The sequence below is a fragment of the Saccharibacillus sp. WB 17 genome (assembly GCF_008634075.2).
Lineage (GTDB): Bacteria > Bacillota > Bacilli > Paenibacillales > Paenibacillaceae > Saccharibacillus > Saccharibacillus brassicae.
The window spans coordinates 1-49,166 of sequence record NZ_VPFK02000009.1; the positions used below are offsets into that span (position 1 = coordinate 1).

At 57.3% G+C, this 49,166-nt stretch carries 38 protein-coding genes, 1 tRNA gene, 3 rRNA genes, 1 other RNA gene, 1 pseudogene and 1 riboswitch; of the genes and pseudogenes, 15 read left to right on the forward strand and 29 right to left on the reverse strand.

Going from position 1 to position 49,166, the window contains the following annotated elements; all coding sequences use genetic code 11:
- From FTE24_RS02505 to FTE24_RS02570, 14 genes are all read right to left on the reverse strand, one after another.
- Nucleotides 1-321, reverse strand: a 16S ribosomal RNA gene (locus tag FTE24_RS02505); the annotation flags it as partial.
- A 724-nt stretch (nt 322-1,045) separates the two neighbouring features.
- Entirely contained in the window at nt 1,046-1,642 is a 597-nt protein-coding gene (gene recR, locus FTE24_RS02510; RefSeq protein WP_141447903.1) for a recombination mediator RecR, read from the reverse strand.
- A gap of 26 nt (nt 1,643-1,668) precedes the next feature.
- The gene (locus FTE24_RS02515; protein ID WP_141447902.1) at nt 1,669-1,983 is read right to left on the reverse strand and encodes a YbaB/EbfC family nucleoid-associated protein; all 315 of its coding nucleotides are present in this window, start codon (nt 1,981-1,983) and stop codon (nt 1,669-1,671) included.
- Between the two features lie 60 nt (nt 1,984-2,043).
- Entirely contained in the window at nt 2,044-3,789 is a 1,746-nt protein-coding gene (dnaX, locus tag FTE24_RS02520; RefSeq protein WP_150235644.1) for a DNA polymerase III subunit gamma/tau, read from the reverse strand.
- 220 nt (nt 3,790-4,009) lie between these two features.
- Nucleotides 4,010-4,277, reverse strand: an RNA gene (gene ffs, locus FTE24_RS02525) — signal recognition particle sRNA large type.
- Nucleotides 4,278-4,439: 162 nt separating this feature from the next.
- Complete coding sequence (locus tag FTE24_RS02530) at nt 4,440-5,714, reverse strand: radical SAM protein (RefSeq protein ID WP_141447900.1); 1,275 nt, start codon at nt 5,712-5,714, stop codon at nt 4,440-4,442.
- 83 nt (nt 5,715-5,797) lie between these two features.
- Nucleotides 5,798-7,150 carry a transcription termination factor Rho gene (gene rho / locus FTE24_RS02535; RefSeq protein ID WP_141447899.1) on the reverse strand — a complete coding sequence of 451 codons (1,353 nt, stop codon included), beginning with the start codon at nt 7,148-7,150 and terminating at the stop codon, nt 5,798-5,800.
- Nucleotides 7,151-7,342: 192 nt separating this feature from the next.
- Nucleotides 7,343-8,596: a UDP-N-acetylglucosamine 1-carboxyvinyltransferase gene (locus FTE24_RS02540; RefSeq protein ID WP_150235642.1), complete on the reverse strand. Its 1,254-nt coding sequence runs from the start codon at nt 8,594-8,596 to the stop codon at nt 7,343-7,345.
- Between the two features lie 237 nt (nt 8,597-8,833).
- Nucleotides 8,834-9,688 carry a class II fructose-1,6-bisphosphate aldolase gene (gene fba / locus FTE24_RS02545; protein ID WP_141447897.1) on the reverse strand — a complete coding sequence of 285 codons (855 nt, stop codon included), beginning with the start codon at nt 9,686-9,688 and terminating at the stop codon, nt 8,834-8,836.
- A 155-nt stretch (nt 9,689-9,843) separates the two neighbouring features.
- Nucleotides 9,844-10,212, reverse strand: a complete 369-nt coding sequence (locus tag FTE24_RS02550; RefSeq protein ID WP_141447896.1) for a response regulator — start codon at nt 10,210-10,212, stop codon at nt 9,844-9,846.
- Between the two features lie 245 nt (nt 10,213-10,457).
- Nucleotides 10,458-12,062 (reverse strand): CTP synthase, encoded by a 1,605-nt coding sequence (locus FTE24_RS02555; protein ID WP_150235640.1) that lies wholly within the window; start codon nt 12,060-12,062, stop codon nt 10,458-10,460.
- A gap of 318 nt (nt 12,063-12,380) precedes the next feature.
- Complete coding sequence (rpoE, locus tag FTE24_RS02560) at nt 12,381-12,881, reverse strand: DNA-directed RNA polymerase subunit delta (RefSeq protein WP_237401601.1); 501 nt, start codon at nt 12,879-12,881, stop codon at nt 12,381-12,383.
- A 177-nt stretch (nt 12,882-13,058) separates the two neighbouring features.
- Nucleotides 13,059-14,738, reverse strand: a complete 1,680-nt coding sequence (argS, locus tag FTE24_RS02565) for an arginine--tRNA ligase (RefSeq protein ID WP_150235638.1) — start codon at nt 14,736-14,738, stop codon at nt 13,059-13,061.
- The gene (locus FTE24_RS02570) at nt 14,728-15,162 is read right to left on the reverse strand and encodes a DUF1934 domain-containing protein (RefSeq protein ID WP_150235636.1); all 435 of its coding nucleotides are present in this window, start codon (nt 15,160-15,162) and stop codon (nt 14,728-14,730) included. Before FTE24_RS02570 ends, argS begins: the two co-directional genes overlap by 11 nt.
- Nucleotides 15,163-15,402: 240 nt before the next feature.
- Between FTE24_RS02570 and FTE24_RS02575 the strand changes: the two genes are divergently transcribed.
- Nucleotides 15,403-16,080 carry a DNA-3-methyladenine glycosylase gene (locus FTE24_RS02575; protein ID WP_150235634.1) on the forward strand — a complete coding sequence of 226 codons (678 nt, stop codon included), beginning with the start codon at nt 15,403-15,405 and terminating at the stop codon, nt 16,078-16,080.
- Between the two features lie 97 nt (nt 16,081-16,177).
- Here FTE24_RS02575 and FTE24_RS02580 read toward each other — a convergent pair whose 3' ends face one another.
- Nucleotides 16,178-16,690 carry a YwhD family protein gene (locus tag FTE24_RS02580; RefSeq protein ID WP_141447890.1) on the reverse strand — a complete coding sequence of 171 codons (513 nt, stop codon included), beginning with the start codon at nt 16,688-16,690 and terminating at the stop codon, nt 16,178-16,180.
- A 448-nt stretch (nt 16,691-17,138) separates the two neighbouring features.
- A riboswitch (cyclic di-AMP (ydaO/yuaA leader) is annotated at nt 17,139-17,277 on the forward strand.
- A gap of 7 nt (nt 17,278-17,284) precedes the next feature.
- On the opposite strand from FTE24_RS02580, the gene FTE24_RS02585 reads away from it, so the two are divergent.
- Both FTE24_RS02585 and FTE24_RS02590 read left to right on the forward strand, forming a co-directional pair.
- Nucleotides 17,285-17,755 (forward strand): C40 family peptidase, encoded by a 471-nt coding sequence (locus tag FTE24_RS02585; RefSeq protein ID WP_141447889.1) that lies wholly within the window; start codon nt 17,285-17,287, stop codon nt 17,753-17,755.
- A gap of 265 nt (nt 17,756-18,020) precedes the next feature.
- Nucleotides 18,021-18,509: a GNAT family N-acetyltransferase gene (locus FTE24_RS02590; protein WP_150235632.1), complete on the forward strand. Its 489-nt coding sequence runs from the start codon at nt 18,021-18,023 to the stop codon at nt 18,507-18,509.
- Between the two features lie 184 nt (nt 18,510-18,693).
- On the opposite strand, the gene FTE24_RS02595 is transcribed toward FTE24_RS02590, so the two are convergent.
- Complete coding sequence (locus FTE24_RS02595; RefSeq protein ID WP_150235631.1) at nt 18,694-18,987, reverse strand: hypothetical protein; 294 nt, start codon at nt 18,985-18,987, stop codon at nt 18,694-18,696.
- Between the two features lie 398 nt (nt 18,988-19,385).
- Between FTE24_RS02595 and motA the strand changes: the two genes are divergently transcribed.
- The 3 genes and pseudogenes from motA to tadA form a co-directional block, all read left to right on the forward strand.
- Nucleotides 19,386-20,186, forward strand: a complete 801-nt coding sequence (gene motA, locus FTE24_RS02600; RefSeq protein WP_141447886.1) for a flagellar motor stator protein MotA — start codon at nt 19,386-19,388, stop codon at nt 20,184-20,186.
- Nucleotides 20,170-21,003, forward strand: coding sequence for a flagellar motor protein MotB (locus FTE24_RS02605; RefSeq protein WP_150235629.1), 834 nt, complete (start codon nt 20,170-20,172; stop codon nt 21,001-21,003). Before motA ends, FTE24_RS02605 begins: the two co-directional genes overlap by 17 nt.
- Before the next feature lie 229 nt (nt 21,004-21,232).
- A pseudogene (tadA, locus tag FTE24_RS02610) lies at nt 21,233-21,709 on the forward strand (tRNA adenosine(34) deaminase TadA); the annotation flags it as partial.
- A gap of 134 nt (nt 21,710-21,843) precedes the next feature.
- On the opposite strand, the gene FTE24_RS02615 reads toward tadA, so the two are convergent.
- The 8 genes from FTE24_RS02615 to guaB all read right to left on the reverse strand — a co-directional run bounded on the left by FTE24_RS02615 (nt 21,844) and on the right by guaB (nt 30,598).
- Nucleotides 21,844-22,938, reverse strand: a complete 1,095-nt coding sequence (locus FTE24_RS02615; RefSeq protein ID WP_150235625.1) for a hypothetical protein — start codon at nt 22,936-22,938, stop codon at nt 21,844-21,846.
- A gap of 255 nt (nt 22,939-23,193) precedes the next feature.
- On the reverse strand, nt 23,194-24,102 hold the full coding sequence (locus FTE24_RS02620) for a YitT family protein (RefSeq protein WP_150235623.1): 909 nt from the start codon (nt 24,100-24,102) through the stop codon (nt 23,194-23,196).
- Between the two features lie 207 nt (nt 24,103-24,309).
- Nucleotides 24,310-24,398 (reverse strand) — tRNA-Ser (locus FTE24_RS02625).
- 163 nt (nt 24,399-24,561) lie between these two features.
- Nucleotides 24,562-25,845, reverse strand: coding sequence for a serine--tRNA ligase (gene serS, locus FTE24_RS02630; protein ID WP_150235621.1), 1,284 nt, complete (start codon nt 25,843-25,845; stop codon nt 24,562-24,564).
- A 7-nt stretch (nt 25,846-25,852) separates the two neighbouring features.
- Nucleotides 25,853-26,458 carry a pyridoxal 5'-phosphate synthase glutaminase subunit PdxT gene (pdxT, locus tag FTE24_RS02635; RefSeq protein WP_150235619.1) on the reverse strand — a complete coding sequence of 202 codons (606 nt, stop codon included), beginning with the start codon at nt 26,456-26,458 and terminating at the stop codon, nt 25,853-25,855.
- A gap of 7 nt (nt 26,459-26,465) precedes the next feature.
- Nucleotides 26,466-27,347, reverse strand: a complete 882-nt coding sequence (gene pdxS, locus FTE24_RS02640) for a pyridoxal 5'-phosphate synthase lyase subunit PdxS (protein WP_141447879.1) — start codon at nt 27,345-27,347, stop codon at nt 26,466-26,468.
- Between the two features lie 94 nt (nt 27,348-27,441).
- A complete protein-coding gene (locus FTE24_RS02645) occupies nt 27,442-28,863 on the reverse strand; it encodes a D-alanyl-D-alanine carboxypeptidase family protein (RefSeq protein ID WP_141450434.1) in 1,422 nt (473 codons plus the stop codon).
- 277 nt (nt 28,864-29,140) lie between these two features.
- Entirely contained in the window at nt 29,141-30,598 is a 1,458-nt protein-coding gene (gene guaB / locus FTE24_RS02650) for an IMP dehydrogenase (RefSeq protein WP_141447878.1), read from the reverse strand.
- A gap of 442 nt (nt 30,599-31,040) precedes the next feature.
- Here guaB and FTE24_RS02655 point away from each other — a divergent pair, with 442 nt between their 5' ends.
- The 5 genes from FTE24_RS02655 to FTE24_RS02675 are packed head-to-tail and all read left to right on the forward strand — an operon-like array spanning nt 31,041 to nt 35,764.
- A complete protein-coding gene (locus tag FTE24_RS02655; protein WP_150235617.1) occupies nt 31,041-32,168 on the forward strand; it encodes an amidohydrolase/deacetylase family metallohydrolase in 1,128 nt (375 codons plus the stop codon).
- A complete protein-coding gene (locus FTE24_RS02660; RefSeq protein ID WP_150235615.1) occupies nt 32,134-33,240 on the forward strand; it encodes a DgaE family pyridoxal phosphate-dependent ammonia lyase in 1,107 nt (368 codons plus the stop codon). Before FTE24_RS02655 ends, FTE24_RS02660 begins: the two co-directional genes overlap by 35 nt.
- A 3-nt stretch (nt 33,241-33,243) precedes the next feature.
- Complete coding sequence (gene dagF / locus FTE24_RS02665) at nt 33,244-34,029, forward strand: 2-dehydro-3-deoxy-phosphogluconate aldolase (protein WP_150235613.1); 786 nt, start codon at nt 33,244-33,246, stop codon at nt 34,027-34,029.
- Nucleotides 34,022-35,038, forward strand: a complete 1,017-nt coding sequence (locus FTE24_RS02670; protein WP_150235611.1) for a sugar kinase — start codon at nt 34,022-34,024, stop codon at nt 35,036-35,038. The genes dagF and FTE24_RS02670 overlap by 8 nt, the downstream gene beginning before the upstream one ends.
- A gap of 9 nt (nt 35,039-35,047) precedes the next feature.
- Entirely contained in the window at nt 35,048-35,764 is a 717-nt protein-coding gene (locus FTE24_RS02675) for a GntR family transcriptional regulator (RefSeq protein WP_150235609.1), read from the forward strand.
- Between the two features lie 690 nt (nt 35,765-36,454).
- Here FTE24_RS02675 and FTE24_RS02680 read toward each other — a convergent pair.
- The gene (locus FTE24_RS02680) at nt 36,455-37,747 is read right to left on the reverse strand and encodes a glycoside hydrolase family 125 protein (RefSeq protein WP_150235607.1); all 1,293 of its coding nucleotides are present in this window, start codon (nt 37,745-37,747) and stop codon (nt 36,455-36,457) included.
- Nucleotides 37,748-37,891: 144 nt separating this feature from the next.
- Complete coding sequence (locus FTE24_RS02685; RefSeq protein ID WP_150235606.1) at nt 37,892-40,732, reverse strand: alpha-mannosidase; 2,841 nt, start codon at nt 40,730-40,732, stop codon at nt 37,892-37,894.
- 395 nt (nt 40,733-41,127) lie between these two features.
- Between FTE24_RS02685 and FTE24_RS02690 the strand changes: the two genes are divergently transcribed.
- From FTE24_RS02690 to FTE24_RS02705, 4 genes are all read left to right on the forward strand, one after another.
- Nucleotides 41,128-42,078, forward strand: a complete 951-nt coding sequence (locus FTE24_RS02690; RefSeq protein ID WP_150235604.1) for an ABC transporter permease — start codon at nt 41,128-41,130, stop codon at nt 42,076-42,078.
- 158 nt (nt 42,079-42,236) lie between these two features.
- Nucleotides 42,237-43,148: a carbohydrate ABC transporter permease gene (locus tag FTE24_RS02695; protein WP_150235602.1), complete on the forward strand. Its 912-nt coding sequence runs from the start codon at nt 42,237-42,239 to the stop codon at nt 43,146-43,148.
- Nucleotides 43,149-43,186: 38 nt separating this feature from the next.
- Entirely contained in the window at nt 43,187-44,791 is a 1,605-nt protein-coding gene (locus tag FTE24_RS02700; protein ID WP_141447868.1) for an extracellular solute-binding protein, read from the forward strand.
- A gap of 205 nt (nt 44,792-44,996) precedes the next feature.
- A complete protein-coding gene (locus FTE24_RS02705) occupies nt 44,997-46,037 on the forward strand; it encodes a glycosidase (RefSeq protein ID WP_150235600.1) in 1,041 nt (346 codons plus the stop codon).
- On the opposite strand, the gene FTE24_RS02710 is transcribed toward FTE24_RS02705, so the two are convergent.
- The 3 genes from FTE24_RS02710 to FTE24_RS02720 all read right to left on the reverse strand — a co-directional run.
- On the reverse strand, nt 46,034-48,184 hold the full coding sequence (locus tag FTE24_RS02710) for a helix-turn-helix domain-containing protein (protein WP_337190004.1): 2,151 nt from the start codon (nt 48,182-48,184) through the stop codon (nt 46,034-46,036). The two genes, FTE24_RS02705 and FTE24_RS02710, sit on opposite strands and share 4 nt — an antisense overlap.
- 569 nt (nt 48,185-48,753) lie before the next feature.
- Nucleotides 48,754-48,867, reverse strand: a 5S ribosomal RNA gene (gene rrf, locus FTE24_RS02715).
- A gap of 189 nt (nt 48,868-49,056) precedes the next feature.
- Nucleotides 49,057-49,166: ribosomal RNA gene (locus FTE24_RS02720) — 23S ribosomal RNA — on the reverse strand; the annotation flags it as partial.

A 49,166-nucleotide genomic window follows, 5' to 3' on the forward strand; every position in this document is an offset into this window, starting at 1 on the left:
GCCGTTCACCCTCTCAGGTCGGCTACGCATCGTCGCCTTGGTGAGCCGTTACCCCACCAACTAGCTAATGCGCCGCAGGCCCATCTCTCAGTGACAGCTTGCGCCGTCTTTCCTCATCTCTCCATGCAGAGAAACGATGTATCCGGTATTAGCATCCGTTTCCGGAAGTTATCCCAGACTGAAAGGCAGGTTGCCTACGTGTTACTCACCCGTCCGCCGCTAATTATCAGAGAAGCAAGCTTCTCATCCAATCCGCTCGACTTGCATGTATTAGGCATGCCGCCAGCGTTCGTCCTGAGCCAGGATCAAACTCTCCATTAAGTTGCGAACACTTTCGCAACCGCGACTTCAAANGCTTAAATGGCATGCCATTTAAGCAATCACAATGTGGGCCAAGGCTTTGAACCAAGCGGTCACTTGATCTTCGCTTTTTAAAGAAAGCACCATGTGCTCGTTAAAACGTGGCGGGAATTTGCATTCCCTATATTCACTCTAAACCGTGCTGAAGTTTCAGAGATAAGATCCGAAGATCATAACCTTTCGCTAAGCGCGGTTCCTCGAATCACTTGGCCCGGCTGGGTTCCGTGATTCTCGTTACTCACTGTTCAGTTTTCAAAGAACAAACTCGTTAATCTTATAGGTGTTATTCATGGGTGTTACTNCTTGCTCGTTTCTTTCGTTCACCACCGCATCTCAGCGGCGACTTTTATATCCTATCACAGTGGCAAGCAGTTCGTCAAGCACTTTTTTCAAATTCTTTTTCAGTGCCGATTTCTTTGGTTGGCTGTAAAAGGGTTGGCCTCGAAGAGCCGTTTATTAATGTATCACGCAGCCAGATAGCAAGTCAACACAATTCTGCATTTTTACTCACTTTTTTATCTTCGCCTATTTCTTCACGAAAACGGCCGCTGAACAACAATAAATGGATTATACAATGAAAACGCTTCGCTGTCAGCCGCATTTTACGAAATCGGCATAAAAAATACGGCAGCCGACCCAAAGGCCGACTGCCGCCGCTATTTGCTTGTTCTGCATAACGATCGTCCTACAGCTCCCTGCGTCCTTCGAGAGCTTTGGAGAGCGTGACTTCGTCCGCATACTCCAGGTCTCCGCCTACCGGCAGGCCGTGGGCAATCCGCGTCACTTTGATCTCGAACGGACGCACAAGGCGCGAAATATACATCGCCGTCGCTTCCCCTTCGATATTCGGGTTGGTTGCCAGAATCAATTCCTGTACGCGTTCGTCGCTGAGGCGGGTCAACAGCTCCTTCAGGCGGATGTCATCGGGACCGATTCCTTCCATAGGAGAGATCGCGCCGTGCAGGACGTGGTAATATCCGTCGAACTCGCGGGTCCGCTCCATCGCGACCAGGTCTTTGGCATCCTGCACGACGCAGATGACAGAAGCGTCGCGGGACTTGTCCTGACAGATCCGGCACGGATCGGTATCGGTAATATTGCCGCACACGGTGCAGTAATGCAGATTGCGTTTGACGCTGACAAGCGCCTTGGCGAAGTCGATCACGTCGTCTTCTTTCATATTCAACACATGAAAAGCGAGTCTCGCCGCCGTCTTGGGCCCGATCCCGGGCAGACGGCTGAAAGATTCGATCAGTTTGGCAATCGGCTCCGGATAATGCAAGGCCACACTTCCCTTTTACGAATAGTTTAGAACAGACCCGGGATTTTCATGCCGTTCGTGAATTTGCCCATGTCCTGGTTGGCCAGTTCCTCGGCTTTGGTCAGCGCGTCGTTAACGGCCGTCAGGATCAGGTCCTGCAGCATTTCCACGTCGTCCGGGTCCACCGCTTCGGGTTTGATATTGATCGCGATCACTTTTTTGTGGCCGTTGACTTCAACGCTGACCACGCCGCCGCCGGAAGTGCCTTCGACTTTTTTCGTGCCGAGTTCTTCCTGGGCTTTCATCATTTGTTCCTGCATCTTCTTGACCTGCTTCATCATTTGGTTCATGTTGTTGTTCATCGGGATCTCTCCTTTGGGATGGGCCTCGGCATCCCCGCATGGCGGCGTGCCGGGCAGTATTTATTCTTTAATGACAACCAGATTTTCCCCGAACAGATTTAAGGCTTCGTCTACCCAGGGTTCTTTGCTGCCGCCTGCTTCTTCCTGCTGCAGCTCCAGCACTTCGGATTCGGACTTCGAAGAAGAAGCCGATTCCGCGGAATCGTTCCAATCTTTCTGCATGATCGTGACCAGATGCCATTCGCCGCCCAGGCATTGGTTCATGACCTGTTCCACCACCTGGCGGTTGGCCGGCTTTTCGATCGTCTCGCGGTGAATGTCATTTTTGAACGCGACCAGGACGGAATCGTCCAGCGCCGACACCGGCTCTCCGTTCGTAAACCAGGCGTGAACCGTCACCTTTTCTTCTTTTACCCGCTGAAGCACCTGATTCCACTTGCCGCGGATCTCGTTGAACGAAGCATCGTCTCTTCGCGCCAGGTATTGATCCATATGCGAAGGCAGCTTCGCCATCCGGGAGATGCGGGGCGTATTCTGCCGAACGGCCGGGCGGCTGCCCGACGCTTCGCCTCCTCCGGAAGATTGAACGCCGCTGCGCACAGCCTGGTCCAGCTTCTTCTCCAGCTCGGCGATCCTGCCTTCGAGCCGTTTGACGGCCTGGGAGTCGACCGAAGCGCCGTTCGAAGCGGAAGCTTCGCGGTGCGGGGCCGCTTCGGACCCTTCGCCCAGACTGACCAGGTTCAGCAGCGCCACTTCGAACAGCATCTGCGGATTGGCCGCATACTTCATCTCGTTCTGGTAGCGGCTGAGCGTGTCGATCGTGCGGAACAGACTTTCTTTGGAAAAACGTTCCGCCACCACCTCAAAAGACGCGGCGTCGAGCACTCTCTCCGTCATATGTTCCGCGTTCGGCACCATTTTGATCATCAGCAGGTCGCGGAAGTAATAGAGAAGGTTCTCCATGCACTTGTCCGCGCTCTTGCCTTCCTGCATCCAGCCTTCGACCGTCTGCAGCACGCCGCCGGCGTCTTGCGCGGACAGCGAAGCGGCCAAAGCCGAAAACTGTTCGGAAGCGATGCCGCCGGTCATGTTCAGTACCTGGTCGTACGTCACTTTGCCGTCGGTAAACGCGGAGATCTGATCGAGCACGCTGAGCGCGTCCCGCATCCCGCCGTCGGACAGCCGCGCAATGTACTGCAGGGCGCTGTCTTCGGCTTCGATCTTCTCTTCGCGGCAGATCTCGGACAGCCGTCCGGTCTGCTCCTCAAGCGACACGCGGCGGAAGTCGAACCGCTGGCAGCGCGAGATGATCGTGGCCGGCAGCCGGTGAGGTTCCGTCGTGGCCAAAATGAACATGGCATGCTCCGGCGGTTCTTCCAGCGTCTTCAGCAGCGCGTTGAACGCTTCCGTCGTAAGCATGTGCACTTCGTCGATAATATACACTTTACGCCGCACTTCGGTCGGGGCGTATTTGATCTTGTCGCGCAGATCGCGGATCTCTTCCACGCCCCGGTTGGAGGCGGCGTCGATCTCCAGCACGTCCATCACCGCTCCCGACGAGATGCGCTTGCACGTCTCGCATTCGTTGCACGGTTCGGGAGCGGGCCCTTTTTCGCAGTTGACGGCTTTGGCCAGTATCTTGGCGGCACTTGTCTTGCCCGTACCCCGCGGTCCGCTGAACAGGTAGGCATGGGACACCCGCTGTTCGCGTATGGCATTCTGCAGCGTTCGGATAATATGCTGTTGTCCTACCATGTCCTTGAACGACTGAGGTCGCCAAGCCCGGTAAAGCGCAATATGTTCCATCGGCGGCTCCTTCTTGATCGAACTTCGAATCGGGTTCCATTGACTAAAAATGAATCGTCGTCGTTCCTGTATTATACTATATTTCGGTGCGGATAAAAACGACGCGCCGGCCTTTTGCAGGACGCAAATCCAACTTTTTCGCCGAATTTTTTAACGATAAAAAAACAAAAACACCTCTGCCTGCGGCAAAGATGTCGGTCGTTTAACAGATAAAATAAAACCGTGCACCCGCCTTCGATACGATGCCATCCAAGCGGCACCTCTACACAACAACTCGGGCCAGGCCACCCTCCGGCACAAGAGCGAACCTGCTTATGGCTGCTTCCTTCCGGACCTGACCAGGTTCACAGGTGCTCATTGCGGAGGACCCAACCGTCAACATTATGTGTAGAGACCAAACCTTACAGAGCATGACCTCGAACGGGAATTCAACCTCGCTATAGCGGATTGCGAGTTACAGGGCACCGCTACCTCCCCATCTAGCACGGCACTTTTTATTATACGGGATGAAAAGAGAAAACGCAAACAGGCCGGCAATGTTGCAGCCGGCCGCGGGAAGGTCCTCTTTGCTTCGAGAAACCGGAAGGGAATAGCAAATAAGCCTGACGATTCATTCGCCGGGCTTATTCGCCTTGCTTTTCAAGCGAGTCTTATACGAGCCCGACCGGAGGTTTCGCCCGGCGCTGATCCATCGGAGGCACGTGGGTGTACGAGCCGATCACGACGTTCGGCAGTTCTTCGCGGAAGATCTCAAGCATCTGCTTCATGCCGAGGATATCTCCCTGGGCAGGCGGAATGAGTTCGATGTAGCTTTCCGGGTCGATATTCAGGTTCCGCATCTGGATCAATTTGAGGTCGGTGCGGCGCGCGAATTCGATCATCGCTTCGATCTCTTCCTCGCGGTCCGTAACGCCCGGGAAGATCAAATAGTTGATCGACGTATACACGCCCTGCTTCGCCGCGTAAGCCATCGATTTCTCGACGTTCGCAAGCGTATAGCCGCGCGGTTTGTAATACGCGTTGTAGTGGTCGTCCAGCGCGCTGATCGTGCTGACGCGCATAAGATCCAGACCCGCGTCGACGATGCCGCGGATATGGTCGGACAAGCCGGCATTGGTGTTGATGTTAATGTAGCCCATGTCGGTGCGCGAGCGCACTTCGCGGATTGCTTCAATGATCAGCTTGGCCTGGGTAGAAGGCTCGCCTTCGCAGCCCTGCCCGAAACTGATGATCGATTCCGGCGTGGTCAGGTGCTCCATCATGACCTGAACCATTTCTTCCGTGCGCGGACGGAAGTTCATGCGCGTCTGCGGCGCGACGAAGCCGCTGTCGTCGGGCTGTTCGGAGATGCAGCCGAAGCAGCCGGCGTTGCACGAGTAAGAGACCGGCACGCCGCCTTCCCAGCGGCCGAGGAACGTATTCGACGACGTCAGGCATTCATAGCCGAGCGCGCAGTTCGACAAATGCTGGTACAGGCGGTTATCGGGATACTTTTCGATAAAATCGTGCACTTTCGTGTTCAGTTCGCGGGTATCGCAGTTTTCCGGGTTCCACTTTTCCGGGTCGTCGCATTGTTCGGCCGTCACGTAGAAACGCCCGTCTTTCCAGACGACCGCGGAATAGCCGAACAACGGCAGCTTATATTCTTTGTCCGTCTTCACGTAGCCGGGCAGGGCGAGGCGGGTAAACCCTTGCGGAAGCAGGGCGCCTACCGCCTGCATGCCTTCGAGCGCCATCATCTCGCCGCTCTCGGGATCGAGCGCGACAGGCTTGGTGCTCGGCAGGCCGACCAGGGTCGCGCCGTCCGGCAGCGGAATCAGTTCGTCGTCCATAATTTCGATAATCATATCGGCGCTGCGCGCCAAAGCGAGCAGTTCGGGGTGATCGTATACGTTGCCGTTCTCGTCGGCATAAACCAGATGCATGAGTAAGGTCTCCTTTTAGCGGGCTTGCGCTTGGTTCGCTGAAGCGTGAACCGTTGTAGTGTGCGTGTGGCCTAATCGTTAATTTACTTGCTGGTGACGGAAGCGGTCCGCGCCGGGCGTTTCGTCGCGGCGGAAGACGAACTTCCGCTGCTTTTCGACGACGAAGCCGGCTTGGAGCCGGTCTTGCTGTCGGCGGTCGTATCGAAAGAAGCCAGGAACTCGGCATTCTTCTCGCAGTTTCTCAGCTTCTTGAGGAAGCCTTCGATAAAGTCGAACGAGTCGTTCATGTTCTTGCGGATATGCCAGACGGTATCCAGCTCTTCCTTGGACAGCAGCATCTCCTCGCGGCGCGTGCCCGAGCGGCGGATATCGATCGCCGGGAAGATCCGGCGTTCGGCCAGTTTCCGGTCCAGATGCAGTTCCATGTTGCCGGTACCCTTGAATTCTTCATAGATAATATCGTCCATTCTGGAGCCGGTGTCAATCAAGGCAGTCGCCAGAATGGTCAGGCTGCCGCCTTCTTCGACGTTGCGCGCCGAACCGAAGAAGCGCTTGGGCCGGTGGAACGCGGCCGGATCGATACCGCCGCTCAGCGTACGGCCGGACGGAGGAATGACCAGATTGTACGCCCGGGCCAGACGGGTAATGCTGTCGAGCAGGATGACGACGTCCTTCTTGTGCTCGACCATCCGCAGCGCGCGTTCCAATACGAGCTCGGCGACCTTGATATGGTTCTCCGGCAGTTCGTCAAAAGTCGAAGCCACGACTTCGCCCCGAACCGAACGCTGCATGTCCGTCACTTCCTCGGGACGCTCGTCGATCAGCAGCACGAACAGTTCGATTTCCGGATTGTTCTCGGAAATGCTGTTCGCCACTTCTTTGAGCAGCTGCGTTTTGCCCGCTTTGGGCGGAGCGACGATCAGGCCGCGCTGGCCGAGCCCGACAGGCGCGAGCAGGTCCATGATTCGCGCCGAAACGCGGTTTTGAGTCGTTTCGAGCGACAGCTTTTTCTCCGGATACAGCGGCGTCAACGCAGGGAAATGCAGACGTTCCGCTGCGGTGGCCGGGTCTTGCCCGTTGACCGCATTGACCTGGAGCAGGCCGAAATAACGTTCGTTTTCTTTGGGCGCCCGGCATTTGCCGGAGACGAGATCGCCGCTGCGCAGATCGAATTTGCGGATCTGGGAAGCGGAGATGTAGATGTCTTCCGTGCTGGGCAGATAGTTGATCGGACGCAGGAAGCCGTAGCCTTCCGGCAGCACTTCAAGTACGCCCTGCATGAACATCAGACCGCTCTGTTCGGCCTGGGCGCGCAGGATCGCGAAGATCAATTCGCGTTTTTTCATTTGGCCGTAGTACGGTATTTGGTACTTTTTAGCCAATTTATACAGATCGGTTAGTTTCATTTCTTCCAGATCGGAAATTTGCAAATCCATGTAAGATAACCACCTATTCAATTTTATATTGGAAAGCTTCGTCTCGGCTCCCCTGCGGGANGTCTGGAAATGAAAAGAAACGAAGATGAAAAGTCCATCGATGAAAACCATTACCCGTTTTGCAAAAGATGATACCAAAAAATCCAAAATCAAAAAAATGCGGACACGGCCGAAGCCGTGCCTGCAGCAAAATCAGGTCGTCTCGCGCCATACGTCGGCGCCCAGGTTGCGAAGATTGGAGACCAGGTTGTCGTAACCCCGGTCGATATACTCGACGCCTTCGATCTCGGTGACGCCGCCTTCCACGGTCAAGCCCGCGATGACAAGCGCCGCTCCCGCGCGCAGATCCGCCGCCTGTACTTTGGCCGCGTTCAACGGACCGCCTTCGATGACCGCGGAGCGGCCTTCGACGCGAATCTTCGCGCCCATGCGAACCAGTTCGGGCACGTGCTTGAAGCGGTTGCTGTAGACGAAATCGCTGAGCACGCTTGCGCCTTCGGCCTGGGTCAGCAGGCTGGTCATCGGCGACTGCAGATCGGTCGGGAAGCCGGGATAGACGAGCGCTTTCACGTCGACGTGCTGATAGTTCGGCCCGCCGATAATCCGGATGCTCTCGTCCATTTCTTCGACGGTTACGCCGATTTCCTGCAGCTTGGCGGTCAAAGCCTCCAGATGCTTCGGAATGACGCTGTCGATCAGGACGTTGCCGCGCGTGGCCGCGGCGGCAATCATATAAGTACCGGCCTGAATACGGTCGGGAATAATCGAATGTCGGCAGCCGTGCAGTTTCTGAACGCCTTCGATCCGGATCGTCTCCGTGCCGGCGCCTTTGATGATGGCTCCCATGGAATTCAGCAAAGTCGCTACGTCTATGATTTCAGGCTCTTTGGCCGCATTTTCGATCATGGTGGAACCTGTGGCTTTGGCAGCCGCCAGCATAATGTTGATAGTCGCGCCCACGCTTGCGACGTCGAGGTAAATCTTCGTGCCGCGCAGTTCTTCCGCATGCAAATGAATCGCGCCGTGTTCGTTGACCGCGGTCGCGCCCAACGCTTCGAAGCCTTTGATATGCTGATCGATCGGACGGGGCTCGAAATTGCAGCCTCCCGGAAGCCCGATCAAAGCTTCGCCGAACTTGCCCAGCAAAGCGCCCATCATATAGTAGGAAGCCCGAAGTTTCTTGACCGAGCCGTTAGGCATCGGAATCGACTTGACGTTCGAAGGATCAATCCGCATCTGACTGCCTTCCCAGGATACCCGCGCACCCAGCGCTTCCAGAATCTCGGAATAAACCGCTACGTCGCTAAGCAGCGGGAGATTATCCAATATCACTTCGGAATCCGCAAGCAGCGCTGCCGGAATGAGCGCTATGGCGCTGTTCTTCGCACCGCTGATCGTGACCGTTCCCTGGAGCGGACGTCCACCGGTGATCATTAATTTCTCCATAAGTTCAAAGGTCCCCCTACGTGATGTGCAGCCATTCGAAAAAGAATGAAAGTCGTATAATGTGTGTTCGTGACCAAAATGGCCTGCCTGTTTTTCGGAAAAAAAAGTTTGAGTGTAAAACAAAATGGAAAGCCACCGCTTGAACGGTGATCTTTCCATAATGAAGGACTGCTTCGGATTTTGCAATAAAAAATCGACGCCGCGCCCAAAAGGGCGTTCGGTCATCCCAAGCGAAGCTTAGGCTTTGTTGCTCGAACCGAATTCTTTGATTTTGCCGATCACGGTAGCTTTGATCGCGTCGCGGCCCGGTACGATGAACGTACGTGGATCGTAAGCGTCAGGCTTGGCAGCCAGCACTTCGCGAACGACTCTGGCGAACGCGATTTGGTTCTCGGTGTTCACGTTGATCTTCGACGTGCCCAGGGAGATCGACTTCTGGATATCGTGAGTCGGGATACCCGTGCCGCCGTGCAGAACGAGCGGAAGGTTGACCGCGTCGCGGATCTCTTCCATCTCTTTGAAGCCCAGGTTCGGTTCGCCGTGGTAAGGACCGTGTACGGAACCGAGTGCCGGAGCCAGCGTGTCGATGCCGGTTTCTTTTACGATGCGTACGCATTCGTTCAGATCCGCATACTGGATACCGCCGATGACGTCGTCTTCTTGTCCGCCTACCGTGCCGACTTCCGCTTCAACCGAAGCGCCTTTGGCATGAGCGTACTCGACGACTTTTTTCGTCATTTCGATGTTTTCTTCGATCGGGTGGTGCGAGCCGTCGATCATGACGGAAGTGAAGCCGGCGTCGAGAGCCGCTTTGCACTTGTCGAAGCTCGAACCGTGGTCGAGGTGAATGGCAACCGGAACAGTGATGCTCATGTCCAGCAGCAGGCCTTCAACCATTTTCACGACTGTATTGAAACCGCCCATGTGGCGAGCCGCGCCTTCGGATACGCCCAGAATTACAGGGGATTTCTCTTCTTCGGCAGCGCCCAGGATGGCTTGGGTCCATTCCAGGTTGTTGATGTTGAACTGACCTACCGCGTATTTTTCTTCGAGAGCTTTGTTCAACATGTCTGTCATCGAAACTAATGGCATGGTTGTTCCTCCTAATTAAATGTTGGATTTCTGTATTGAGCCGACATCCATACTTACCTATTATACCACTCTCGCCGCAAATACAAAACAGGCAGGTTGTAAACTTACAAGGATTTTACATGAACAAAAAGAGGCTCGGACACCTCTTTTCTCCTCTATTCTCCCCGCAGGTATCTTCCGACGGCCAGGCGCATCTCGTCGATGTCGAACGGCTTCGTGAAGTGCATCAGCGCCCCCTGGTCCTTCGCTTCCTTGATCATGTCGAGCTCGCCGTAGGCGGTCATCATGATCACTTTGATGTCGGGATCGGAAGCCTTGATATGGCGCAGAATCTCCAGGCCGTCCATACCGGGAATTTTCATGTCCAGCAGTACGAGATCCGGACGGTCTTTTTGCAGCAGCTCAAGCGCCTCTTTGCCGTTGGCCGCCTGGTACGTTTTGTAACCTTCGCTTCCGAACACTTCCGTCAAAAGCATGCGAATCCCGTTCTGGTCGTCCACGATCAATATTTTGTGTTCGCTCATGTTTGTTTGTCCTCCCCCGTTTTGTTTCCGCCGCGCCGGAGCTTGCTCCGACCGCCGCCGGACGTTCTCTATGCGTGCAGGAATTCCCCTTTTGTTCGGCGTCCGTTCGACTCTGAGAAGTATTCGACTTTTAATGGCGGTTTCCTGCTAATTCCGGCAGGAAGACCGAATATTTCCCAAACGCCCGCGAAAAATAAGTGCGCATAAAAAAGAAGGCCCGGGTTGAATCCGGACCTTCCGTGGAATCAGTCGATCGAGTACGTGATGGCGGCTTTGACGAATTCGCGGAACAGCGGCTGCGGACGGTTCGGTCTGGAAGTGAATTCCGGATGGAACTGTACGGCCAGGAACCACGGATGGTTCGGCAGTTCGACGATTTCGACCAGGCGGCCGTCCGGCGACGTGCCGGAGATGACGAGACCCGCCGCTTCGATCTGTTCGCGATACGCGTTGTTGAACTCGTACCGGTGACGGTGTCTTTCGTAGACGAGTTCGTCGTCGTAGCACTGCATCGCGAGCGATCCGTCCACCAGTTTGCAAGGATAGAGGCCAAGGCGCATCGTGCCGCCGAGATCCTCGATATCTTTTTGTTCCGGCAGCAGGTCGATGACCGGGAAAGTCGTCGCCGGATCGATCTCCGAACTGTTGGCGCCGTCCATGTTGGCCAGGGCGCGCGCGTATTCGATTACCGCGACCTGCATGCCGAGGCAGATACCGAAGAACGGTACGTTGTTCTCGCGGGCATAACGGATCGCCGTGATCTTGCCTTCGATGCCGCGGTCGCCGAAGCCGCCCGGCACGAGAATGCCGCCGAGTCCGCCGAGCTTGTCTTCGACGTTCTCTTCCGTCAGTTCTTCCGCGTCGACCCAGCGCAGCTTCACGTCCGCGTTCGCGTCGAAGCCGGCATGCGACAGCGACTCGACCACGCTGAGGTAAGCGTCATGCAGCGCGACGTACTTGCCGACGATCGCGATTTCGACCGTTTTCTCCAGCTTGCCGATCCGCTCGACGAGCGCTTCCCATTCCGTCATGTCCGGCTGCGGCGTGTCGAGCTTCAGGTGCTTGACGACGATCTCGTCCAGTCCTTCGGCGCGCAGGTTCAGCGGCACTTCGTACAGGGTCGCCGCGTCGCGGCATTCCACGACGGCGTCTTTGTCCAGATCGCAGAACAGGCCGATCTTCGCTTTGGTGTCTTCGGACAATTCGTATTCCGTCCGGCAGACGATCACGTTCGGCTGGATCCCGATGCTGCGCAGTTCCTTGACGCTGTGCTGGGTCGGCTTGGTCTTGATCTCGCCGGCTGCTTTAATGTAAGGAATAAGCGTCACGTGAATGTACATCACGTTGTCGCGGCCCACGTCGCTGCGAAGCTGGCGAATGGATTCCAGGAACGGAAGACTCTCGATGTCGCCTACCGTACCACCGATTTCGGTGATGACGACGTCGGAACCGGATTCGCGTCCGGCGCGCATGATGCGCTCCTTGATCTCGTTCGTAATATGCGGGATGACCTGAACGGTTCCGCCCAGGTATTCGCCGCGGCGCTCTTTGCTGATGACCGAAGAGTACACTTTACCCGTCGTCACGTTGCTGTTCTTCGACAGGTTGATATCGATAAAGCGCTCGTAGTGCCCGAGGTCGAGGTCCGTTTCCGCCCCGTCGTCGGTCACGAACACTTCGCCGTGCTGGTAAGGACTCATCGTTCCCGGGTCCACGTTGATGTAAGGATCGAATTTCTGGATCGTCACTTTCAGTCCTCTGTTCTTCAAAAGCCTGCCGAGCGACGCGGCCGTGATGCCTTTGCCGAGCGAAGACACGACTCCGCCCGTTACGAAGATATACTTGGTCACTGTAAAAAACCCCCTGTACGATAATAATGGATCGATCAAAAACGTCCGGCGTCATGAGTGATTCCGCATGTTTGGATGGCTGTGCGTATGGAAAATACCCTATAAAAAACAAAAAAAGTGACACCCGTGTCCACGGGGCACTTTTAACGTTTTTTCCATATAAGTCCGTACCTAAATCAGAAGCCCAAGCAATAGTTTACCTTCTGACCGAAAGGCTGTCAAGCAGGGAAAAGGCGCACGTTCGGTCCTTTTCCCCTGCCTGCACAGGCCCGCGCAAAAGAGAGCGTGAAGCAAAGCGGAACTTGCGAAACCGGACGCTTAGCGTCCTTCTTCGCCTTCGAATTCCTCTTCTTCTTCGTCTTCCTCTTCTTCCTCTTCGTCCAGTTCTTCGCCTTCGATCTCTTCTTCTTCGTCTTCGACTTCATCGTCGACGATTACATCTTCGTCCACGTCGTCTTCGTCGTTGTCGAACAGATCGTCGTCTTCGTCATTCGCATCTTCTTCTTCGTCGGCGCTGAATACCGGATCTTCGTCCAGATCGTCGTCGTCTTCGTCGTTGATGATGCGCGGACGCTTGGCGCCCACGACCGGATCTTCGGATTTCTCCAGCGGATACCAGCGTTTCAGACCCCAGAGATTCGTTCCGACGCACGCGAAGCGGCCGTCGATGTTGATCTCGGTGTAGAGCTGGGCAATCATGTTCGTCGCCTGTTCGTTGGTAAGGCCGCGATGACGCGCGACTTCTTTCATCAGATCCGGATAATAGTAAGGTTCGTTGGCTTTCTTCAAAATCAAAAAGGCCAGATCGACCATGGGCATTTCGCGGATTTTCTCGGTATCGATCGACAATTCAATCGGTGCAGGTGCCAAATGGACACTTCCTCTCAAAACGTAATGCAATTCGGTCGTGCAGAAAAAGTCAACCTAAGTAAAACGCATCCGCGCGCAAAATGCAAGAAGCGCGGACGATTTTTCACATGTCGGGAAAAAAGCCGCCTACATCCGTTCCGGCGCCGATACGCCGATGAGGCGCAGCACGTTCGCAATGACGGTGCGCACGGCACCGAGCAGCGCCAGGCGGGCCTGGGTCACGGCGGCGTCTTCCGTAATGAAGCGCTCCGCTTTGTAGTAGCTGTGCAGCATCGCGGCCACTTCGTACACATAACGCGTCAGGCGGTGCGGCGCGTAGCCTTCGGCCGTGATGCGGATCTCTTCCGGCAGCTCGCCGAGCTTGCGCAGCAGGTCGTATTCGTGCTGGGCCGTCAGCTTGCTCAGGTCGACCTGCTCAAGCGGCAGCACGGTCACCTTCTGCTCTTCGGCCTGGCGGAAAATGCTGCAGATACGCGCATGCGCGTACTGCACGTAGAACGCCGGGTTCTCGTTCGACGTCGACACGGCAAGGTCCATGTCGAAGTCCAGATGCGAGTCCATGCTGCGCATGGTGAAGAAGTAACGCATCGGATCGACGCCCACTTCGTCCATCAGCTCTTCCATCGTCACGGCTTTGCCGGTCCGCTTGGACATTTTGACTTTCTCGCCGCCCTGGAACAGGCTGACCATCTGTGCGATCAGTACGATCAGCTTCTCCGGATCGTTGCCGAGTCCCTGCATGGCCGCTTTCATCCGCGGGATATACCCGTGGTGGTCGGCGCCCCAGATGTTCATGACCTTGTCGAAGCCGCGCGCGTACTTGTCGCGGTGGTATGCGATGTCCGGCGTCAGGTAAGTGTACGTGCCGTCGTTTTTGATCAGCACGCGGTTCTTGTCGTCGCCGTATTTGGTCGTCTCCAGCCACGTGGCGCCGTCTTCTTCGAACACTTCGCCGCGGCTGCGCAGCTCGTCGAGCGCGTCCAGCACCTGGCCGTTTTCGTACAGCGACGTTTCGCTGAAGAAGACGTCGAAGTTCACGCGGAAACGGTCCAGGTCGCGGCGGATCTTCTGCATTTCTTTTTCCAGACCGTATGTGCGCAAATATTCCATCCGTTCGCCCTGGCTCATCGACACCAGACGATCGCCTTCGAGTTCGACCAGTTCCTTGGCGAAGCCTTTGATGTCCTCGCCGTAATAACCGTCTTCCGGCATCTGGGCGTCCTGGCCGAGTTCCTGCAGGTAGCGCGCTTCGATCGAGACGCACAGGTTCATCACCTGGTTGCCGGCGTCGTTGATATAGTATTCGCGCGTCACGTCGTAACCGGCGAAATCGAGCACGTTGCACAGCGCATCGCCGACGGCCGCGCCGCGGGCATGGCCCAGGTGCAGGCTGCCGGTCGGGTTGGCGCTGACGAATTCGAGCTGGACGCGTTTGCCTTTGCCGTCCTCGATCCGTCCGTAATCGGCGCCCTGCGACGCAATCGTGCCGACGACCGGGTACAGATAGCTTTTGTTCAGCGTAAAGTTGATGAAGCCCGGTCCGGCGATCTCGGTCCGTTCGATCCCGGCCGCTTCGCGGTCCAGGTTCTCCAGAATCGCTTCGGCGATCAGGCGCGGGTTCTTCTTGGCAAGGCGGGTCAGCTGCATGGCCGCGTTGGTGGACAGGTCGCCGTGGGTCTTGTCTTTGGGTACCTCCAGCGCGATGTCCGGAATATCGGCTTCGGCCACGAGGCCGGCTTTGGCGATCGCCTGGGCGACGGCCTGTTTCACGGTATCTTCAAGCTGTTGTAGCGGGTTAATCGTCATATCGGTTGACTTCCTCCTGTATGGTTAAGCTAACGGCAAAATGGCCCGAGATGGCGTCGTGCACTTCCAGCTCGTACGCCCAATGGATCTCTCCCGCAGCGCCTTGCATGCGCACGCGCAGGTCCCGGGTATGGGTAACAAGCGCAAAACGCGCGTAAGGCGAACGGTAAAAACCAGGCAGGCTGCTTCCTAGGCGGAAGGACTGCTCCGATTCGACCTCGCCGTGGCGGATGACTTTCAATTCTTCCTCCGTGACCTTGACCAGCGTTCGCACACTGCCCGGACTGCCGTTCGCGCCGGGTTCTTCGTAGCGGACGTACAAGGCGTTGTCTTTTTGAAAAAGCTGTCCGGCGAGCGTCTGCTTCACCGTCTCTTCGTCCTGCTTGCTGACAATCGTAATCAGGACGCGGCTCATGCCTGGCATAGCGCTTCCGCTCCAATCCGTTTAACGAAGATTTCTTCTATAGTACTATAGCATATTCCGGTATGGGGACCTAGTGCTTTCGACGACTGCAAACCGGCTGCGGGCAAAAAAAACCGACTTCCGGCGCCGGTACGCGAACGCTGCGCTTCGATGCGGATTTACTCCTTCCCCGAACGTTTATTAAAATAGGGAAGAACGCGGGTGCAGTCAACCGATCATCCGCCAAAAGGAGGAATTCCGATGCAGCCACTCACGCCGCACCCGGCGCAGGGCGCTTTCCGCCCGCTGCCTCCGTTCCTGTTCGCTTCGACCGCGCTGGAGGCGTCTCCGCGGCTGCTGGGCCAGACTCTGGTGCGCCGCACCGAGTTCGGGGAGATCCGCAGCCGGATCATCGAGACGGAGAGCTACGGAGGGATCGAAGACAAAGGCAGCCATGCCTACGGCGGCCGGCGCACCCCGCGCACGGAGATCATGTTCGGCGCTGGCGGAACGGCCTACGTCTACCTGATCTACGGCATGTACCACTGCCTGAACGTCGTCACGGGATCACAAGACGATCCGCAGGCCGTGCTGATCCGCGCCGTGGAGCCGCTGACCGAAGAAGACGAACGCCGCATGCGCTTTTTCCGCAAAATCAAATCCAAAAAAGCGTCCGACCTGTCCGGCGGCCCGGGCAAGCTGTGCCGGGCGCTCGACGTCGACAAATCGTTCAACGGCTGCCGCCTGACGGTGCCGACGAGCCCGCTCTACCTCGAAGCCGGCGACGATCCCTCTTCACTGGAGCTGCTGTGCGGACCGCGCATCAATATCGATTACGCGGAAGAATACGCGGCCAAGCCGTGGCGGTTCTTCCTCAAGGACCATCCGTACGTCTCGGTGAAAGACAAAGCCCATTCGCCCAAACCGTTTTTTGTGTAACGGTGCAGCGGAGAGGAAGCCCGTAAGAATAAAAAAGCAAAAGCGCCGATCCCGCAAGGGACCGACGCTTTTTGCCGCTGCCGCAAAATTGCGGCCGTTAGACGTCCAACGCCTGCTTGAGTTCTTCCGGCGAACGGTTCCACCATTCTTCGTTGTGCGCCGTCAGCAGCGTCTTGAGCGCCGCTCTCGCTTCGTTGTCCATCTCGTTCAGAATGATCTTCCGCTTGATCGCGTAATCGAGCTTGTTCACGTGGTCGGCGAGAATCTTGAAGCCTCGCTTCGTCTCGCTGTTGATCCACATCTCGCACGCCGTCGCTCCCGCGTAGCTGCCGCCTTCTTCCGTCTTGTCCACCGCGACCCAGACGAGCCATACCCGGCGGCCGCCTTCCGCATCGGCGCGTTCGGCCGTGAACTTGATGCCGCGCTCCACTTTGCTCTTGGCATGCATGGCGCCCACGTCGATCTTCGCTTCGCCTTCGTCTATAATGATCGGGGATACGTTGTTCAAGTTGATGGCGCCCGTGCCGAAGCCCTTATGCTTGCTGCTTTTTTGGCTGCTGCTGATGATATTGAGCCCAAGCTGTTTTTTACCTGTCTGATTTTGGTCCATAACGGGAATCCGAGCCCCTTTCGGCGAATAAATTCATCCAAATTCTTGCAAAAACACATGCTTTTTTCTTAAAACTCTTCATCTTCTTCTATTCTATCCGATAAAAAGACGAAAGCAAAACAAAAAAACCCGGATACCGGCTCGATAAACCGTAGGGTTAAGCGCTTTTCAGAGGTTTTTTCCATAGCGAAACGACTTGAATTCAAACAAATGTCACCTTTTTTAACTTCCGCAAAACCGCGCAGCCGTGCGGGATTGCTGCTTTTGGTGGAAGGTCCGCGTCAAACGCGCACCAAAATAATGTTAAATAAAGGTTTGCCAACGGCTAAGTCCTTTGCTACAATGTGTTTTGTGAGTAGTAACAACTTTGTAAACTTTGCTTCAAGCCATAGAAGCTGCTTCAAATATCGACACAACGACGATCCGACACGAAGCTTTTCGGTGCAAACCAAGATCTAAGCCGAATTCCGGCACCGGGGAGCGGGGGAACCAGTTATGGGTGAATTGACTTCGCAACGAAGGAGTCATAGGGGGACCTTCTCAACCGAATCCTTAAGCTAACCTCGCAGGCAAAACGGAAGGGGTACAATGTCTTTGAAGAAGAAGCTGACAGCCGCAGTAATGGGACTCGCCATCGCTTTTAGCGTAGCGGGCGCAGGAAACGCACATGCAGATTCCCAATTGGACAACGTAATCGATTCAGCACTTGGAACGCCATACCGCACTGCGGGCACAAGCCTTAACGGATTCGACTGCTCGGGCTTCACGAGCTACGTCTTCGACAAACTCGGCGTGGATCTGCCGCGTCAATCTTCGTCGCAATACAGCGCCGGAGCCAAGATCGACCGCAGCGACCTGCGTGCCGGAGACCTCGTCTTCTTCAACACGACGGGCAGAGGCATTTCGCATGTGGGCATTTATGTAGGCAACGGCAAATTCGCCCATTCGTCGTCTTCGAACGGAGTTCGTTACGACAACCTGAGCTCTAGTTATTATGCCGAACGTTATGTCGGTGCGTCTCGCGTAATGAGCACGTACACGTATAACTCTTTTGTTGCCGAATAACCTTTTCTTCGACTGCTTTTATGCGAATTCATGAATGAGCGTAATGAATATAACGGCCGTATTGGATGACTGCAATCATCCGATGCGGTTTTTTCATGTCTGCTTGGCGTCGGCCGCCGTTTCTCTTGCCCTTTAAACGGTGCTGCGCCTGAAAAGGTTTCAAACGCGCCGATCTTTTTCGTCGTTACGAAATATTACCCGCCGCCCGGACGCCTAAACGCCTTTTTTACATTTCGTGATCCCTTTTTGAACAGGAGTGAGAAACATGAACGCGAAGAGGTTCGATATTCGTCCGTTAACGGAGTGGGAAGCGGAAATCATTTGCGGTTGGCGGTACGAGCCGCCGTACGACATCTACGGGTGGATGCCCTGGGAGCAGGTCAAACAGCTCGGGATCGAATTCGGCGATCCCGAGCTGCGCGAACAGCAGTATATGTCGGTCTATGAGGGCGAACTTTTCTGCGGGTTCGCCCAGCTCTTCCCGCTCGGCGGCACGACCCGCCTCGGGATCGGCATGCGTCCGGATCTATGCGGACGCGGCTTAGGGGCGGCTTACGTGCGCGCCGTCGCCGAAGAAGCGCTGCGGCGCATTCCGGGCCAGGAGATCGACCTGGAAGTGCTGACGTGGAACCAGCGCGCCATCAAAGCCTACCGCAAAGCCGGCTTCGCCATTACCGATCTCTACGAACGGATGACGCCTTCGGGCCTCAAGCCGTTCTACTGTATGGTGTATCAGCCGCCCGCGGACTCGTAGAGCCGGCGCACGTCCGCTTCGGCGCACGAATTCTTTCCATGACGATATCCATGTTCAGCTGCCGACCGCGAAGATCTTCGCGGCGGCATGTTCGGCGTATCCGGTCTGCTAGGATACCGGTTCCTTAACGGCTTCTTTCATTATAGACCGCTTCATAGACCTCTCCCGCGTTCTTCGAAGCGGTTCAGACCAACGCCACGAACGTCATTTGTTTGTCGCCGATCAGGATATTGATGCGATGCAGGTCCGTGTCGTGGATTACCACGGCGCTGCCCACCTCAATTGACGGCGTAGTGCCGAGCGCGTAGAACAGGTCTTCGGCCAGCGCTTCATGCACTTCCAGCCGGTCCGGCGCCTCCATCCGTTCCCAGTCTTCCGCTTCCATCTCGAAAAACAGATAGCTGTCCGGAATCAATGAGACCGCTTTCGTCAAGTCCTGCAAAATATCCGCGTAATCTCTTCCGTGTTTAACTCCCATTGTTTCCGCTCCTTTTTCGTACATTATTGTGAACCGACTATCTTATTTTCATTATAGCGCAATTTATCTCTTAAAAAAAAAGCTCCCCCTGTCGATAAAAAACATATCGAGCCGTAGGGTGTTTTTAGTCAAAAACCACTTCATGATACCAGCTTCGTCGATTTTGACTGTTACAGCCTTCCTACTCGGGCAAACGGACGGATCATGAAAGGCCAGACTTCGAACACATCCGGGAACCTTGATCGCGTTAAATTCCGCTGCCGGCTGGAACCGCACATCGAACCGCTCAAGGTACCCGAAGGTCGCATACGTAGGTCAGTTTCGTTTCTTGCCGTACACACAGGCCAGGGATGGCCGTGCTTATGAATGTTTTATATTCTCATGGATGAGGTGCTTACATGGAATTATCGTCTCTTATCGGTCTGGTCCTAGCTCTAGTCTCCATTTTCGTCGGCATGATCCTCAAAGGCGCCCCGCTCGGTTCCCTGATGGTGCCGGCGGCCTATCTTATCATTATCGGGGGCACCGTTTCAACCATATTCGTCGGCTTCCCAATGAGCGATCTCAAAAACTTCCCGAAGCTCGTCAAAATCTTCCTGTTCAAACCGAAAATGATCGACAAAAGCGAATTGGTCGGCATGTTCATGGAATGGGCCTCGATCACCCGCCGCGAAGGCCTGCTGGCCCTCGAATCCAAAGTGGATGAAATCGACGACGATTTCCTGCGCAACGGCATGCGGATGATTATCGACGGCAACGATCAGGAATTTGTCAGCGACGTGCTGATGGAAGACATTCACGCGATGGAAGAACGTCACCGCGTCGGCGCGCAAATCTTTTCCCAAGCCGGCATGTACGCTCCAACGCTGGGCGTTCTCGGCGCCGTAGTCGGCCTGATCGCCGCGCTCGGCGAGTTGGAAGACATGAACAAGCTGGCGCACGCCATCGCCGCGGCCTTTATCGCGACCCTGCTCGGTATCTTCGTCGGGTACGTCATTTCCCACCCGATCTGCAACAAGCTCAAACGGATCTCCAAAAAAGAAGTCGAAGTGCGCATGATGATGGTCGAAGGCCTGCTGTCTATCCAATCCGGCGTCTCGACGATTGCCATCAACCAAAAGCTCGCCGTCTTCCTGACACCTACGGAACGCAAAAAATTAGAAGAAAAGGGAGGCGCTTCGGGTGGCCAAGAAAGCTAGACCGGAACACCATGAAGAACATGCCGACGAGAGTTGGCTTCTTCCCTATTCGGACCTTATGACCCTGCTGCTCGCCCTCTTTATCGTACTGTACGCCATGAGTTCGGCCAACGTCAGCAAGTTCGAAGCGATGGCCGAAGCTTTTGACTCCGTGTTCAACGGCGGCAAAGGCATCATGGAGCACACCTCCACCACCGAAGACAGCAAAACGCAGGACGGATCGAAAACGGTCGAGCAGATGGCGGCGGAGAAAGCGGCCGTTACGAAGAAAGACACGGCCGACGACACGCTGGCTAAGCTCAAGAAAAAAGAACAAGAAGATTTGACCAAGCTCAAAAAGCAGCTCGACAGCTACATCAACAGCAACGGGCTCAGCAACCAGCTCGACACGAAGCTTAATCAATCGCAGCTGCAGATCACGATCAGCGACAAAGCGCTGTTCGCTTCCGGCGAAGCGACCGTGAAGCCGAACTCCCGCACGCTCGCTGCGGCGATCGCGAACATCCTGAAGAACTTCCCGGGCTACAACATTCAGGTCATCGGCCATACCGATAACGTTCCGATCTCCAACGACGCGTTCAAGTCGAACTGGGATCTCAGTTCGGGCCGGGCCAACAACTTCATGCAGGTGCTGCTCAAAAACAAGAATCTCGATCCGGTACGCTTCACCTCGACCGCGGCAGGCGAATATCACCCGGTCGCTTCGAACGCGACGGCTTCGGGACGCGCCCAGAACCGGCGGGTCGAAGTGTCGATTATCCGGAATTATCAGGACTCGGAGAACAAAATCAGCACAAGCAATGCCACTTCACCTTAACCGTAATCTTTTCCAGCCTCTTTCTTCGGAAAGGGGCTTTTATTTATCCACAGGCGATTCACAAATGCCCAATCATAATGTAAAATATGTGCATAACCCTGTGGACTAGTCGCTACTTATCCACAATTCTGTGCACAGTATGTTAACAACGGAATATATGTTCGATGAATACTGCTGCCTGATAACGGCCCTGAACGAAAGGAGTTTTACCATTTTGGAAGCTGCCCCGCTGGAAGATCATGAACACTGGATGCGCCTGGCGCTCGAAGAAGCGCGCAAAGCGGAAGCGCTCGGCGAAGTTCCGATCGGCGCGATTATCGTGCGCGGCGGCGAGATCGTCGGACGCGGCTACAATCTGCGCGAGACGACGCATGACGCGACCGCTCACGCGGAGATGATCGCGATCCGCGAAGCCAGCGAGAGGATCGGCGCCTGGCGGCTGCTGGACTGCACCCTGTACGTCACGCTGGAACCGTGCCCGATGTGCGCCGGAGCCATCGTGCAGGGCCGCGTGCCGCTCGTCGTGTACGGGACACCCGATCCCAAAGCCGGCTGTGCCGGCACGCTGATGAACCTGCTGCAGGAGCCGCGCTTCAACCATCGGACCGATCTGATCGAAGGCGTGCTCCGGGAAGAATGCGCCGAGATGCTGTCGGCTTTTTTCCGCGGGCTTCGCGTGCGCATGAAAGAACGCAAAGCGCTGCGCCGCGCGGAAGTCGACCTGCTGCTCGAAGCGGGCGACGAGCCGGATCCGGGTGCGCCGGTCTCATAAAAGCGCACGAAGCAAAAAAAAGGCGGCCCTGGAGGGCCGCCTTTGCTGTTTGGAACAGATGCGATGGCTTAGTAGTTCATGTTTTCCAGTTCGTCCAGCGTAACGGTATCAGTCGGGATGCCGACTTCAAACGTCTGCTTTTCGTTCACTTTGCTGTACGTCGACGAACCTGTCATGGAGACTTTGCCCGACGTGCTCGACTCGGTATCCTGGAAGTTGATGTCCATCGTCATTTTTTGGTGAACCGGGAACTTGTCCGCGTTCAACGCCGTGTCCAGTTGGAACGTGTTGACCGTCAGGTAGTTTTTCAGTTCGTCCAGGTTTTTGCTCATTTCCGCGTTGTCTTTGGTGCTCAGTTCTTTTTTGGCGTCGTTCAGTTCCTGCTCTGTCACGCCCGTCATCTCGCGATATTCCGGCGTATTGATCGTGTCGATCACTTTAGGCAGGGCTACGTTCACGAGTGTCGTGATCGCGTCTTTGACGTTGTCGTTCGTGACTTCGAAGCGTACTACGTCTTCGGCCGTTACGCCTTCAGGAAGTCCGGCTTCGCCGACAGCGACTTTCTTGAAGTATTTGGCTTCGTCGAAGCTGTCCAATACGGCCGCGCTCACGTCAGCGCTAAGTTTTTGCGAGTTTTTAGGATCAAGCATCGCTTCGTTGAACTCGGTGCCTTGTTCGGCAGCCAGTTCTTTCATGTCGATCTCGATGAATTTGCCGATCAGGTTCTCAGGCAGCGGCAGAAGCGCGATGTTCGGCACTTTGACGTACATTTTTTCTTTGGTCATGACGATTGGAAGCTTGATGGTCATCTCCATATCGCCTTTGAGCTTCACTTCGAGATTCATCTCGGCTTGCATCGGCTCGCCCTGGTACACGGTCTTCACGTTGAATTCCGCGCCCTTGAGCATGCTGACAACCTGGTCCACGCTTGCCGTGTCCGCGCTGCTCGGCGGAACCGCAACCGTCAGTTCGTTCAGCGTGAAGTTGCTGTCCATTTGATAAGATGTCGCGGTCATTGCGCTTGCGACCGAAGCTTTGAGCAGCGCTTTCGGCGTTTCTTCGACTTTCGCCGCGGGACTTGCCGCATTGTTGCCGCAGCCGGACAATACGAGCGTACCGGCCATTACCAGTGCGCCAAAGCTTCCGAATAATTTTTTGTTCATGTTTGTTGTCTCCCCTTCAAGTCTATATGTGTTTTAATACGTCCTGTTACCCTCTTACCCAATCGCCTAAACATCGAAACTGGCTAACTTCATCGGCCTTCTGGCGTTCCGGACATGTCTAAGTATACGTGAACCTTTTTCAAAAAGTTTCAAAATGCCAAAATTGGACATTACGACTCACAAAAAAGACAGGACCCAAGAACCAAACACATTCTTAAGTCCTGCCTAAATATCCTGTTATTCACATTCAAAGAGTTAGTGGATATCTTTTTTCTTGAAGCGCCCGCCTTTGACGTCGTGAATATTGCCGATCGCCAGAAAAGCGTTGTCGTCGAATTGATTCACGATTTCTTTGAGTTTGGCTTCTTCCAGCCGCGTAATGACGCAGAAAATGACTTTTTTGGGATCGCCCGTAAAGCCTCCTTCGCCCGCCAAATACGTAACGCCGCGTCCGAGCCGATCCAGGATCGCGTTGCCGATATCGTCGATCTGATCACTGATGATCCAGACCGATTTGGATTCGTTCATGCCTTCGATCGTCACGTCGATCATCTTGTAGGCGATATAATACGCGAGAATCGAGAACAGCGCGCGATCCCAACCGAAGACGAAGCCGGCGCCCGACAAAATGAACAAATTGACGAACATGACGATCTCTCCGACCGAAAAAGGCGTTTTGCGCGATACGAGAATGGCGATGATCTCCGTTCCGTCGAGCGAGCCGCCGTTGCGGATCACGATCCCCGTGCCGACGCCGAGGAAAATACCGCCGAACACGAACGCCAGCAGCGTATCCGTCACGAAAGCCTGTACCGGGTGCAGCAGGACGGTGCCGATCGACAGAATGGTAATGCCGAGCAGCGTCGACAAAGCGAACGTTTTGCCGATCTGCTTGTACCCGACGATCAGGAACGGCAGATTCAGAATGAACAGGAAGATCCCGAGCTTCCAACCGCTGAGGTACGAAGCCATGACAGAGATGCCGGTAATACCGCCGTCGGTAATATTGTTGGGTACGAGAAACAACTCCAGCGCTACGGCCACCATCACTGCTCCGAATATGATAAAAAAGGTTCGGAGCAAAATTTGCGAGAACGGTCTTTTGTGATGGGCACGCGGCGCAGAAGGCTTGCGGGCAGGCGGCTTGGTTAACGTTTCATTCATTATTCACTGTCCTTCCCTATGCATGGATACTTGCTATAATGTTCGGTCGCGTACGGATAGGTTCACGCCGTATACTGCTGCATACAAATACGTATATTGTAATTATGCCATAATTTTTGACGGTTTGTCTCGTTTCCGCCTTGTTTTGCATCACAGCAAAAAGCCGCCTTCTCCCAATCGGGAAAAGACGGCTGTAATGGTTTAAACTGGCGGAGAGGATGGGATTCGAACCCATGTGGAGTTGCCCCCTAACGGTTTTCAAGACCGCCCCGTTATGACCGCTTCGGTACCTCTCCAAGTATTCAAATTGCATACCCCTATGGGCAAAGCGATTTGAAGAATTCTGCGCCTAGCCAAAATCTTTCCCCGCAAATGTCCGTTCCTATCATATCCCATCGCTTCGCTTCGCGCAAGGTCTATCGCTTGTCACGAAACGAAGCGCCGGATAGGACTCAAGCTTTACGCGTTGGGAGCGATCACTTTCACGCCGCGCATATACGGTTGAAGCACTTCGGGAATGACGACGCTGCCGTCTTCCTGTTGGTAATTCTCCAGAATGGCGGCGACCGTGCGGCCTACGGCGAGGCCCGAACCGTTCAGCGTATGCACGAATTCCGGCTTGCCTTTCGGTTCGCGGCGGAAACGGATGCTGGCGCGGCGCGCCTGGAAGTCTTCGACGTTCGAGCACGACGAAATCTCGCGGTACATGCTGCTTTCCGGCAGCCACACTTCGAGATCGTACGTCTTGGCGGCGGTGAAGCCCATATCCGCCGTGCACAAGGCGATAACGCGGTAAGGCAGGCCGAGCAGCTGAAGCACGCGCTCCGCGTTCGCGGTCATCTGTTCGAGCTCGTCGTACGAATGATCCGGATGCACGATCTTGATCATTTCGACTTTGTTGAACTGATGCTGACGGATCAGGCCGCGCGTATCGCGTCCGGCGGAACCGGCTTCGGAACGGAAGCAGGCGCTGTAGGCGATATACTTTTTGGGCAGGTCGCCCGCTTCGATAATCTCGTCGCGGTGATAGTTCGTCACCGGCACTTCGGCGGTCGGGATCAGATAATACTCCGTATCCTTCAGCTTGAACAGATCCTCTTCGAACTTCGGCAGCTGGCCGGTTCCGTAGAGGCTGTCCTGATTGACGATATAAGGAGGCAGCATCTCTTCGTATCCGTGCTCCTCGCTGTGCAGATCCATCATGAAGTTGATCAGCGCGCGTTCCAAACGGGCACCGAGCCCTTTGTAGAACGTGAAGCGCGAACCCGTCACTTTGGCGGCCGCTTCAAAATCGAGAATGCCGAGATTCTGCGCCGTGTCCCAATGGGCTTTCGGCGTGAAGTCGAACGTTCTCGGCTCACCGACGCGGCGAATCTCGACGTTGTCGTCTTCGGAAGCGCCGATCGGCACGTCTTCGTTCGGAATATTCGGAATCGCCATCGTGATGGCGTCGATTTCCGTCTCCAGACCGCGGACTTCTTCGTCCAGCTGCTTGATCCGGTCCGAAACTTCGCGCATCTCGACGATCAGATCGTCGGCGTTCTCACGGTTCTTTTTGAGTCTGGCCACTTCGCCCGAAACGGTGTTCCGGCGGTTCTTCAGCGTCTCCGCTTCCTGCAGCTTCTCGCGGCGTTCGCTGTCGAGGCGCGGGAAATTCGCGATCAGGTCTTCGGATTTGCCACGGTTCGCGAGTGCCTGCTTGACCCGATCATAATCGTTTCTTAATATTTTCACATCCAACACGGGAGCTTCATCCTTTCGGTTCTCCGGTCCTGGACTGACGCACCATATCCGCAAAGTAGGCATGCAGCCGGTAGTCGTCGGTCAATTCCGGATGAAATGACGACACGAGAAGATGCCCTTCGCGCGCCGTTACCATTTCTCCATTATAAACCGCCAACACTTCGACGTCTGCACCGATTTCACGAATTAAGGGCGCCCGGATAAAAACGGCACGCACCGGCTCGTCGATTCCTTCGATCGGCAGGTCGGTCTCGAAGCTCTCCCGCTGACGTCCGAACGCATTGCGCGCGACCGTCATGTTCATGAGACCGAGATGCGGTTCTTCCTGCCCTTCGATCGATGTGGCAAGCACGATCAGTCCGGCACACGTGCCGAAGATCGGTCGGCCCGCCGCCGAAAACTCCCGGATGCGCTCGATGAAGCCGTACTTGCGCATCAGCTTGCCGATTACGGTGCTCTCGCCGCCCGGAATGACGAGGCCGTCGAGACCTTCGAGCTGCTCGACCGTCTTGACGGCGCAGCTCTCGGCTCCGGCCCGTTCCAGGCTGCGGATATGTTCGGATACGGCGCCCTGCAGGGCAAGCACGCCGATCTTGAGGTTCGAATTCGTCATCGCGCGATTACCAGCCGCGATCCTGCATGCGCTCGGAAGGAGCCAACTGCTTGATGTCGATGCCTTTCATCGGCGCGCCGAGGTTCTTCGATACTTCGGCGATCAGGCGGTAGTCGTCGTAATGCGTCGTCGCTTCGACGATGGCACGCGCGAATTTCTCGGGGCTGTCGGATTTGAAAATGCCGGAGCCGACGAACACGCCGTCCGCGCCCAGATGCATCATCAGCGCCGCGTCGGCCGGAGTCGCCACGCCGCCCGCCGCGAAGTTCACGACCGGAAGTTTGCCGTTCAGGTGAATATCGAGCAGCACTTCGTACGAAACGCCCAGATTTTTGGCTTCGGCGTACAGCTCGTCTTTGGACAGGTTCTTCACTCTGCGAATCTGACCGTTGATCAGGCGCATATGGCGGACCGCTTCCACGATGTTGCCGGTTCCCGGTTCGCCCTTCGTGCGGAGCATCGAAGCTCCTTCGCCGATCCGGCGCAGCGCTTCGCCGAGATCTTTGGCGCCGCATACGAACGGAATCGTGAATTCCTGCTTGTCGATATGGAACACTTCGTCCGCCGGTGTTAGCACTTCGCTCTCGTCGATATAATCCACGCCGAGCGATTCCAGCACTTTGGCTTCCACGTAATGCCCGATACGGGCTTTGGCCATGACGGGAATCGATACGACCTTCATGACTTCTTCCACGATGGTCGGATCGGCCATACGGGCTACGCCGCCCGCCGCCCGAATGTCGGACGGAACGCGTTCCAGCGCCATAACCGCCGTCGCTCCCGCCGCTTCGGCGATTTTGGCCTGTTCGGCGTTCATGACGTCCATGATGACGCCGCCTTTTTGCATTTCCGCCATGCCTCTTTTCACGCGCGATGTTCCTGCTTCCATTGTCGTAGCCCCCGTTGTGTTCCGATTTGGTCAAGCCGTTCTACCGGTGAATTTTACAGCAGGGGCTGCGCGCATACAATCGATTCGGCGCGATTTAGAACAGGTTCTTGATGCCTTCGAACAGATCGGAGAAGAATCCGCCGATTGCCCGCATCAGCTGCTTGAACCAGCCGGCTTTTTCGACGTCCGCGGAAGCGACGAGATCCACCGTTTTGGTCTGCGCTTCGGCTGCGCCTTTCGCTTGGTACGTATAGGTCGCGGTGCCGACCTTGTCGCCTTTGGCGATCGGCGCTTCAAGTGCGGAATCGATGCTGGCCTGCATTTTGAGGCTGCTGGCATCCGCTCCCTTTTGCACGACGAAGCTGAGCGCGCCGGCCGTCTCGTAGGCTACGGACTCTTCCTTGCCTTTGGTGACGACCGCGGGCGCTTCGCCTTCGATCGCCTGGTTCGCCGCGACCAACTCCTTGATCTCGAAGTTGTTGAAGCCGAAATCGAGCACTTTGCGCGTCTCGACGAAGCGGGAACCCTGATCGTTGGCGTCCGTGCCCATCACGACGCTGATCAGGCGCATGCCGTCGCGGACGGCCGTGCCGGTAAAGTTGTTGCCTGCCGCTTCGGTATGGCCGGTCTTGAGGCCGTCAAGCCCTTCATAGGCATAGGCTTTGAAGTTCGGCACTTCGGCGTTCGATTCGAGCATCCAGTCCAGATTGTCGATCCGCCCGCTGGCGCCGGGACGGAACTGGAAGAACGGAATCGTCGTGAATTCGTTGAAGTCGGGATGGTCGGTGACGATGTATTTCGCCAGCAGCGCGGCATCGATCGCCGACATGACCGTCTCTTTGCCGTCGGACGGCCGGGAATCGGCCGGCATGTCGGCAATGTTCAGGCCCGTGGAGTTGGCGAAGTGGGCGGTCTTCATGCCCATCCGCTTCGCTTCGCTGTTCATCAGCTTGACGAACTCGGTCTCGGTCGGCGCGACGGTCTCGGCCAGCGCCACGGTCGCGTCGTTCGCGGACCCGATCGCCATCGCGATGTACAGATCCTTCACGGTGTGCTGGTCGCCTTCGGCCAGGAACACGCGAGAGCCGATCTGGGCGGCCGCGTTTTTGCTGACCGTGACGACGTCTTCCCAGCTCATCTTGCCCTGCTTGACCTGTTCAGCCACGATATATTCGGTCATCATCTTCGTCATGCTGGCCGGAGGAAGCGCCACGTCGGCGTTCAGGGACAGCACGATTTCGCCGGTCGTCGGCTCAAGCAGAACGGCCGATTTGACGGCGAGGTTCAGGCTCTCGACTGTAGGAATGGCTTTCGGGGCCGCGGCAGGCGTCTTGGCCGCCGGAGCCTCGGTCGTTTGCGATTTGGTCGTGTCCGCGGCTGCGGCACCGGCCAGATTGGCGGGAACGACGGACAGACAGAGCATATGGATAAGTAGAACGGAAGCCGCGCTTCTTTTGAGCAGTTTCGGCTGGTTGATCCGGTTCTTCTCGATTTTGGTTTTATGGGTGGAAGGCATGCGTTTCAATGGATTAAATACTCCCCTCGTGCTCAGTTTCTTGGTCAGGCCTTTCTAGTCTAACACAGGGTTGGGCGGCATGTCTTCCCACGGAATGTGACAAACGGGAAAGTCCCGGTCCGCGGCGGGATGCCCGTGCGCAGGCTTGCGAACGTACTTTCGGAGGGCCTCAAGTTCCCGGGTTTCCGTCAAAAAAGCGGACCGGGCAAACAGCCCGGTCCGCTTCGAAAATGGTATGCGGTTCAATATGCGCTGCGCCCAGGCGCTCAAATGACGCTTAGACGGAATAGTTCGGCGCTTCCTTCGTAATCTGCACGTCGTGCGGATGGCTCTCGCGCAGGCCCGCTCCGGTGATACGGATAAACTGGGTATCGTCGCGCAGCACGGCGAGATCGCCGGCGCCGCAGTAGCCCATGCCCGAACGCAGGCCGCCGACCAGCTGGTTCACGGTGTCGGACAGCGGTCCTTTGTAAGCGACGCGGCCTTCGATGCCTTCCGGAACGAGCTTCTTGTCATCGTCCTGGAAGTAACGGTCTTTGCTGCCCTGCTTCATGGCCGCGATGGAACCCATGCCGCGGTAGACTTTGAAGCGGCGGCCTTGATAGATCTCGGCTTCGCCCGGGCTTTCTTCCGTGCCGGCGAACATGCTGCCGAGCATGACGGCGTGGGCGCCGGCCGCGATCGCTTTGGTGATCTCGCCGGAGTATTTGATGCCGCCGTCGGCGATGATCGGAATGCCGTATTCGCGGGCAACCGTCGCGCAGTCGTAGATGGCGGTAATCTGCGGCACGCCGATACCGGCGATAACGCGGGTGGTGCAGATCGAGCCGGGGCCGATCCCGACTTTGACGACGGAAGCGCCAGCTTCGATCAAGTCGCGCGTCGCTTCGCCCGTCGCCACGTTGCCGGCGATGATCGTCAGCTCCGGATAGCGGCTGCGGATATTGCGGACCGCGTCGAGGATGTTGATATGATGCCCGTGCGCGGAATCGACGACTATTACGTCGACGCCCGCGGTCACGAGCGCGTCGATCCGGTCTACCGCGTCGCTCGACACGCCGACGGCGGCGCCGACCAGCAGGCGGCCCTGCGCGTCTTTGGCGGCATTCGGGAACTGGATCGCTTTTTCGATGTCTTTAATGGTAATGAGACCTTTGAGCACGTTGTTCTCGTCGACCAGAGGCAGCTTCTCGATCTTGTGCTGCTGCAGGATGCCTTCCGCTTCGCGAAGCGTCGTGCCGACCGGAGCCGTCACCAGTTCTTCGTGCGTCATGACTTCCTTGATCGCGATGCTGTAGTCGTGGATAAAGCGCAAATCGCGGTTGGTCAGGATGCCGACCAGCTTCTCGTTCTCGTCGACGATCGGCACGCCGGAGATCCGATACTTGCCCATGAGGACTTCGGCATCGGAGACGAGGTGATCCGGACTCAGGAAGAACGGATTCGTGATGACGCCGTTCTCGGAGCGCTTCACGCGGTTCACTTCGTCCGCCTGCTTCTCGATCGGCATGTTTTTGTGAATGATGCCGATGCCGCCTTCGCGCGCGATCGCGATTGCCAGAGGCGCTTCGGTAACGGTATCCATGCCGGCGCTGATCAGCGGAATATTCAGCTTCACGCTGTCACTCAGTCTCGTGGACACGCTGACTTCCTTGGGCAGAACCTCCGACTTTCTCGGTACGAGCAATACGTCGTCGAACGTCAGACCTTCTTTGTCGAACTTGCTATTCCACACGCGATTTTGCCTCCTTTTTTGTCTGGTCCCAACTGCCGTTTTTTCCTTATATGGAAAGCTGAAAGGGCTTTTCTGAAAATATATTATTGCAATCTTAGCAAAGGGGGTATGGGCTGTCAAGGTGAAAAAGCTTGCAGGGACGCGGGCTCCGGGGCCGTTTCGGCAGGCCGGAAATCTGTCCGCCCCGTATGGACACGCCGCGTTTTTTCAATAATTTTCCTTTGCCTGCCTACCTGCTTGGAAAGTCCTCTTTTACAACGTATTTTCGCGGCCCAAAATGCTTTTCGCTTTCTGCTTGAACCCGGCTCCAAAAGCTGCGAATAACTCAAACATTATAACGTTATATTGTTTTTTGAAATAAGCGATGGTATGTTGGAATGGAATTCCATGCTTGATCCCGAATATCCGATCTCTTATCCCAGCGGAAGAAAGCAGGTGCTTCATGCCCAACAATCTCGTACTGCGTCAAGTCCGCCTGACGGACGGCCGCGCGGTGGATCTGACGGTGGAAAACGGCGTGATCGCCGGAATATCCCCGGCCGGCTCGAACGCCCGGGCGGCGGCCGCGTCCGGCCCTTTGATCGACTGCGAAGGCCGGTACGTCTCCAGCGGCTGGATCGACCTGCACGTGCATGCTTTTCCCGAATTCGAACCTTACGGCGACGCGATCGACGAGATCGGCATTCGCTGCGGCTCGACCACGATCGTCGATGCGGGCAGCTGCGGCGCCGACCGGATCGCCGAGCTTGCCGCAAGCCGAAGCGGCGCCCGGACCCGGCTGCTCGCTTTTCTCAACGTGTCGCGTCTCGGGCTGCAGCGGGTCGACGAACTGTCGCGCCTCGACTGGATCGACCGCGAAGCCGCCCTCTCGGCGGCGCGCGCGCAGGCCGGCTTCGTCGTCGGCTTCAAAGCGCGCATCAGCGGCAGCGTCGTCGGCGACAACGGCCTCGAACCGCTGCGCCGGGCGGTCGCGATCGCAGATACCGCCGGGCTGCCGCTGATGACGCATATCGGCTCGGCGCCTCCGGCGATCGAAGACGTCATCCCCCTGCTGCGGCGCGGCGATATCGTCACGCATTACCTGAACGGCAAAGCCAACAACCTGTTCGACGACAGCGGGCGGCCGCTGCCGGTGCTGCGTGACGCGATCGCGCGCGGCGTCAAGCTGGACGTCGGCCACGGCACCGCCAGCTTCTCGTTCAAGACGGCCGAACAGGCGCGGCGCGCCGGCGTTTTTTTCGATACGATCAGCACCGATATTTACCGCGGCAACCGGCTCCACGGTCCCGTCTACGGCATGGCCAGCGTGCTGACCAAGTTCCTGTCGCTCGGTTATCCGCTGGCGGACGTGATCGACGCGGTCACGAAACGCCCCGCCGACTGGCTGAACCGTCCGGAGCTCGGCCGTATCCGGGTCGGCGACGCCGCGAACCTGACCCTTTTTTCCGTTGAAGACAAGCCGTCCCTGCTGACGGATTCCGAAGGAAGCACGCGCACGTCGCGTCAGACGATTCAAGCCGAAGGAGTGATTGTGAATGGGCAGTACACTGCATGCCAAGTACGGTCTTAAACGGGTCATCAACGCAAGCGGAAGAATGAGCATTCTCGGCGTGTCCGCGCCGACGGATACGGTGATGGACGCGATGCGGGCCGGCGGCCAGAGCTACGTCGAGATCGCCGATCTGGTCGACAAGGCCGGAGCACGGATCGCGGATCTGCTCGGGTTCGAATCGGCGCTCGTCGTCAACTCCGCCTCAAGCGGTATCGCCCTGTCGGTCGCCGGTATCGTCACGGGCGGGAAGGTCGGGGCCAGCCTGCGGCTGCACCGGTCTCCTCTTTTGCAAAATGAGATCGTCATGCTCAAAGGCCACAACGTCCAATACGGCGCACCGGTCGATACGATGGTCTATCTGGGCGGCGGAACGGTCGTCGAAGCCGGCTACGCCAACGAAGGCACGACGGCGCAGCTCGAAGACGCGGTGACGGAACGCACGGCGGCGATCCTCTACGTCAAATCGCATCACGCGGTCCAAAAAAACATGGCGTCCGTCGAAGAAACGTGGGCGCTGGCGCAAAAGCTCGGCCTGCCGCTTATTATCGACGCGGCAGCCGAAGAAGATCTTCGGCGTTACGCGTCGTGCTCGGATCTCGTCATCTTCAGCGGTTCCAAAGCGATCGAAGGGCCGACGTCGGGCCTCGTGGCAGGCAAGCGGCGTTACGTCGACGCGGTCAAAGTGCAGCTGCACGGCATCGGCCGCAGCATGAAAGTCGGCAAGGAAACGACGTTCGGCCTGCTTCAGGCGCTGGATGAATACCTGGACAAACCCGACCGCAGTCAGCAGGAAAAAGAAACGCTGCAAGCGCTGCTGCCGCTCGGCGGGCTGGACGGCATCACTGTAAGCCTTGTGCAGGACGAAGCGGGCCGCGCCATCTACCGGGCCCGCGTGCAGATCGACCCGCAACTTGCGGGTACGGACGCGGTGCAGACGGTCGAAGCGCTGAAAAGCGGCGAGATCGCGATCTACACGCGCGATTACGGAGCGCGGCAGGGTTATTTCGATCTGGACCCGCGGCCGCTGCTCGGCGACGATATCCACGTGATCGAGCGCAGGCTGCGCGAACTATTCAAAGGGGGCAACTGAGCGATGGGCGAACACGGAAAGTTGACGAAACAAGACGGAGCGATCGCGAAGCGCCTGTACCGGGACCGGGCGGCGCTGAACGTGCTGGCGGGCAGCGTGGATAACGCGCGGGACGTATTCGAAGCGGCCGAAGGCCATGTGCTGGTCGGCGTGCTGTCCAAAGCGTACAAGACGGTGCCCGAAGCGGTCGACGCGATGCGGGAATACGGGCGGGCGATCGACGACGCGGTCTCGATCGGGCTCGGAGCCGGCGACAACCGCCAGGCGCAGGTCGTGGCCGAGATCGCGCGCGAATATGCCGGCAGCCATATCAACCAGGTGTTCCCGTCCGTCGGGACGACGCGCGGGAACCTGAACGGCACGCCGGGCTGGATCAACGCCCTCGTCTCCCCTTCGGGGCGGCCGGGTTACGTGAACCTCTCCACGGGTCCGTTCAGCGCCGCGGCTTCGGAGCAAGCGATCGTGCCGGTCAAAGCGGCGATCGCGCTCGTGCGGGACATGGGCGGCAGCGCGCTCAAGTATTTCCCGATGAAAGGGCTATCGCTCGAAGCCGAATACCGCGCGGTCGCGCAGGCCTGCGGCGAAGAAGGCTTCGCTCTGGAGCCGACCGGCGGCATCGACAAAAACAACTTCGAAGAAATTGTGCGTATCGCGCTCGAAGCGGGCGTGCCACAGGTAATCCCGCACGTCTATTCCTCGATCGTCGACGAAGCGAGCGGCGATACGATCGTGGCGGACGTGGCCGGGCTGCTGGCCGTCATGCGCCGGCTGGTCGACGACCATGCCTAAGAGCGTCGCGGCTTTTGGCGAAGTGATGATGCGGCTGGAGACGCCGGGATTCCGCCTGCTGTCGCAGACCGATACGCTGCAGGTGTCGTACTCCGGCAGCGGCGTCAACGTGCTGTCGGCGCTCTCGCGCTTCGGCCACCTCGCGCTGCCGGTCACGACGCTGCCGGACAATCCGGTCGGCGACGCGGCGGAAGCCAATCTGCGCAAGCTCGGGCTGCTGCCGCATTACGTGCGCCGCGACGGCATGTACCTGGGCATGTACATTCTGGAAGCCGGCTTCGGCGCGCGGCCCGGCCGGGTCACGTATACGAACCGGCAGCAGAGCAGCTTCAATCTGGCTGCCGAAGGCGCCTATCCGTTCGACGAAGCGGCCCGCGCGGCAGACGTCGTCCATTTCTGCGGCATCGCCCTCGCCATGAACGATACGGTCCGGCGCAATGCGCTGCGGTTCGCCGAAGCGGTCCGCGCGGCGGGCGGCACCGTCGCGTTCGACTGCAATTATCGGCCGGGCCTGTGGGGACCGGACGGTTATGCGCAGGCGCGCCCGTGGTATGAAAAAATGTTACAATTGGCACAGATCGTCTTCATGAACGAAAACGACGCGATCCATGTGCTCGGCCTGCCGCTTCCAGGCGGCGACCGGCTGGAACAGCTGCAGGCGCTGATGCCTGTCGTCGCCGGGCGGTACGGCACGGCCGTGCTGGCCGGCACGCACCGCGGCATCGAAAGCGACGGCCGGCATTCGCTGCTCGGCTATCTGTATCGGGCAGGCGAATTTCATTTCTCCGACCGGCTGACGTTTCCCGTCTACGACCGGATCGGAGCCGGCGACGCGTATGCGAGCGGTATTTTACACGGGGAATTGTCGGATTTTCCGGCCGATCGGACGGTCCGCTTCGCCGCCGCGGCCTCGATGCTGGCGCACACGATCGCGGGCGACACGCCGTTCTCCTCGGAAGCACAAATCTTCCGGGCCATGAACGAAGGAGCCGGCGACATAGAAAGGTAGGAACGAACCATGGCGACAAGCCGCACCAAACAACCGCTGTACCTGAAAATCCACGGCATTCTCAAAGACCGCATCCTGCACGGCCAGTATCCGCTAGATGCCTACCTCCCTCCCGAGCCCAAGCTTGAGGAGGAGTTCGGCGTCAGCAAGATTACGGTCCGGGGCGCGGTCAAACTGCTCGTGCAGGAAGGGTATGTGGAGACGAGCAGCGGCAAAGGCACCCGGGTCGTCCGCAATACGTCCACTTCCAAACGGTTTACCTGGAAAAGGTTTACGGAGATTCTGGTCGAAGAAGGCCACCGGATCGATAAAAAAGTGCTGGGTGCCGCAATCGTCCCTACCGGAAGCGACGACCGGCTGCGGGATCTGTTCGGCGCCTCCTGCCTGCGGATCGAACGGCTCTATTCGCTCGACGACGCGCCTTACATCCATTACACGCATTATTTGCCCGCGCACGCGGAAGACGATCCGGCGCAGCCGGCGCTCGAAGGGCAATCGCTGTACGGCTGGCTCGAAGAGCAGGGCATTGCCATCGCGCGGATGCGCGACGAATTTTCGGTCGGTTCGCCGGAGGCTGCGGCCGCCGAATCGCTTGGGGTGGAAAAAAACGCGGTGCTGCTGAAGCGGGTCCGGCTCGCCCACGACGAGACCGGCCGCGCGGCGGAATACAGCGAAGGCTTTTACCGCGACGGGATGCATCCTTATGTGGTTTATTATGAGGTGTAGGTGGGGGGCCGCGAGTCCTTTTCGACCTGCGCTTCGTTGCCCTTTCCCCTTTTGATTGGAATAAGAGCCGTCGGTAAAGGGGAAAGGACAAAGGCGCTCCGGTTCGAAAAGGACTCGCTCTGTGGGGTAGGGGAGTGCAGAGCGCAGGTCGCACAAGCTTGAAAGCGGACTGATAATTAAGAGATTAAGAGATTAAGGTCAAAAGATTAAGGTCAAGAAATTAAGGTCAAAAGAGGACCACGGCTTCCGCTGTAGGCGGAGAGCGTGGTCTTTGGTTTGCGGTTTGGGGAAAGAAGAAGGGCGAAGACTAGAGGCGAGGGCTAAAGACAAAGGGCAGGGGTTAGGTTGCTTTTGTGGCAATGTAGAGGGTGAAAATTGGCTGTTTGTAGAGTTACGTTGCTTATTAAGCAGCGTAGCTGCGTAAATCGAGCCTTAGATCGCCGAATTGGCTTGTACGTTGTTTTTTTGGACATGTAAGTAGGAGAAAAGAAGATTTGGGGAGGTTACGTTGCTTTTGCGGCAGTGTGGAGGCTTTGAAAAGAATGTTTATAAAGTCGAAGCGCTCAAATTAAGCCGCATGGCCGGGGGAGTAAAAAAATCAAAGAGGACCACGACTTTCCGGTATACGCGGAAAGCGTGGTCTTTTTGGGTGCGGGCAAGGCTTGGACGATCACGCCACTAGAGATCGGATCAGATCAGGTCTTCGTTCATCACTTTGACAATCAGCGCGGCGAACAGGCTGTTGGACCAGGCGAACCATTCGCGGGAAAAATCGCTCGGGTCGTCGGGGTGGAAGCCTTCGTGCATGTAGCCGGTGCCGGCGTCGGTGGCGAGCAGCATCTCGATCAAGTCTTTGATCTCCTGCTCGTCGTTCGACGTCAGGGCCTGCATGGACAGCGCCATATGCCAGACGTAGCCTCCCGGCGTGTGCGGGCTGCCGATACCTTTGGCGAACTTGCCTTCGAAATAGAACGGGTTGTCGAAGCTGAGCGCGAAACGGCGGGTGTTCTGATAGACCGGATCGTCGGTGCCGACGTAGCCGATGTACGGAATGGACAGCAGGCCCGGCGTGCCGGCGTCGTCCATCAGCGAATAATTGCCGTAGCCGTCGGTCTCGAACGCGTAGATTTTGCCGTGCTTCGGGTGGTCGACGATACCGTAGCGCTGGATGCCGAAGTTGATCTCCTTGATCAGCTTCGCGGCGCGGCCCGCCAACTCTTCGTCCCGGTAGATCTCCGACGCGATGCGCTCGATATGGCCGAGGATGACGACGGCGAACATGTTCGCCGGGATATTGTAGCCGAATTCGCACGCGTCGTCGCTGGAGCGGAAGCCGGACCAGCTCATGCCGGTATAGTTGGTCGGCATGCCGCGTCCGTCGTTGTACAGCGTCTCCGTATCCTGCTTCGTGTCGCGGCGGAAGTAGTACGGCGATTTGTCGTCGTGCCGCTGCTCGGTCGCGATGACCCGGACGACCGTGCTGAGCGCCCGGTAGCAGTCGGTGTCGAACATGGACGTCCGCCCCGTTTCCTGCCAATACTGCGCCAACAGCTGTACCGGGAAGCACAGCGAATCCAGCTCGTATTTGCGTTCCCACATCCACGGACTAAGCTCGCAATCGTCGGAATCGCGGTAATGCCGGCCGTTGGCCGTCTCGTTGAACGCGTTCGTATACGGATCGATATTGATGTAGAACAGCTGCCGGGCGATCAGCCCTTCGATGATCCGCTGCAGGTCGGCGTCGTGTTTGGCCAGCGGAATGTAATGCCGGACCTGCTCCACGGAATCTCTCAGCCACATCGCCGGGATGTCGCCGGTATAGATGAACGTCGTGCCGTCGTCCAACAATTTGGTAGTCGTCTCAAGCGTATTGGGAAAACAGTTCCGGAAAACCTGCTGCAGCTTGGGATGATGCGCAAGCCGTTGATCGGTCTGTTCGAGATAACGCTCGACCGCGCCTGGCAATTTGGGAATCGTGCTCATGAAAAACGCCTCCTGCTCGCAATAAAGGATAGGTGTTCGTAGGGTCATGGACAAGGGTTCGAAAAAAAGCGGCGGAAACGGTTCCGCGAGCGGCTGTCGGTTCCGCGGGTGCGGACGGGTACGCGAGCGGCGGAGCAGCCGATTCTACTCGCGTACGAGCGGTTCCAGCGCGAATGTCACGATCTTCGCCGCGCCGACCGACGCTTCGATCCGGCTGCCGTCCGCGGACGATTCGGATGCCGCGTCTTCCCCGCTCTGCGCGGCCGGTTCGTGCCGGCGTTCCAGAATATCGCTGCCGTATGCGCCGCCGACAGCAAAGTTCGGTTGGAACGCAAGCGCCGTCTCCCGGCCAGACAGATTGTACCAGCGTACGATCACGTCTTCATGCTCTTCGGACAATTTGAGGGCGGACAGCGCCAGATGCTCGCCGCTCCAGCTCAGGAGCCGGTATTCGGCCGGCAGCGGACCGGATTGACGCGCCAGCGCCCGGTGGAACCACGGCGTCTGGTATTGGTAAGCCTGCGCGAACGCGCCGGATTCGATCACGTCCCCGGCATGCGGGTAGACGGCGTATTCCAGCGTATGCTCGCCAAGGCATTGGGCTTCCGGCGTCTCGAACACGCCCCAGTCGCCGAGTTCGGACACACTGCGCAGCAGCGTCACGGCGATCGTGCCGGTGCCGCCTTGCAGCACTTCGTACTCGTTCAGTCCTTTGTTGGCGACGGTCAAGCCGTGCGTGCCGTCGGACAGACTCACGAACGCCTGCTGATGCTGGGCGTTGCTCGGGTTGATCCATTCCGGGGCGGGCACGATGTCCCGCTCCGCCGCTTCGAAGATCGAATCGGCGAGGACGGTCTCCGTCCGCAGGCCGGTCGGCAGCAGAACCCGCAGCCGATGGTCGCGCGCCCGGTTGTCGAGCGACACGGACACCTGCACGCCGCGGCCCGAGCGATCCAGCGAGACCCGCGTCTTCAGCGTCAGCAGCGTTGTTTTCGCGGAACGTCCGGCTTGGCGCTTGAGAAACGGAACGAGCTTCCGCTTCTCGTCTTCGAACCGGTCTTCCGCCCCGACCGGAATGCCCCATTCGTGCACGATCTCGTACGTCACGCGGTACGCTTCGTCTTCGACGAGCGAGATGCTCGCCTGCAGGTGTTCGGTCGTCAGCATGCGGTCGCCTTCCGGCTGCCGGAATACGTATTCGTTGCCGATATCGCCGCAGTTCTCGTACAGGCCGAGGTTCTCGTACCGGCGGCCCGTGACTTTGTCGGTCAAGGTATACGAGCCGTTCTCCGCGAAGCGGACGGCGAGAAATTGATTTTCCATGCCCTGCGGCGTCGAGACGACTTCTTCCGCTTCGGATTCGTTCGGCTGCCCTGCGGCTTCACGATTTGTCGGTACGTTCCCGGCCGCTTCGCCGTAAGCCGAACCGCCGTCCGCCTCCGGTACCCAGGCGTACAGCTTGTAGCCCAGCGCCGGCACGTCGGCCGCTTCGAACGTCAATCGGAACGTCCGCGCCATATAAGGCACGCGGAAACCGTCGTCCGGCAGGTCGTAGCCGAACTGCGCGCCGAGATCTTCGATCCGCGCCGCCACGAAGCGCCCTTGCGGATCGACCACCCGCCCCGGGCCAAGCGGCAGGGCATCCAGCTGCGCCGCGATGCCGTGCGGAGACGGCCCTTCCCGGAAGTCGGTGCGGGCCGCCTGGACTTCGACGGTCACGACGCCGCTGCGCATCCAGCCCGTCGTATTGAACAGGGCGACCGGCCGCGCGTGCTCCGGCCACGCTTCGACCGTATCCGTGCCGATGGCAGCGCCGATCGCGCTCAGGCTCTCGTCGATCAGTGCTTCGGCCATATGCCGGCTCTTGTCGAAGCGGGTCACCATCTCGCGGTGCACTTCGTCGACGCTGCAGCCGCAGATGCTGTCGTGCGGATGGTTCTGCATCAGCGTCTTCCACGCGTAAGCCAGCGGCTCGTGCGGATAAGGCTGACCGGCGGCAAGCTTCGCCATGACGGCCAGCGGTTCGGCTCCTTTTTCCAGTATCGTCTGTCCGGTCTGGTTCAGCTGCTTCAGATAGACGCGGGCCGAAGCGGTGTTGACGAGCGTCCCCCACCCGTCGGTGCGCGTGCTGCGCAGTTCGCCATGCACGGTCACCCACTCTTCGCGGTCATGCCGGGCCAGCGCTTCGAGATACCGGTCGAACGTCGAATGCACGAAGTCCACGTCCGGATAGAGCGCCGAAGCGGTCTCGATCGCGTCGCCGAGATCGGTCTGGATCGGCTGGTGGTCGCATCCGTTCATGAACAGCAGCTCCGGCGTCGAGGCGTATTTTTCCGCGTCCGCAAGCTTCTGCTGCCAATAGATCCGCGCTTCGTCTTCGCCGACCGGCACCTCATTGCCGTTGCTGTACCAGTTCGCGAACAGGACGCCGACGACGCTCGAACCGTCCGGCGACTCCCAGTTCATCTCCGAATAAGGCGACTCGTATTCCCCCGGCGCATCGCTCACCTGGTTGTCGAAGCCGGTCGGCTTGACGCCGCGCCCGAACACGGCCGCTTCGATATCGGCCTGCTTGAGCAGCTGCGGCGCCTGGCCCATATTGCCGAACGAATCCGGGAAATAGCCGAGCTTCGACACCGGACCCCAGCGGGCCGCTTCGCGGTGACCGATCAGCAGATTGCGCACATTCGCTTCCGAACTGGTCAAAAACTCGTCCTGCAGCACGTACCACGGTCCGATGATAATCTTTTCCTCGCGGATCAATTTGGCCAACCGGTCCCGCTGATCCGGGTAAATCTGCAAATAATCGTCGATGATAATCGTTTGTCCGTCGAGATGGAAATAGCGGTAGCGCTCGTCCTGCTCCAGCGTATCCAGCAGTTGGTTCATCAAGGTCGTCAAGCGCAGATGATGCGATTCGTACGGCAAATACCATTCCCGGTCCCAGTGGGTGTGGGAGATGATATGGGCGGTTTTTCGAGTCATGGACAACGTCCTCCTTGGTCTCGCTTCTATTCGTTACACGGTGCGTTTCATGGATTTCCCTGTACGCTAGACATGTTGTCATACTCGCGCTGGAAGCGCAATATGTGGAATTTTCTCGGCTCCTTCCGGCTCATATTCGACACATTCCGCCTTGGAGCCGAGCTGACATCGCGGTTCTTTTTGACGTGGAAAAGCGCTCCACTGCGCGGTTTGTCAGCTTTTCGGAAATGACAATGCGCAATACACATATTTACGGTACCGCCCGGGCTTCGTTAAGCTGGGTCTTGTAAGCGTTATCCATCAAGCATGAAGCAGACGTGCACGCCGATCTGCCGGACGCCGCAAACGGCGGTCCGAGACGCATCCGGCGTACACGCCATAGAAGGGGGAAATCCATGAAGGCATCCAAAACACCCGGCGCCGAGCTTCCGCTTCTGAAGAAGACTTCGAGACGCGCGCAAATTCTCGGCAACTGGGAGCTGTACCTGTTCATGCTGCCGGCGGTCCTGTACTTCCTTATTTTCCATTACGCTCCGATGTACGGTATCCAAATCGCCTTCAAAAACTTCGTTCCTTCCCTGGGCGTTACCGGAAGTCCGTGGGTCGGCTTCGACCACTTCGAGCGGTTCTTCAATTCCTACTATTTCTGGGATCTGATCTGGAACACGTTCAGCATCAGCTTCTATGAACTGGCCCTCGGATTCCCGCTGCCGATCATTCTGGCGCTGGCGTTCAACGAAGTGAGCAACGGCAAGTTCAAAAAGACGGTCCAGACCGTCACCTACGCGCCGCACTTCATCTCCGTCGTCGTCATGGCGGGCATGATCATCACGTTCCTCTCGCCGAGCAACGGCATGATCGTGATGCTGATCGAAGCGCTCGGCTTCAATGCGCCGCAGTTCCTGACCGATCCCGCCTGGTTCAAGACGATGTACGTGCTGTCCGGCGTCTGGCAAAGTACCGGCTGGGGCACGATCATCTATCTGGCCGCGCTGTCCGGCGTCGATCCGCAGCAGCACGAAGCCGCGATCGTCGACGGGGCGAGCCGCTTCAAGCGGGTGCTGCATATCAATCTGCCGAGCATCCTGCCGACGATCACGATCATGCTCATCCTCAATATGGGCAACATCCTGACGGTCGGCTACGAAAAGATTCTGCTGCTGCAAAACTCGCTCAACCTGGAGTCGTCCGACGTCATCTCGACCTACGTCTACAGAGCCGGTCTCGTCGACGCGCAGTACAGCTTCTCGACCGCGGTCGGATTGTTCAACTCGGTTATCAACGTGATCTTGCTGGTGACGGTTAACTGGATCGCCCGCCGCACCAGCGAAAACAGTTTATGGTAGTTCGTTAAGCGAGTTAAGTTTATTGTTTGAGCTTCAAACATTTAACGCGCTTAACGAACCAAGTACGTTAAGCGAGTTAAGTTTATTGTTTGAGCTTCAAACATTTAACGCGCTTAACGAACCAAGTACGCTTAAAGCACCCGAAAGGAGAGACCTCCATGATCAAAGCGATCCAAGAGTCCAAAGGCGACAAGATCTTCCTGATCTGCACCTATGTCTATCTGTCCGTCGCCCTGCTCGTCGTGCTGTATCCGCTCATCTACATTCTCAGCGCCTCGATCAGCAGTCCGCAGGCGGTCAACTCCGGGCAGATGTGGCTGTTTCCCAAAGACGTCACCTGGGCCGGCTACGAGCTGGTGTTCAACAATCCGAAGATCTGGAACGGCTACCTGAACACGATCATCTATACGCTCGTCGGCACGCTGCTCAATCTGGCTGTTACCCTGCCCGCTGCGTATGCGCTCAGCCGTTCCGATTTTGTCGGCCGGGGCTGGTTTATGGCTTTTATCCTGCTGACGATGTTCTTCAGCGGCGGGTTGGTTCCGACGTATCTGGTGGTCAAAAACCTCGGCCTGATCGACACGATGGGCGCGCTCATCCTGCCGGTCGCCGCTTCGGTATGGAATATCGTCGTTGCCCGCACCTTTTTCCAATCGGCGATTCCCAAAGAACTGCAGGAAGCGGCGCATATCGACGGCTGTACGAATCTCAAGCTGTTCTGGCGCGTTGTCCTGCCGCTCTCGGCTCCGATCATCGCGGTCATGGCGCTGTTCTACGGAGTCGGGCACTGGAACAGTTATTTCCCTTCGCTGATCTACCTGAACAGCGAAGCCAAATATCCGCTTCAGATGGTTCTGCGCCAAATTCTCGTCCTGCAGGAAATGTCCGCGGAAACGACAGGCGCGGCGATCAGCGGAGACATTGCGCAGGCCATGAATTCCAAAGCCGAGACGGCCTCGCTGATCAAATACGGCGTTATCGTCGTCTCCACGCTGCCGATCATCGCCGTCTATCCGTTCCTGCAGCGATATTTTGTCCAGGGGGTGATGGTGGGTTCGGTCAAGGGTTAAGTTGAAATTGTCCATTCAAACACAGAGGGGGATTTACCATGAACATCCGAAGCAAAGCCTGGAAGCTGCTGATGGTTGGAGGGCTTGGCGCCTCGCTGCTGGCAGGCTGCGGAGGCTCCGACGAAGCGGCAAGCAGCGGTGAAAAAGTGACGGTCAGCAAGGAAGGATTCCCGATTGTCGAGACCCCGATCAAACTTACCATGATGGCGCCGGACGTCGGGATTCAGAACTGGGAAGACATGGTCGTCCTGCAGGAAATGGAGAAAATGTCGAACGTCTCTTTTGAATACAAAAACGCGCCCAAAGAAAGCTTCGATACGAAAAAGAACCTCGTCTTCGCCAGCGAAGATTACCCGGACGTCTTCTACGCCGCCGGCCTAACGCCGTCGGAGCAGCTCAAATACGGCGAACAGGGCGTGCTGCTCCCGCTCGAAGGACTGATCGACGAATACGCGCCGAACTTCAAAGCGCTGCTGGAAGAATACCCGGACGTACGTAAATCGATCACGGCGCCGGACGGCCATATCTACTCGCTGCCGGTCGTCGAGTTCAGCCAGCACTGGTACCGCAATCCGATGTGGTACAACGGCGAGTTCCTGGACGCGCTCGGGATCGACAAGCTGCCGGAAACGACGGAAGAACTGTACGATTACCTCAAGCGGGTCAAGGAAGAAGATCCGAACGGCAACGGCGAAATGGACGAGATTCCGGTCTCTTCGGTAACGACCGCGGCCGCCAACGTGCGGGATATCCGGACCTGGCTGCTGGGCGCGTTCGGCATCTATGAAGAAGAAATCTACGTAGACGACAGCGACGTCGTGCATTACACGCCGGTCGAAGAAGGCTACAAACATTATCTGGAGTACATGAACCGTCTGTGGGCGGACGGCCTGCTCGATCCGGAAAGCTTCTCGCAGACCGGCGAACAGAAAAAAGCCAAAGGCCAAAGCAACCGGCTCGGCCTGTTCTCCGACTGGCATGCCTACATGACCAAAGGCGGCGAACCGTCCGACAAAGATCCGATGTTCCTGCCGGTACGCAGCGAGTTCGTCGACCAACCGGCGATCGCCAAAAACCGCGGCATTACGACCGGAGCTTTTGCCATCACCAAAACGAATCCGTCGCCGGAAGCGTCGATGCGCTGGGTCGATTACCTGTACTCCTACGAAGGTGCGCTGCTGTTCAACAAAGGACCGGAAGGCACGCTTTGGGAGTATGAGAACGAGGCGGATCGCACCAAAAAAGCACTGCCTGTTCCGGGCGGCGGAGATTCGGAAGAATACCGCTCCACGCTGACGCCGAACTACGGTATTCCGGCTCCGACCATCTCGATGGACGATATTACCAAAGGTCTGAAGAACGATTTCGATCTGTGGGTGGAAAAAGAAACGCAGACCAAACTGCTCGACAACGGAGCGCGCGCGCCGTTCCCGGCCCTGTTCCTCACCGTTGAAGAACAGTCCGAGATCAACAGCCTGAACTCCGACCTCAGCACGTACGTCAAGCAGATGGAAGCGAAGTTCATCACGGGCGCCGAGCCGATCAGCGGCTGGGACGCTTACGTCGAGACGCTGAACAAGATGGGCGCGAACCGCGTCAAGGAAATCAATCAAGCCGCGTACGATCGCTGGAAAGCGAACTAAGAGCCAGGCGGAAAACCAATCTTGCGACCGACAATAGCTCAGACCTGAAGACAGGGCGCTCGCATACGATATGATGCCGGGTGCCCTGCCTGTCTGGAGCGCGCCAAAAGCCGACCGCGCGATAGCGCAGCCGGCTTGAACGGTTCAGCCTATGATTTATAGCGTACTTTTTTTAGCCTATTCTTGAAGCTGGAGGTCTTTTCCCATGAAAATCACCCGACATCCCGACAATCCGATCGTCGTGCCCGGTCTGTACGAATGGCGCAAAGCGACCGTCTTCAATCCCGCCGTCATCGTCGACAACGGCAAGTTTTATATGATCGAACGGACCGCCGGATCGCTGACGCCGTGCAAAAATTACCTCGGTCTGCTCGAAAGCGAAGACGGCGTGCACTTTACCCACGTCAAGGAAGAACCGATCCTGACGCCCGATCAGCTCGGCTTCCCGTATGGCAGCGTGCAGGACCCGCGCGTCGTCAAGATCGACGGCACGTTCTACCTGAACTACGCCCTGCGTCCGTGCGCGATGAGCTATTACCCGACCGGCACCGGCATCCCGGAACGCTCGATCCCGACCTATCCCGACGGCTGGGGCGAACAGCCCGGCCACTGGTTGACCCGTTCTTCGATCGCCAGGTCCGATAACCTGATCGATTGGGAATTCGTCGCCGACACGACGCCGCTTGAGATCAACGACCGCGACAACATCCTGTTCCCCGAAAAGATCAACGGGCGTTTCGTGCTGCTGCGCCGCCCCGAAGAATACGTCGGCGAAGCGTACGGCACGGAGAAAGCGGCGATGTGGATCACCTACTCCGACGACCTTATCCATTGGGACGAGCCCAAGCTGCTGGCCAAAGCGGAGAATCCTTCCTGGGAATCCCGCAAGATCGGCGGTTCCACGCCTCCGATTCGGACCGACGCCGGCTGGCTCGTGCTGTATCACGGCGTGGACGACGACATCGTCTACCGCGTAGGCGCGCTGCTGCTCGATCTGGACAATCCGGAGATCGTGCTTGCCCGTACCTGGGAGCCGATCATGGAACCGGAGACGTATTACGAAAAATTCGGCTACCAGATTCCCAATGTCGTGTTCCCGACCGGCAATATCGTCAAAGACGGGCTGCTGTACATCTACTACGGGGTCACGGACACGGCGATCGCGCTGGCGACGGTGCCCGTGGACGAATTGGTCGAACATCTGCTGGAGCAGGTGGAGCCGGCCGGGCAGACGGGGCGGAATTAAGCTCTTTTCGACGCTTTCTGCTTGCGGTACTGCCCGGGGGTGAAGCCCATTTCTTTTTTGAACCGGCGTATGAAGTTGGGCGCGTCCAGATAGCCGACCTGTTCGATGATTTCTTTGAGCGGAGCGCTCGTCGTCTCCAACTGCCGGATCACTTCTTCGACGCGGCTGCGCCAAATATACTGCGAAAAATTCAACCCGGTCTTTTCCTTGAAGCTGCGGCTCAAATAAGACGTGGACACCGAATACTTCAGCGCGAGATGTTCCAGGCTCAGCGTATAATCGGAGAATCGGTCGTCCACGTCTTTTACAATGTCGTCGATCAGCGTGTCGCGCGTCTCTTCCGTGTTGCGCTCGACCTGGGCGCAGATCTCGGAAGCGAGCGACAGCAGGCGGCTCTCCAGTTCTTCCAACGTTTCAAAAGAGGCCAGAACCGAAATGTCCGCAAATACTTCCTTCATGCCGAGTTCCGACGCCGTTCGCAGCAGCGAGTTCAGCACGTCGAAGCAGATACAGCGCAGCAGCGGCGCGGACAGCGGTTCTTTTTTGAGCGTATCCATGATGTCCGACAAGATGCGCACCGCCACAAGCGTGCTTCCCTGCTTGAGGCTCTGATCCAGCTTGAGAATCAGTTTGCGCGAGATCCAGAAGCTGCCTTCTTCCGCCTGTTCGGGCCCCGCCAGCTGTTCGAAATACGTCACCTGCCCGCGTCCGTTCATCTTGCGGTGTTCCAGCGCCGTCGCCGCTTCCACGAACGACTGGTTCAGCGAGTCCAGATCCGCGTAAGCCGACCCGACCCCGATATGTGGCACGGACTGCAGCCCGTCGACCGCGAGCAGCCGGACCGCTTCGATCGTGCGCGCGATTCTCTCTTGCAGCCCGTCCCCTCCTTCCTGCTCTTCCAGGGCAATCACCAGCGCAAGCTGGTCGACAGCGGAAAATTCCACCCCGAATACGCGCGCCCCTGTGCCTTCCACGACGAAATGACTGAGCGCATCGCGCACCGCATACCGTTCTTCCGAAATCTGGCGTCCTTCCGATGGCTCGCTCCAGGACAGGATCGCCGTCAGGTATCGCCCGTGACCGTCTCCGAAGCCCAGCCCGATCCCGTCGATCGTCCGCATCATCTCCCGGTCGTCCGGACGGCCGTGCTTGAGCAGGAGCAGCAGGCATTGGTTGCGCACGAACGGCTGCTGCATATCGATTCTCGCATTGTATTCGCGGATCGTCTGCCGGATGGAATCCCATTCGTTCGACGCTTTGGCCGCCGCTCCGCTCTGGATGCCGACGAATTCCATCAGGTCTTTGACCGGATGGTACTGTCGTCTGGCCAGCATCATCGCCGCGAGGCTGCCCGTGACGACGACAAGGGCGAAGACGATCGCGATCAGCGTCTGCACCTGTGCCACCCGTCCGAAAAACTGGTGGCTCGGCATCGCCATCACATAAGTCCAGCCGTTCTCTTCCGACGTGACCGACACGACCGACTGCTTCTCTCCGGCCAGCGTCATGCTGTGAATGCCCGGCTCCAGATCGGCAAGCGTCCCCCATTCCGCGCCCGGCGTCTCCGTCCCGCGGCTGTTGGTCGTCAGCACTTCTCCTTTTTCATTAAAAATGTAATTGCTGCCGTTCACGTCGTTCAAAATGGAGTCCATCACGCCGGTCAGTTTGGATTCTTTCATTAAATAGACGACCGCTCCGTACGGATACGGATCGTTGGTCTTGATCGGCACGATATACGTCAGCATCGGCTCCTGGCGCGAATACATATTGACCATCTCCGCGGCGCGGATCAGCGGCTGGTCGATCTCGTTCAGATTGCGATGCACTTCTTCCGAGGTCCAATGCTCGAATCGGTACTCCCGGTTGAAGACGACGTCCAGATTCGCAAGTCCGCGGTAAGAATAGATCAGCGAATCGCCGTGCATGTACAGCAGCAGGTCTTCGACGATGCTGTTGCTCGCTTTGTAGTTGGCCAGTGTGCGGATCGCTTCCTGCGCATACAGCGTATGGTCCAGCATGTAGGGAGTCAGATGTTCGTCGTACGAAATCCGGCTGGCAAGCGCATGCAGTTCGTTCATCCGGTCGTCGATCGTCAGCTTCACCTGATTGAGCTGGTTAATCTTGGACTGCTCGATTTCGGAGCGCAAATTTTTGACAGCGCTATCATATACAAAGACGGTAAGAGCCGTCAAAGGAATGAGAAAGGCCAGTATATAAGAAAGCGCGTATCGGAACAAAAGCTTGGACTTCATTACGTTCCATCGTTCCTGAAAAACGAATCGGGATCCGTATAAAGCTTGTATGCTGCGTTTCATGTTGTGCTTTTGCCCCCTTTCGACCGATGATGCTCTAAACATTATAACGTTATATTGAATTTGACGCTAGAGGGAGGAGCGCGCCTTTTTCGACCTGCGCTTCGTTGCCCTCCCCCTTTTCTCGATTGGAATAAGAGCATCTGGCGGAAAAAGGGGAGGGCAAAGGCGCTCCGGTTCGAAACGGGCCCGCTCTGGGGGTAGAGAAGGCCTCTCAAGCCTCCAGGCGCTTGAGAGGCAGAGCGGGAATACGCACGGTCAGGCGGCTATTATGAGCCGCAGGGAAGAGGCAGCGGCTTTGCCGGCTGCAAGGGCGCAAGATTAAGGGCAACGGGAAGAAATACTCTTTAAACAACAAAAAGAGCCTTTACCGAGTGAACGGTAAAGGCTCTTTCTTTTTGGCTTGGCGGCTTCCTACTCTCCCAGGACCCTGCGGTCCAAGTACCATCGGCGCTAGAGGGCTTAACGGTCGTGTTCGAGATGGGAACGTGTGGAACCCCTCTGNAAAGTAAGCCGGAACAGATTGTCTTTAGGAAACGAATATCCCGATTGGGCCTGTGTTTCCTAAACAAGCTCTGTTTTGTAACTCAAGGTTTGCACCTTGAAAACCGGATCCGAAACGATCCACTTCGCGTCATGAAGTGTTTGCCTGCGCAGAAGTCTCAACCGAAGCAGATGCTTCCGAAGGGACTTGCTGCGCAAGTCTATAGGATAAGCCCTCGACCGATTAGTACAGGTCAGCTACACGTATTGCTACGCTTCGACCTCCTGCCTATCTACCTCGTCGTCTCCAAGGGGTCTTACCACTTGCGTGTGG

Coding starts and splice junctions, on each gene's coding strand:
- FTE24_RS02515 (WP_141447902.1), bottom strand. CDS start 1,983: ATGAACAACAACATGAACCAAATGATGAAGCAGGTCAAGAAGATGCAG.
- dnaX (WP_150235644.1), bottom strand. CDS start 3,789: ATGGAACATATTGCGCTTTACCGGGCTTGGCGACCTCAGTCGTTCAAG.
- FTE24_RS02530 (WP_141447900.1), bottom strand. CDS start 5,714: ATGCATCTGGTTTATGCCGACGAGAACGGCAACGTATACGATCACCCC.
- rho (WP_141447899.1), bottom strand. CDS start 7,150: ATGGATTTGCAAATTTCCGATCTGGAAGAAATGAAACTAACCGATCTG.
- FTE24_RS02540 (WP_150235642.1), bottom strand. CDS start 8,596: ATGGAGAAATTAATGATCACCGGTGGACGTCCGCTCCAGGGAACGGTC.
- fba (WP_141447897.1), bottom strand. CDS start 9,688: ATGCCATTAGTTTCGATGACAGACATGTTGAACAAAGCTCTCGAAGAA.
- FTE24_RS02550 (WP_141447896.1), bottom strand. CDS start 10,212: ATGAGCGAACACAAAATATTGATCGTGGACGACCAGAACGGGATTCGC.
- rpoE (WP_237401601.1), bottom strand. CDS start 12,881: ATGCCCATGGTCGATCTGGCCTTTTTGATTTTGAAGAAAGCCAACGAA.
- argS (WP_150235638.1), bottom strand. CDS start 14,738: ATGACGATTAACCCGCTACAACAGCTTGAAGATACCGTGAAACAGGCC.
- FTE24_RS02570 (WP_150235636.1), bottom strand. CDS start 15,162: ATGCCAGGCATGAGCCGCGTCCTGATTACGATTGTCAGCAAGCAGGAC.
- FTE24_RS02575 (WP_150235634.1), top strand. CDS start 15,403: ATGCAGCCACTCACGCCGCACCCGGCGCAGGGCGCTTTCCGCCCGCTG.
- FTE24_RS02580 (WP_141447890.1), bottom strand. CDS start 16,690: ATGGACCAAAATCAGACAGGTAAAAAACAGCTTGGGCTCAATATCATC.
- FTE24_RS02590 (WP_150235632.1), top strand. CDS start 18,021: ATGAACGCGAAGAGGTTCGATATTCGTCCGTTAACGGAGTGGGAAGCG.
- FTE24_RS02595 (WP_150235631.1), bottom strand. CDS start 18,987: ATGGGAGTTAAACACGGAAGAGATTACGCGGATATTTTGCAGGACTTG.
- motA (WP_141447886.1), top strand. CDS start 19,386: ATGGAATTATCGTCTCTTATCGGTCTGGTCCTAGCTCTAGTCTCCATT.
- FTE24_RS02615 (WP_150235625.1), bottom strand. CDS start 22,938: ATGAACAAAAAATTATTCGGAAGCTTTGGCGCACTGGTAATGGCCGGT.
- FTE24_RS02620 (WP_150235623.1), bottom strand. CDS start 24,102: ATGAATGAAACGTTAACCAAGCCGCCTGCCCGCAAGCCTTCTGCGCCG.
- pdxT (WP_150235619.1), bottom strand. CDS start 26,458: ATGACGAATTCGAACCTCAAGATCGGCGTGCTTGCCCTGCAGGGCGCC.
- pdxS (WP_141447879.1), bottom strand. CDS start 27,347: ATGGAAGCAGGAACATCGCGCGTGAAAAGAGGCATGGCGGAAATGCAA.
- FTE24_RS02645 (WP_141450434.1), bottom strand. CDS start 28,863: ATGCCTTCCACCCATAAAACCAAAATCGAGAAGAACCGGATCAACCAG.
- FTE24_RS02655 (WP_150235617.1), top strand. CDS start 31,041: ATGCCCAACAATCTCGTACTGCGTCAAGTCCGCCTGACGGACGGCCGC.
- FTE24_RS02660 (WP_150235615.1), top strand. CDS start 32,134: ATGGGCAGTACACTGCATGCCAAGTACGGTCTTAAACGGGTCATCAAC.
- dagF (WP_150235613.1), top strand. CDS start 33,244: ATGGGCGAACACGGAAAGTTGACGAAACAAGACGGAGCGATCGCGAAG.
- FTE24_RS02670 (WP_150235611.1), top strand. CDS start 34,022: ATGCCTAAGAGCGTCGCGGCTTTTGGCGAAGTGATGATGCGGCTGGAG.
- FTE24_RS02675 (WP_150235609.1), top strand. CDS start 35,048: ATGGCGACAAGCCGCACCAAACAACCGCTGTACCTGAAAATCCACGGC.
- FTE24_RS02680 (WP_150235607.1), bottom strand. CDS start 37,747: ATGAGCACGATTCCCAAATTGCCAGGCGCGGTCGAGCGTTATCTCGAA.
- FTE24_RS02685 (WP_150235606.1), bottom strand. CDS start 40,732: ATGACTCGAAAAACCGCCCATATCATCTCCCACACCCACTGGGACCGG.
- FTE24_RS02690 (WP_150235604.1), top strand. CDS start 41,128: ATGAAGGCATCCAAAACACCCGGCGCCGAGCTTCCGCTTCTGAAGAAG.
- FTE24_RS02695 (WP_150235602.1), top strand. CDS start 42,237: ATGATCAAAGCGATCCAAGAGTCCAAAGGCGACAAGATCTTCCTGATC.
- FTE24_RS02700 (WP_141447868.1), top strand. CDS start 43,187: ATGAACATCCGAAGCAAAGCCTGGAAGCTGCTGATGGTTGGAGGGCTT.
- FTE24_RS02705 (WP_150235600.1), top strand. CDS start 44,997: ATGAAAATCACCCGACATCCCGACAATCCGATCGTCGTGCCCGGTCTG.